We start from the raw sequence: 56,952 nt of genomic DNA, 5'->3' as shown, positions 1-56,952 counted from the left end.
TACCGACGCGAGATACCGCGAGCGCGTCGCTCAACGGGCCGCCAAGCCTTACGATCCGCGCCGGGATTGATCGCCGAAACGGGACGAAGCATCTTCGGAGACAGGGCTACGTCCGGCGACAGGATGGATCATGGGCCCGCCCGTTCGGGTGTCGCACGGTCTGAATGTCCGGATCGCTTTTCAGTGTCGATCGATAGCTGCCATTCCGCTTTCCAAGCTCAGCCGTTCGCGTTTATGGGTTCACGGCCTAACCTGCTCGGGCACGCCAATACTCTCTCGAGTTCCAGATAAGCCGCCATGGATTTGCATGGATCTCCACGACCAAGCCATAACGCGCGGCTAGCTCGCATAGCCCCTAAGGGCGTCCTGGCGGCTGCTCCTGCGGAAACTTGCTTTCGTCTATGATTGCCACGGCCTGCTCGATGCTGTCTCTCACCTCGAAACCGATCCAGTGTCCGTCCATCAGATGCGTTTGCCTGGCACAGGCGAGAAAATAGCTCCCGGCCCGCTGCGCAACAAAGTTGAGCTGCCTCCTCTCATTGATTTTAATTCCCTCTGGCGGATCGGTGTACGCCCCCCAGATCGCATCGTCGGCCGTCAACTTCACCGGCATCTCTGACTGAGCGTAGACCCTGGTCACCATCAGGCTGTGCGGGAAAGACGAGGAGCCATTGATGAACTCTATCTCTACCGACCATTCTGCTGGCACGACGATGGTGAGATTGCCGCCCCAGTAACCGTTGAAGTCAATAATGTCGGTCCGGATGTTGTCCCTGCGGTATCGCTCGACTTGGTTCCAATCGGCAACAATCTCTATGGCCACTGTCTTGGCTGCAGGATCGTTCTTGATCCAGCTCGGGACGAAAGGCTCCCCAGCCAGCGCAATTCCAGGCAGTAATGCCAAGGCGACGGCGAGAAGGGCAAGGTGAGCAAAGCGCGCCATCGCAATCAGAGGCTCCTCCCGAGCGGCGCGGTCGAGCGCAAGCGACCGCCAATCGAGGTCGACCTGGCTTGTTCCCTAAGGAAGAGAATACCCTCGAAATAGCATCCGCACCAGCAAACCCCAGAGTGCGCTATGGTCAGCAGTCAGGAACAACGCCATTGCTGCGATGTCTCGGGTTGGATGCGTGTTGTAGTTGCCTGCAGTGCGTCAATGCGAGCGCGATGGGCGATTCCGAAATATGACGTTCTGCTTCAGCTATCGCGAAGGGTCTGTTGCGCAATTCGCCACGCCTGCTCCACATGCCGCCGGGCCGCGGCTTCGGCATCGTCGCCGTTGCGCGACTTGATCGCGTTCATAATGTCGGTCATTTCGGCGATTGCGGCATCGCGACGATTCACCGAAGCGATGGTCATGGAACGCAGTTGGTTGATGCGGACGTTCAAACCCTGGACGATCTCCCAGGCGATGCGCTTGTCGGCGGCATCGAAAAGCACTTCATAGAATTTTGTCGTCGCCCGCATCACCTCGATCGGATCGGCTGAGGCCCACGCCGTGAGCAGCACATCCAACGCGCGCTCAAGCGCGGCGATCTGGTCCTGCGTCGCCGTCAGTGCGCAGGCGCGCGCCGCGATGCCCTCCATCAGAGCGCGCAGCTCATAAATCTCGTCGGTGCGGCTGAGATCTGGCTTGGCCACGGCAGGTCCGTGGCCAGGTATCATCTGGACAAGCCCCTCAGTCTCCAACTGCCGCAGGACTTCGCGCACCACCGAGCGACTGACGCCGAGCTGGTCGCAAAGCGGCCGTTCGACCAACCTTTCGCCGGGCTGGAAGTGAAACCCCATTATCGCGTCGCGCATGCGCTCCAGCGCCAGCGTTCTCAGCGTCTTGGCGGATCGTTCGATCCTCAGTGTGTCGTCGGCCAATTCATCACCTCCCACCATTCGCAAACAAACAGATTCTATGATCCGTTGACAAGTGATTTGGTCTTCGATAGTATGGTATACCATAAGACGATATAGGCGAAAGGAAAATTTTCCGGATGCCTCAGCCCGTTCGATCACCGAGGATTTGATGAAGCCGGCCATCCGAAAGATCGTCACCTATGTCGAGAACACGCTTATTGAAGGGGGCAAGGTGGCCGCCCGGCCGCTGCGCCTGATCGGCGTCGCGGCAGTGCTCGACAATCCGTGGGCCGGTCGCGGTTTTACCGAGGACCTTTCTCCCGAGATCCGCGCCTATGCGCCGGTTCTGGGGAAGGTGCTGACCCATGAAATCCTCGCAGTCGCGGGATCCGGCGAAGCGATCGAAGGCTACGGCAAGGCCGCGATCTGCGGCACATCGGGCGAGATCGAGCATGCCTCGGCGCTCATCCATACTCTGCATTTCGGCAACCACTATCGACGTGCCGTCGGCGCCAAGACCTATCTTGCCTTCACCAATCTGCGTGGCGGGCCGAACACGCCGATCATGATCCCGCTGATGGACAAGAACGATGAAGGCCGACGCTCGCACTACCTGACGGTGCATTTCCAGATCGGCGACGCGCCGGCGCCAGACGAGCTGGTGGTGGCGCTTGGCGCCTCGATCGGCGGACGACCGCATCATCGCATCGGCGACCGCTACCAGGATCTCAAGGAGGTCGGCGACCTGCATGGCTGAGCTGACGGACCGTGGCTGGCATTGCGGAACGGCGCCTGACGGCACCGGCTTCATCCGAGCCGGATCCGGCGCGCCGGTCCTCCTCATCCACGGCGTCGGCATGAACGCGGCGATCTGGGCACCCCAGATCGAGCTGATGAAGGACAGATGGGATGTGATCGCGATCGACATGCTAGGGCATGGCCAGTCCCCGCTGCCGCCCAAGGACGCCAGCCTTGCCGACTATGCCGGACAGGCAATCCGGCTTCTTGATCACCTTGGCCTGGATGCCGTGTCGATCGTTGGCCATTCAATGGGCGCGCTGGTCGGGCAGGAAATCGCTCTCGATGCACCCGAACGGGTCCGCAGCCTGGTGTCGCTCAACGCAGTCTTTCGCCGCCCGGCGGACCTTGCGCAGGCAGTGCGCCAGCGCGCCGCCGAACTGAATGGCGCGGAAAACCTGTCAGGGATGGACGCAACGATCGCGCGCTGGTTCGGCAACCCCGTCCCCGACAGCCTGGCCGAGGCTGCAAGGACGACGCGCGCGGCACTGCAGAGCGTCAACCCGGACGGCTATGCGCGCACATATCGACTTTTCGCTCATGCCGATGCGGCGCATGGCGATCGTCTTTCCGGTCTAGCGGTGCCGGCCCTGTTCATGACCGGCTCGCAGGACAGGAATTCGTCACCTGCGATGTCGGCGGCGATGGCCCGCCTCGCGCCGCGCGGTCGCTGCGTCGTTCTGGAGGGCGAACGACACATGATGGCCGTAGCCTCGCCTGACATGGTCACACGGCGCATTGTCGACTTTCTCGAGAGCAACGACGGCGCAAGCACATCGGCGCGACCGGCGATGGACACCGCCTTCGACGCGGGCGAATTCAGGCGGGCGCTCGGTTCCTTCCTGACCGGCGTTACCATCGTCACCGCCATCGGGCCGGAAGGAGAACCTCGAGGCTTCACTGCCAATTCGTTTACATCCGTTTCGCTCGATCCGCCGCTTGTTCTGGTCTGCATCGCCAAGAAAGCGCTGGGTCATCCGGTGTTTTCGACCTCGAAGTGCTTTGCCGTCAACGTGCTCTCGGAGGAACAGCGAGCCGCGTCCGGCGTCTTCGCTTCGAAAGCGCAGGACAAGTTCTCGGCTGTCGAGTGGCGCTTCGGCCCGACCGGCAGCCCGCTGCTCGCTGGATCGGTGGCTACGTTTGACTGTGACATGGAGCAGTTGGTCGACGCCGGCGACCATTCGATCCTCATCGGCCGCGTTCGCGAATTCTCCCACAATTCATCGCAGCCGCTCGGCTATTGCCGTGGCGCCTATGTCTCGCCCGGTCTCAGCCAGGAAGCGCTGGCGGCCGCACCACCCGACATGGAGGTCGGCGCGATCCTCGAAGATGAAGGCCGCGTGCTGTTCTTCGAAACCGCCGACGGCTTTTTCGAACTGCCGGCGGGCCGAGGACTTGGAACCCCCAGCGACACGCGAAGCCTTAGGGGATGCCTCGCTGCGAAAGCCATCGAGGCGCATCTCGGATTCCTGTTTGCGGTCTGGGACGACGCCGCAAACCCATCGCGAACGCATGTCTACTACCGCGGCACGGTGGACGCGCCCCACTCCAGCGATCGCCAGGTCCGGCTCGTCGACATCGACAGGATTGCCGGACTGAACATCGCCGACGCTGCTGTGCGCTCGATGCTCGCCCGCTACGTTCGCGAATGTCGGGAGGACGCGTTTGGAGTCTATGTCGGCAACGAGGTCGAAGGTGAAGTCCGTCCGCTCGCCAAGCCGGTGTCCATGAACACTTCCAATCCGGGTGAACAGATATGAAGTTCTCGCTCTTCGTCCATATGGAACGCTCGGACCCGGCAAAGCCGCATGCCGAGCTCATCGACGAGCTTGAGGAACTGGTCCTGGTGGCCGAGGCGGCTGGCTTCGAGACGGCCTGGATCGGCGAGCACCACGGCATGGAGTTCACCATCTCGCCAAACCCGTTCATCAACATCGCCTATCTCGGCGCCAGGACGAAGCGTATCCGGCTTGGCACAGGAACGGTCATCGCGCCGTTCTGGCATCCGATCAAGCTCGCCGGCGAGGCAGCCATGACCGATGTCGTCACCGCTGGCCGGCTCGACATCGGCATCGCCCGCGGCGCCTACAGCTACGAATACCAGCGCCTGTTCCCGGGGCTCGATGCCTGGGGCGCGGGCCAGCGCATGCGCGAGATCATCCCCGCTATCAAGGGCCTCTGGGAGGGCGACTTCGAGATGTCCGGGGAGTTCTGGTCTTTTCCCTCGACCACCTCGTCGCCCAAGCCGGTGCAAAAACCGCACCCGCCGATCTGGGTGGCGGCGCGCGATCCGAACTCGCACGACTTCGCCGTGTCCAACGGCTGCAACGTCCAGGTGACGCCGCTCGCCTCGGGCGATGATGAAGTCACCAGCCTGATGGAGCGCTTCAACGCGGCGTGCGCGGCGCATCCCGACATGGCCCGCCCCGAGATCATGCTGCTGATGCACACATTCGTTGCCGAAGACGCCGCCGATGCCGAGCAGCTGACGAAGGACCTGTCGCTGTTCTACTGTCAGTTCGGCGCGTGGTTCCAGAACAAGAAGCCTGTTCGCCAAGGCATATTGGAAGCGCTCACCGACGACGAGATCGCAGCCATGCCGCAATATGCGCCGGACAAAATCCGGCAGAACCTGGTCATCGGCGAGGCCGAAGAGGTGATCGCCCGGCTGAAGGCGTATGAGGCGCTCGGCTATGACCAATATTCGATCTGGATCGACAGCGGCCTGCCACACGAGCGCAAGAAGAAGTCGCTGCAGCTGTTTGTCGACAAGGTGATGCCGGCGTTCCGGCATGGGAGGCCGCAATGACCCTTGTAGCCTTCAGCAACTTCATAGATGGGGCGTTCGATACCCCGAAAACCACCTTCGAAAGCATCGATCCATCCACCGGAGCGCCCTGGGCGACGATGCCCGCCGCAACCGAAGCCGACGTCGACCGCGCCGTCGAGGCGGCGCACCGGACGCTGCACTCCTCCGCGTGGGCATCGCTGACGGCGACGGCCCGCGGCAAGCTGCTGGTGCGCCTCGGCGACCTGGTCGTCGCCAATGCCGGCCGCCTGGCCGAACTGGAAACGCGCGACACCGGCAAGATCATCCGCGAGACCCGCGCCCAGATCGCCTATGTCGGCGACTATTACCGCTACTATGGCGGGCTTGCCGACAAGCATGAAGGCTCGCATCTGCCTATCGACAAGGCCGATATGGACGTCACCATCCGGCGCGAGCCGATCGGCGTCGTCGCTGCCGTCGTGCCGTGGAACTCGCAGCTCTTCCTTTCGGCGGTCAAGCTCGGCCCGGCACTGGCCGCCGGCTGCACGGTCGTCCTGAAAGCCTCGGAGGACGGTCCAGCGCCGCTGCTCGCCTTCGCCGAACTCGTTCATGAGGCCGGATTTCCCGCCGGAAGCGTCAACATACTGACCGGGTTCGGGCACGATTGCGGCCGGCGCCTGACAAGTCATCCGCTGGTTTCACGCGTCGCCTTCACCGGCGGACCTTCGACAGCTCGCGCTATCGTCCGCAACACGGCGGAAAATCTCGCCTACACAACGCTGGAGCTGGGCGGGAAAAGCCCGGTTGTCGTTTTCGCCGACGCAGACCTGGACAGCGCGGCAAACGCGGTCGTGGCCGGGATTTTCGCGGCGTCTGGACAAAGCTGTGTCGCCGGCTCGCGGCTGCTAGTCGAGCGTTCGATAAAAGGCGAGTTCCTGGACAGGCTGAAGCACAAGGCCGAGGCCATCAAAATTGGTGATCCGCAGGATCCGGCTACCGAAATGGGACCGCTGGCAACGCCACGCCAGCGGGAATGGGTCGAGAAGATCGTTGCCGAGAGCCTCGCCAAGGGCGGGACGCTGGTCACCGGCGGAAAAAGGCCCGACGATCATTCGCGCGGCTTCTACTACGCACCGACCATCATCGACGCCGAGGATCCAGCGCTGCCCTGCGTGCGGGAAGAATTGTTCGGTCCGGTGCTCAGCGTTCTCGCCTTCGACACGGAAGCCGAAGCATTGGCGCTTGCCAACGATACGCCGTTCGGCCTCGCCTCGGGCGTGTTCACCACCAATCTCGCCAAGGCGCACCGCATGGCGCGCGACATCCATGCCGGCGTCGTCTGGGTCAACACATACCGTGCCGTTTCGCCGCTCGTGCCGTTCGGCGGCTATGGTCAGTCAGGGCTCGGCCGTGAGGGCGGACTTGACGCCATCCGCGATTACACGCGCTCGAAATCCGTCTGGATACGGATATCCGACGAGCCGATCCCGGACCCGTTCGTCATGCGATGAGGGCAGCGCCAATCGCGCAATTTCATAAAAAACAAGAAACCAAGCAACCAACAGAGGAGAATGACATGAAACTGATTTTGACCGGCATCCTGGCCGGACTCTTGGCAGCCACTGCCGCGCATGCCGATGAAATGGTGTTCACCAGTTGGGGCGGGACCACCCAGGAGGCGCAGACCAAATCCTGGGCTGCTCCGTTCGAAGCGAGTTCCGGCATCAAGGTCCTGCAGGACGGCCCGACGGACTACGGCAAGCTGAAGGCCATGGTGGAAGGCGGCAGCGTCGCCTGGGACGTCGTCGATGTCGAAATGGATTTCGCCATCAAGGCGGCCAAGGACGGCCTGCTCGAGCCGATCGATTTCAGCGTCGTGCCGAAGGCCGATCTCGATCCTCGCTTCACCACGGACCATGCGGTCGGCAGCTTCTACTACTCCTTCGTTCTTGCCTGGAACAAAGGGGCGGTGTCGGGCGAACCGGCGGGCTGGGCCGACATGTTCGACCTGACGAAATTTCCCGGCAAGCGCACGTTCTATAAATGGTCGGCGCCGGGCGTCATCGAAATCGCACTGCTGGCGGACGGCGTGCCGGCAGACAAACTCTATCCGCTCGACCTCGACCGGGCGTTCAAGAAACTCGACACGATCAAGTCGGAAATCGTCTGGTGGGACAGCGGCGCGCAGTCGCAGCAGCTGATCGCCTCCGGTGAGGCGGCCTTCGGGCAGCTCTGGAACGGACGAGTCTTCGCCCTCGAGCAGGAAGGCGCCGATGTCGGCGTATCCTGGAATCAGAACATGACCGCCGCCGACGTGCTCGTCATTCCCAAGGGTTCGAAGAACAAGGCGAGCGCCATGAAATTCCTGGCCGCTGCGACAAGCCCGAAAAGCCAGGCCATGTTTGCTGAAGCAAGCGGCTACGCACCCATCAACACGGCAGCCAAGGCCGAAATGCCGGCCGATGTCGTCAAGTCGTTGCCGGACGCCTATGTCGACGGGCAGATCAACCTCGACATGAACTACTGGGCTGAAAACCGCGATAAGATCGCGGAGCGCTGGTACGCCTGGCAGGCCAAATAGAAGCCGACCTCACCCATGAACCGGCGGGACTCTGCGAGGCGTCCCGCCCGTGCTGCCGGGATCATCGCCATGTCGGGCAATCTGCTTTATCGACAGCCAATCCTCCGAAGGCCAGATGGCATCGGCGCTGCCCTGCCGGCGCTAACTCTTGTCGCCCTGTTCTTCGTGGTGCCGGTCGTTGCACTGCTGTTGCGCAGCGTGACCGAACCGGTGCCGGGCCTGCACAACTACGCCACCCTGTTTGGCGACGGCACCTATGCGCGGGTCTTCTTCAACACCTTTCTGGTCGCCACCGTCGTCACCGCCGTGACCGTCATCGTGGCGTTTCCGGTCGCTTGGATGCTGGCGATCATGCCGCCTGCCCTCGGCTCGATCGTCTTCGGCATCATCATCCTGTCGATGTGGACCAATCTGCTCACCCGCACCTATGCCTGGATGGTGCTGCTTCAACGCACCGGCGTCATCAACCGGACGCTGATGGATATCGGCCTGATCAGCCAGCCGCTGCCGCTGATCAACAACCTGACCGGCGTCACCATCGGCATGGTCTACATCATGCTGCCCTTCATGATACTGCCACTGGTCGGAACCCTGCGCGCCATCGATCCGATGACGCTGCGCGCCGCCGCCCTGTGCGGCGCGAGCCCCTTCGACGCCTTCCGCCGCATCCTGCTGCCATTATCGCTTCCCGGAATCGCTGCAGGCGGCCTGATGGTTTTCGTCATGTCGCTCGGCTATTTCGTGACGCCGACGCTGCTCGGCGGCACCTCCAACATGATGCTCGCCGCAATGATCGCCCAGATGATCCAGTCCTTGCTCAACTGGGGGCTCGGAAGCGCGGCGGCTTTCATCCTGCTTGTGGTCACCATGGCGCTCTACGCGCTGCAGTTGCGCCTCGTCGGCGCCAAGCGCATGACAGGAGGCATCTGAGATGCTGCTCGACTATGACCGGCTCGGCTGGCTGCGTGCAGCACTTCTGGGTTTCACCGGCCTGGTCGCGGCGTTTCTGCTGCTGCCGGTGGTTTTCATCGTGCTTTTGTCGTTCGGGTCGTCGCGGTGGCTGGCTTTTCCGCCACCAAGCTGGACGCTGAAATGGTATGAGGAGCTCTTCGCCGATCCGGCCTGGCTCGAAGCGGCGCTGACCAGCGCGCGCATTGCCGCCATGGCCGCGATTCTTGCCGTCGTCATCGGGCTCCTGGCTTCTTTCGCCCTGGTCAGGGGACAGTTTCGCGGGCGCGACGTGCTTCGCGGCCTGCTGCTGACGCCAATGGTGCTGCCGGTCGTCGTCTTCGCCATCGCCATCTATGCATTCTTCCTGCGGATCGGGCTCGGCGGCACCACGGCAGGCTTCGTGATCGCCCACACGGTCCTGGCACTGCCCTTCGCCATCATCCCGATCACTGCGGCTCTCGAAGGTTTCGACAAATCCATCGAGGATGCGGCGATCGTCTGCGGCGCAAGCCCATTCGAGGCAAAACTCCGGGTCACCTTGCCGGCGATCAAGATCGGGATTTTTTCGGCGGCGATCTTTGCCTTCCTCGCCTCGTGGGACGAGGTGGTGGTCGCGATCTTCATGGCCAGCCCCACCTTGCAGACCTTGCCGGTCAAGGTCTGGGGCAGCCTGCGCCAGGATCTGAGCCCGGTCATCGCCGCGGCGTCCAGCCTTCTCGTTCTCCTGACGTTGAGCCTGATGATCGTAACCGCACTCATTCGGCGGAAATTGTCGAAATGATCGAACCGTTCCTCTCCATTCGCGACCTGCGCAAGGCGTTCGGCAGCTTCGTCGCCGTGCACGATGTCACCATCGACATACCCAAGGGCGAGTTCCTGACCTTTCTCGGCCCTTCCGGTTCTGGCAAATCGACGACGCTTTATGCGATCGCCGGCTTTCAGCACCCGACATCCGGCGACGTTCTTCTCGAAGGCAGGTCGCTGCTGTCGGTGCCGTCGCACAAGCGCAATATCGGCATGGTGTTCCAGCGCTACACGCTGTTCCAGCATCTCACCGTCGCCGAAAACGTTGCCTTTCCGTTGCGCGTGCGCCGCCGTCCGGACGCAGAGGTGAACCGAAAAGTCGCCGAGATGCTGTCGCTGGTACGGCTCGAGAGTTTCGGCGGCCGATATCCCGGCGCGCTTTCCGGCGGACAGCAGCAGCGCGTGGCGCTTGCCAGGGCGCTGGCCTACGATCCGCCGATCCTCCTGATGGACGAGCCGCTTTCGGCGCTCGACAAGAAGCTGCGCGAGGAGATCCAGGCCGAGATACGGCGCATCCACCGCGAAACCGGCGTAACGATCCTTTACGTCACCCACGATCAGGACGAGGCGCTGCATCTTTCGGATCGCATCGCGCTGTTTCGGGACGGGCGCATCGAGCAGATCGGCACCGGTGAGGACCTTTATCTGAGACCTGCGAGCGAATTTGTAGCCAGCTTCATCGGAAATTCCAATTTCCTGCCGGCCGAGCATCTTGAAACCGTCAACGGCTCCGCCACGATCCGCCTGGCCGATGGCTCGGTCGTCTCGGGCGTCAGGATCGATCGGGACTTCAGCCAAGGCCAGAAGACCAGGCTGATGGTGCGGCCGGAAGCGTTTCGACTGAGACCCGGCCCGGCCACTGCCGGGCTTGCGGTCGAGTTCATCGACACCGCCTTCTTCGGCGAGCGGCGGCGCGTCATCGCGCGCACGGCCGCCGGCCAGGAGATCGACGTCAGGCCGACATCCGACATGACGGAAGCGCATGAGGGCAGCGCCCCAAGCAGTCGACAGATCTTTTTCGATCCCGCCGCCGCATTTCTGTTTCCAGCCTGACAGAGGCGCTGGCGGTCTGAACGACGTCCCAGGCAGCCGGCGGCTCGATGGTGACGCCGTATTTGGCGGCATGCCAGCGACGGTCGCGGCGTCCAATTCCCCAAACATCTGATCAAGGCCGCAACTCGGCGCGCAAAGGACGAGCACGCGGGCCGGCTTGCCGACATTGGCCGGGACCGTGTGCGTCTTGACTTCAAAATGGAAATTGGGCGGGTTGAAATTTCCTCGGCTTTGTCCACTTTCGGTATCAATTGCCCGACTGGTGCGATCTCCGGCGAAACCAGCGTGATCGAATTGACGAGAAAAATATGGTCAAGGGTGCTGGAGATAACGTCGAAGAGCGTGGCGGCCTGAAGCGCAATTTGGGATGTTGCGCACCCGAGGGTACGTCGGTTGCAAGTTGAGTTTTTGGCCGCAAAAGCATCGCCTATGCGCCGCCAGACCGGTTCCTGATCGCCATACCTGGAGCATCTAATGCCGACCCGCCCCTATGCCATCCTTGAAGCGCCGTCCTCGCTGGGTCTGGCGACCGACGGCGTGGAAGCCTTGCCCGGTCGGCTGCTGGAACTGGGCCTCGCCGCGCGCATCCATGCGCGCCGCGCCGGGCGGCTGGCGGTCCCGCCGAAGGACCCGAAGCCCGACCCTGCCACCCTGACGCTGAATGCCAACGCGATCGCGGCGTGGTCGCCCAAGCTCGCCGACGCCGTCGAGGAGGTGCTGGGTGCGGGCGAATTCCCGGTGGTGCTGGGCGGCGACTGTACGATCTTGCTGGGTCCGATGCTCGCGCTGCGCCGGCGCGGTCGCTACGGCCTGTGCTTTATCGACGGCCACGCCGACTTCTTCCAGCCCGAGGCCGAGCCCAATGGCGAAGGCGCGTCCATGGACCTGGCCTTCGTCACCGGCTACGGGCCGGCGCTGCTGACCGACCTGGAGGGTCGCCGTCCGTTGGTGCGCTCCGCGGACGCTGTTGCCTTCGCGTTTCGCGACCATGAGGACCAGGCCGAGTTCGGCAGCCAGCCTTTGCCGGCGGAGCTCATGGCCTACGATCTCCACGCCATCCGCCGCCTGGGCGTCGAAGCCGCCGCCCGTGCGGCCGTTGGCCACCTGACGCGGGCGGAACTCGACGGCTTCTTCATTCATCTAGACGCCGATTGTCTCGACGATGCGATCATGCCGGCGGTCGATTTCCGCGTACCGGGCGGGCTGTCTTGGGACGAACTTTCGGCGGCGCTCCGGATCATCCTGGCGAGCGGAAAGGCGGTTGGGCTCGAGGTCACCATCTACAATCCGCGCCTTGACGAGGACGGCAGCGCCGGCCGTCGCCTTGCTGATGTCCTGGCGGTGGCCCTCGGCACAGCCGCGCCCGCTTAAGCGGACGGGACGCCCGCCTGCTATCTGGACCGGCCTTTTTCCCTGTCGATGAAATCAAGGATCAGGTGAGCTGCCGCTTCCGCGCGGGTTTCGAGCAGGAGATGACCGGCGTCGAGGATATGGGCGTCCATACGGGGAAGCGCCTCGATCCAACTCATGGTTTCGGCGAGTTCGAAGAAGGGATCATGGCGACCCCACACCATCAGTGCAGGCGGCTGGTAGGTTCGCAGATAGCCCTCGATCTCCGGGAAGCCGCGCACATAATTTCCATAGTCCGCCACGAGAGCACGTTGTGCCTCGAGCCGTCCCGGCAGGCTCATCACGCGCCAGTCCTCATCCCAGTTTTCGGCAGCGATGGACTTTGCGATATCGTCGGGCAGGCCCCCGACATACTGATACCGCATCCCTTCCCAGGTCAGATGAGCGGTGGCGGCGGCCTCATTCTCCGCGGTGGGGTTCGACCAATAGGCGATGGTGTCTGCCCATTGGCGGCCGAATCCACTGGTATGAGCGTTGGCATTCTGGATAATCAGACCCGTCACCAGCGCGGGCGCATGCATCGCGACATGAAAGCCGACTGGCGCGCCGAAATCGTGAAGGTAGATGAAGCGAGGACCGACGGAGAAGTGGTCGAGGACTTCGAGGATTGCGTTCCCCATTGCTTCGAAGGATGTCGAGGCGAGGACATCGGACTCCCCGAACCCCGGAAGATCGGGAGCGATGACGAACAGGTCGTCGAGGAGCATCGGGGCCAGGCGCCGGAACGTGCGCGCTGAGCTGGGAAAGCCGTGCAGCAGCAATAGAGCGGGACTGGAGGGATCCCCCCCGACATCCACCGCGAGACAGCTTCCGCCCATGACACGAAGATAGTGCCGGATCATCGCAGGCCTCCTTCTCTCATCGAGCCATTGCTCGTTTCGCCCGCCCTTCTCCCGGATTTATTCTAAATCTATGGGTTACGTCGCGCCATAGCGTGCTTGCGGAGGACGCCCGGACGGGCAAAATCACTCGATTGCTTAGGCCGATAATGGACTGTTTTTGAGGGACAATTTATTTTCCTCAAACACAGGCACCGTCGGACATACCGTCAAAAATTTAGCTTTGACTTGATTGACGAAAATTTCGGCTGTTCGCGTCGCGGCATATAGACCTGCATCGAGCCAAAACCCCCCGATGCCGGCATTTGAGGGTCGACGACGCCTTGCATGAAGGCGCAGGCGATCGCGGCATCGTTGCCGCCGCGTTGGAGCACCAGCGCACCGGCCGCCTCCGGCTGCGGCGCAACGATCATTGCATTCATCTTGATGCGTTCCGTCGTTCCTTGAGCACCTGGGCCAGGAAATCCTTGACTGGATCGAGAACCGCGTCGCGTTCGTGGGCTACCCCGGGCAGCAGATCAAAGCGCACGCGCACACCTGCTTCCTCGAACGATCGACACAACGTCCTGAGGCGTTCCGGCCGCGTCCGCCCGGCATCGTTGGCGCCCGGCATCCAATAGGTGCTGCCCTGGCCGTGCGTGATTTCCCAGGTTTCCAGATCGGCATCGCCAACGATCATCTGGACAGGGACTCTTGCCAGCGCGGCGGCGTCGAAGGTGATGCCGAACTTCTCGGGCAGGTCGCGAATGCCCACCCACCAGTCCCGCGCGGGATCGAGCAAGGTTACCGAGCCCGGCGCACCGATCGAAGCCGCCCATAGTCTGTCGGGATGAAGGATGGCGAAGCGATGGGTGAAGTGCCCGCCGCCGGAAAATCCGAACATGGCGAAGCGGGTCCAGTCCTGACGATATTTTGCAACGACTTCCTCGACTATGGCGAGCAGCACCTGATCGTAGCGGATGTCGCCCTCCATCATGTATTTATATCCGCTGCGGGCGTCGTCGCCGAGAACGCCAATTGGGAACAGCGGGCACAAGATAGCGCAGTCGTTCCAGCGTCCGAACTCGGCGAACGCGTCGCGGAAGCCCAGGAACGAGGTGCGGCCAGTACCGTGGATGGCGACCAGCAGATCGACTTTGGCGCCTTCCCCCACCGCAGGCGGCACATACAGACAATAATGGAAGCGTGGGTCTGATTTCGAAGCAAAGATGGCGGTCGCGCCAAGATCGTATGTAGCGCGGCCGCGATCCGCGACGGATCCCGTGGCGATGCTCGTCAAGTCTACAACTCCTCAGACAGTCTTGGCATTCATGTCTAGCGTATACTGGTCGGCCCGCGTCGTGAACTGGAGGGTCCTTTCGGGCAGCCAGTGGGCGACATCGTAGCCCGGGCTTATCGTATTTCCGCCCCCCTTGGCTTCTCGCCGGCCAATGAGATAGCGAGTTGAACCGGTGCCTAACGTCACACGATTTCCCCGGTGGAGTGTGACGAGGGGTGCATCTCCGGAATGGTGAAAACCGGCACCTCGCCCTTGAAACCTTGAAGCTCAAAGGCACCCGCCTGGACGACCGGCATCGGCGCTCCTGCCGCAAAGCCGGGACCAAGCACCAGGGGGATGCGCAGCTTCTTGGTCGTCGATTCGAGCCGTGCCGTACGGTTCACCGGCGAGCCGATCGCCGTGTAGTCGAAACGCCGTTCCGACCCGAAATTGCCTACCGAGCAGATGCCCGTCTCGATGGCGACGCCGATTGCGATCGAGGGGTGGCCTTCCGCGGTGAAGGCGGCGTCTTCGCGCTTCACCCGCTCGATCAGGGCAAGCCCCGCTTCGAGCGCGCGCTCGCGATGATCCGGCTGATCAAGCGGCGCGTTCCAGAAGGCCAGCACCGCGTCGCCCATGAACTTGTCGATCGTCCCGTCGCGCTTGAGGATCTCATCGGTCGCAATGCCGAGGAAGTGGTTGACCACCTTTGCGATTTCTTGGGTATCGAGTTGTTCGCTCATCGTCGTGAAGCCGCGTATGTCGCTGAGCAGGATTGTGATCTCGCGCTTTTCGCCGGACAGGATCGCTTCGGTGTCCGAGCTTGCGAGGCGCTGCACCACGGAAGGCGACAGATACTGGGAGAACTGCCGTGCCAGGGTGGACCGGCGCTGCTCGCTGCGCCTGTAGAGGACATAGCCTTCGAAGCCGGCTATCAGGACCGTCGCAAGCGCCGGCTGCAGCGGGTCATAGAGTGCACCCTGTATGCTGTATTCGAGAGAGCCGAACACGAACGGCGTGACCGCCAGCAGCCCCAGAGCGAGGGCGCCAAGCACGACACGTTCGGCGAGCACTCCGGAAAGCCCGATGAAAACGATGGCACTGAGGACAAACCAGAGGCGCTCGAGCATACGCGCGTGCGTTGGTTCTGTAAGATAGCGCCCGGCGAGCATCTGGCCGATTGCATCGGCGTGGATGTCTGCGCCTGGTCGCGCTGGACGCGTCGGCGTGGGCAGGTATTGCGTCAGCCCCACGGCCGACAGATCGACAATGGCGATGGCATTCCGCAGCCGCGGATCGCTGTCGCCCGAAAGGATAGTGCTGGCAGATAGACGTGGCGTATCCGTGGCGGTTTCCCAAAGCCGGATGCTCCCCTCCGGCTCGAGCGGCACAATGGCGCCGGCCATCCTGAGTGCATTAAACCCGGCGGCATTCATCCGGGCTATGTAGCCGTCCTGCCCGGCATAAAGGCGCAGGAGCTCGAGCGCAAAGGACGGCCAGAGCTGCACGCCTTGAGCGGTGTTGCGAAGCCACAGCAGCGGCACATGGCGCAGTACGCCGTCTGGATCGGGCAATGTTCGAATGACGCCGAGGCCCGCGGCGGCGTTCGAGAATTCGGCAAGCGAGCCGGTCAGGCCGGTGAAGCCGGGAAGTGTGTCGGGTACTTGCCCGACGATCGACCAGCCGGCTTTGGGCTCTGCTTCTGAAACCGTCGCCTCGTTGCCTAGGCTGACGGCAAGCGCCGTTCGGTTTTTCGCCAGTGCCGTTGCCAGGCGTTTGTCTCCGGCGATGCCCTCAGGCGAGGTGTCGGCCTCGGGCAGCACCAGCGCAAGCCCGATCACCGCGGCGCCGGATTTGGCGATGCCATCGACCAGATCGGCCAAGAGGCCACGGTTCCAAGGCCATCGCCCATGTGCCTTGAGGGTGGCATCGTCTATCGAGACGATCACGACGGGATTGCTAGTTGCCTGGCGCGGGGCGAGAAACTGGTAGAAGTCGTACGTACGTTCGCGGAGGCGCGACAGCGGCCCGTCGAAAGCCAAATGGCAAGCGACCAGCAATAGCACGACCGCAAGGCCGGATATTTTGCGCCTGGCAGCTTGCCGCCAATCGAACAAGGGGCTCATACCGGTCGGGCGGGTCTACCTACAGTCTGGATAGCAGCAACCCTCACCCTCACACCCACCGTTATCCACGCCGCCGCCCACAGGTGGCGTTAGGCTGTCGGGGAACTCCATGACCACTCCTGGCAATGCGCCGTCGGTGGAGTCGCAGATTTTGAGCGAGCCGCCGAGTGCCGACGCACAAATCGCGCTTACGTCCAATCCCGGACCCGGTGCCCCTGGCAGGCCCGTGCCGGCTATCCGGTCGATGCTGTCCAATATCGGGAAGGTGTCGATTCCCCCGTAGCCGGTCAGCAGCTTGCCATTTTCTGACGTGCAGGCGAAGCCCGGGTTTGTGATGACCAGCCGTTTGCCATTCATCGTGCAGGTCATGCGGCCGGCGCGCAGTATGCCGACGGTCTGGCCAGCTGCCACCAGCACTTCGATGATGCCGCCTCTGGCCCCGAGCACCATGTGCGGCGTCGCAACCTGCATGACGCCGCCTTTCGAAACCTGGCCGCCATAAAAACGGGCGAGGCCGCTGTTCATCCCGATGTCGATCTTTCCAGATCCCGAGCCCGGATTGTAGACGAATTCATCAATCGTCAGGCTGGTGTTCGGACCAATCTTGGCGCTCGATTCGTCCCGGAACACCAGCATTCCAAGACCAGTGGGATTGCTGCGCAGCTGGTCGCCGAGTTCGACGCCGGCGCCGACGTTCATTGTCCCGCCGTTGTTGCGGACGATGTTGGTCTGGTAGGCCGTCATCGACCCCACCGTTTCAGCAGCGGACGGTGCCGCGAAGGCAAGGCAGGCGACAAAAATGGCGATCTGACGATTCAGGGTCCTCATCGCGGCCTCTTTCAATTGAGCGTCAAAGTGTAGCTCATCAGCATTTCGAACGATTTTCGGTCGCGGCTGGCGAGATCGAAGTTGGTTTCGCGATAGGCGAGATCGACGCTGATCTTCTGCGACTCCGTCAGCTGAAAGTCGCTTTCCGAGGCAATGCGCCAGAAGTCGCTCTTGATATTTGTGCCGATGCCGATGGAAAGATCGGGAGTGTCGCTATGGCCGGCCGAGAAGGCGACCTGGTGCGACCATGCGAAAAGATCCGGTACGTTCATCAACAGGCCGCCATAGCGGACCTCGCCCATGTAGCTGCGGCCGATTTCGCCGGATCCGGAGGCGAAGTCATTCGAGCCGACAAAGCGCAGTCCGAGCGCCTGGCCGTTGCGGAAGCGGTAGCTGCCGCCTGCCTCATAGAAAACCCTGCTATCGGCGAAAATGCCTTGCGAGGCGCTTAGATCGATGTAGCCGCCGCCGGCGAAAAGGGTCGTCTCGACCGTCGGGCGCACCAGGAAGCGTCCGCTGAGGCCGATGCCGGTTTCGTGGATATCGCTGTCGAAGCGATCCGTAACGGTGAACGCGGAAAGCAGCAGGCGCAGCGAATCGATCCCACTGTTGGGCAACCCCTTGTCCCAGGTGATCGCGGCGTTGCCGTGGATGAAAGTCTCCTTGCTACCCGGAACCGACAGGTCTGGCGTGAAAAAACGCTCTGTCGCCGTCAGCGCCCCCGAAAGGACGAGAGCGTCGGCACTTGGCGTGCCGAGGTCCCACCGGACAAAGCCTTCCGCTCGCCCGTAGGGCGAGACGAAGCTATTGTCGTCCTGAGCCCCGCCGGGCTCAAAATCGGTAAATGCGCTGAACACGCCGCCGGTCAGAGCGAGCTCCCAGGTGACGCCGCGTAACGCGCGCTCGATGCGGGCGAGCAGGCGAACGGCTTCCAGCTGCTCATCCGCGGGCAGGTCCCCGACCTCGAGGCCGTACTGCACCTGCCGCCGGGCCAATTCGTAGGAGCCGACATGATAGTACAACCGGCTGGCCGCCAGCCGGGCGCGCGCATCGCGGGGATATTTGATCAGATACTGCTCGATCGAGGAGATCGCCTGATCGTATTGCCCTGCATTGACGGCAACCGTGACGAACTGGGCGAGCGTTCCGTTGTCGGCCGGACTGGCGATGCGGGCTGAAAAAGCATCGTCGTAGGCCGAAAAAAGACCCTGCGCGCCGGCCGGCAATGCGCCGCTACAAAGCAGCGCCGCGGCGCAGCCGACGATCGTTCGAAACGAAGATTGCATGCCGAGAACCCCACCCAACCCGACCAGTGCGAAGGACTTAGCACGACTAGAAGAAAAAAAGCGACAGAACTGTCACGGGACCGGCCGAGTCTTCAGCAGCTGTTGCAGCTGCGCAACAAACTATCGGGTTCATTCGCATTTCGCCTGCGCTGGTTGGCCAAACATCTTTTCAGCGTTGCTGGATTTCGAGAAAGTATTCCCTACAAACGGCAACTACGACAAATCATAATCAGCCGTGGATTGCGCGGCCGACAAGATCAATATTGTTTGCGCGATTCTGCACGTATCTGGTCGCCGCATGACGAATCAGGGTCACATGTAGCTCATCCGAAAGTCCTCCGTCGCGTTGCGCAAACGCTCGAAGAGCTGGCGGGCGATGCTTCTCAGGACGGCCTGCGCAAATGTGCGCCACTACAGCACGAGCGTAGTGGCAAGCCCCAGCATCAGGCCCATGCCTACAATATCGGTCACGGTGGTAAGGAAAATCGCGGAAGCCACGGCCGGATCGGCGCCGACCCGCCGCAGGCCCAACGGGATCAGCACGCCGGAGATCCCCGACATGAGGCACGATCCGGACATTGCGAGCAGGATCACAAGCGCCAGCATGGGCGCCTGGGATGCCGACTCCGGTTGCCGCGAGGCGTAGAACCACATCGCCGCGGCTGCCACGAGACCGACGAGCACTCCGTTGGCGATCCCGAGCACCCCCTCCCTCAGAATCAGGTGCAGCTTCGGTCGTTTGTCGACATCCCCCAGGGCGAGACCACGCAACGTCATGGCCAGTGCCTGGCAGCCGGTGTTTCCGCTCTGCCCGGCCAGTACCGGGAGGAACGCCGCCAAGGCGACGATCTTCTCGATCGTGCCTGTGAACGAACTGACCACGAAAGCCGCCATGAAGGCCGTCAGCAGGTTGAGCTGCAGCCACGGATGACGTTTCAAGAAGGCTGAAAACAGCGGCGTGAAAGAACGCTCCTCCTTCTGGACACCCACCATCTGGCCAGGCTGGGCAGAAATCTCGATGATTTGCTGCTCAAACAGCCGCCAGCCGCGAACCTGCCCGAGCAGCCGGTTCTCCGCGTCCACCACGGGATAGACAGGGTAGTGACGGCGTACCGCCGCCTTGCAGGCTTCGCCCAAAGGCATATTGACGTGAAGGGCGAACGGTTTCGGCAGCATGATCTGATCCACCGTGGCGGCCGGTTCGCTCAGCATCAGATCGCGCAGGACCACCAGGCCAACGAGTTTGTCGCCCTCGTCCGTGATGTAGAGGTAAGTCAACTCGGTCGGCACCTGCGCGCGCCTGACGGCCTCGACCGCGGCGGCTACCGTCGTCCCGACAGGAACGCTGGCGGGGATCGGGTCCATCAGCTCGACGACGGACCCGGGGACCGCGATATCCTTGCCGTCGCCATGAGGCGTGACAGGCCTCATATGCGATGGCAAATGCTCCGCCACCTTCCGGGCGTGCCTGTCCGGCAACAGCTTCAATACGTCCCGGATGAACTCGGGAGACTCTCGGGCAAGCAATTCGGCCGCGTCGTCAGGTGCTCGAGCACGCAGCGTGCGCACCAATTTCTCAACGTCGTTCTCTTGCCTCATCTGTTCCCCCGACCTCTAATGTTGCGCCCCTGAACGTGTAGACGGGAGCGGTTCGCCCGCTCTGCCCTGGCGCGCAGTGGCCCCAGCGCCTCGATCCGGAAATCTTCGCCTTCTCACGGCGCAGTGTAGACCGAACCCAGACAATCTGAGCCATTGCGTGGGTGCATACAAGCGGGCTGTAACGTCAGCGTGTCGCCAAGAGAATTGTCGTGTTGCCGAACTTCACCCGTCGGTTCCTGGGCTCTGCGAGCACGTCACAGCCAATCAACGAAGTAAGGTCGGCAAATGGGCCGTCGTGGCCCTGCTCATTGGGGTGCCCTCAGCCCGACAGTTCGCGGTGTGAACGGCCGCGCTTCAACCTGGGAAGATGGTGAAACCGCCATCGACGCGAATGACCTGCCCGTTGATGAAACGCGCGCGCGGACCGGCGAGGAACGCTACCGCTTCGGCGATCTCTTCAGGCTCGGCATACCGGTTCAGCGATTTCTTGCTCGAATCCATGCGCTCCGGATCGACGACGCGGCTCGCCTGGAACCGTGCCGTCTTGGTTGCGCCGGGGCTCACCGCATTGATGCGCACGCCGTCGTCGATCAATTCCTTGGCGAGGCAGCGCGTATAATGGACGACGGCCGCCTTGAGCGTGGAGTAGACCACCTCCGGCGAGCATCCGATATGCGCTGCCGCCGAGGCAATGTTGATCACCGAGCCTGAGCCGCGCTTGACCATAGGCGGAATGAACGCCTGGCAGACCAGCATGGTGCCGATGAGATTGTTCTCGGTCAGAACCTTGATGTCATCATAGTCGATGTCGAGCGCGTTGTTGGGACTGGGCTTTACCCCCTTGGCGCCGATGTCGCCGCCGGCGCAGTTGACCAGAACATGCACATCGCCGAGCTCCGCCTCGATCTTCCTCTTCATTTCGGCAACGGCTTGCTTGTCGCCGATGTTGCCGGTGACCGCGGTCACCCGTGTCCCATGCTTTTCCAAACCCCTGGCGGATTCGCCGAGGTCTGCGAATTCGCCATATTGCGATGGCCGGGTCCAATCGAGATCGTGGATCGCGACGTTTGCGCCGAGTTCGGCCAGGCGTTCGGCCATGACGCGGCCGAGGCCGCGTCCCGAGCCGGTCACGAAGGCAGTCAGGCCGCTGAGTTCTCGGGCAGTCATGCTGATTTCTCCATTGCAATGAAATCGAACTTCTTCATGTTGGCGGCGCTGCGCCCGATCATGTCGAGCTCATACGAAACAAGCGCGTCGTCATCGTCGCGCTCCCATGGCGTTCCGTAGTCAGCATCGTCCGCAAGACGGTTCACGCGCGCGGCACTCAGGCAGGCCGCGAACTCGCGCGCAGTCTTGGGCGCATATCCGTTCCACCAGTCGTCGGTGAGACAGCGAACGTGGCGTGCCTCCAGCGCGCCCGGCTCGAGCACGGCCGTCAGCGTGTCATGGTACTCGGCAAGGATAGCTGCCAGTTCGGCGAAAGGCACGGCGCCGTCGCCGATCGCGCAGCGGACCAGACGATAGCCCTCATCCGTGAACTGCACGCGATAGTCCTTGAGATGGACATGGCGGACATAGGGCGCGATCCGCCGCGTGAAGGCAAGCGGCGCCTCGCCGACGGGAAACGTGTTGCCTGTATCGTAGGTGATGCCGACACCGGGCCCGCCGAGTTCGCAGAACGCGACCAGTTCGTCGCTGCCGAAGTCCTGGTGGTTCTCGATGCCGAGCACCCGGGCCTCAGCCGCCGCGCGCGGCCCCCATTCCGTCAGGGCAGCGCGGATCGTCGCGTTGAACTCATTCCATTTCCCGCCCCAGACGTTGCGGTCACCGCACAGGACGGGGGTCAGTGCGATACGGATCGTCGTCGCCTCGAGCAGGCGCGCGGCGCGAAACGCGTTGTCCAACGGACCTGCCACGAGCAGTCCGCCGCTTACCACCGGGACGATGTCAAGCGCGGTCAGACGCTTGCGCAGGTCGACGACCTCGGCATCCGGCAAGTCGGTCAACCATGGTTCGTAGATCTCGAGCGTCCGTGCGCCGAGTTCCTGCGCGAGCGCCATGAAGCCTTCCAGCCCTGCCCCATCCGGATTGTGCCGCGGCGTGCCGCGACCCTGCAGGCCGAGAGTGTAGGTCAGTCCGTAAGGGTTGAGACCGAGGCGAAGCATCAGTTTGGCAGTCCCGTTGGAAGATGTGGAAGCGATCGCATCAGCGCAGCCCGGCATCGACGGTGATGGACTGCTTCGTGATCATGCGGCTGTCATCGGCGGCAAGGAAGAGCACGGTCCGTGCAATCTCTTCGCCGAGCAGGACGCGGCGGATCAATTGCCGCTGCACCGTCTGGTCGATTGCGTCCTGCGTCTTGAACCACAGCTCGCGCTGCCGCTCGGTGATGACGGCGCCGGGTTCGACTGCATTGACGCGGATGTTGTCAGGTCCGAATGACCGCGCCAGAGCGCGGGTCAGGGCCACGACAGCCCCCTTGGCGGTGGCATAGGCCGCCATCTGGTCCGCGCCGAAACGCCAGGCTATGGAAGAGAAGTTTATGATCGAGCCGAAGCCGAGTTCCTTCATATGCGGATGCACAGCCTGCGCGGCGAAGAAATGATGCCGCAGATTGACGTCGAAGCTGCGGTCCCAATATTCGGCTGTCACCGCGTCAACGGGATGGCGCTGATCATCGGCAGCGTTGTTCACCAGAACGGCGACCGGACCAAGCCGCGCGCGCACGCCTTCGACCGACGCCTGCAGCGCAGCGACGTCGGTCACGTCGCAGTGGAGATACAGCGGGGCCGCGGTACCACTGAGCTCGCGCACCAGCGCCTCCGCGGGTTCATCCTGCACATCGAGAAAGCCCACGCGGGCGCCATTCGCCACGAAGGCGCGGACCATATCGGCCCCGATGCCGGAGGCGCCGCCGGAGATCAGCACGACGCGATCGGTCAAGCTCGGGTAAGTCGCGAATTGTACGGCCATTAGATCACAGAAGCGCCTTGGTTGTTGGATCGAACAGACAGGCGCGCGACATGTCGATGCCGAGTGTTATCGTCTCGCCCATGACGGGAGCGTCATCCGGCTCGAAACGTCCGGTGACCTCCAGGTCGCCTAGCCTAAGGACGGCAAGCGTCTCGGCGCCGGTCGGCTCGACCAGTTCGACCGGCGCCTGCAAGGGCTGCACAGCAGGTTTGCGGGACTTCAGGTCCGCCGTGAAGCGGTAGACGTGTTCGGGCCGAACACCGAGCACCACGTCCTTTGGCGCACCAGCGGGCTGCGGCGCGGCAAGGGCAAGAGTGGCGTCGCTGCCGTCAGCGGCGCGCACCGCGATGCTGCTTGAGCCGGTAAGCCGGGCGGGGATGAAATTCATCGCCGGCGATCCCATGAAACCGGCCACGAACATGTTGGTCGGCCGGTCATAGATCCGCTTCGGCGTGTCGAACTGCTGCACCGAGCCCTGGTTCATCACCGCAATGCGGGACGCGAGCGTCATCGCCTCGACTTGATCATGGGTGACGTAGACCGTCGTCTTGCCGACGCGATGGTGCAGCTTCCTGATTTCGGTGCGCATGTCGACGCGCAGCTTGGCGTCGAGATTGGACAGCGGCTCGTCGAACAAAAACAGTTTTGGGTCGCGTACCAGGGCGCGTCCCATCGCGACGCGCTGCCGCTGCCCACCCGACAGCTGCCCCGGCTTGCGTTTGAGCAACTGCTCGATCTGCAGGAGTGCGGCGACCCGCTTTACGGCTTCCGCCTGCTCCGCTTTGGCCACGCCTCGGCTTTCCATGCCGAAGGTGATGTTCTGGCGCACCGTCATCGTGGGATAGAGGGCGTATGACTGGAACACCATCGCTATGTCGCGGTCCTTGGGCTGCACGGAGTTCACCAGCCGGTCGCCAATCCAGATCTCACCCGACGTGACGGTTTCCAAGCCGGCGATCATGGCGAGCAAGGTTGACTTGCCGCAGCCGGAGGGACCGACAAGGGCGATGAATTCCCCGGTCCGCGCCTCGAGATTGATGCCGGCCAGGATCTCGAGCCCGCCATAGCTCTTGTGAAGGTCGCGGATCATCAGCGCGGACATGGGCGGTGCCTCATTTGATGGCGCCTCATTTGATGGCGCCTTGTGTCAGGCCGCGCACGAAGTACTTTCCACCGAACAGGTAGATCAGCAGCGGCGGCAGCGCGCCGATCAGCACGGCTGCGCTCATCACATCGTAAGCACGGGCGGTCGTGCCGCCGGCAGTGAGCGCGACCAATGCCGCCGTAATCGGCTGCTGCTGGCCGGAGGTGAAGACGACGCCGAACAGATACTCGTTCCAGATACCGGTGAATTGCCAGATAACGGTGACAATCAAAATCGGCGGCGACAGCGGCAGGATGATCTTGCGGAAAATCCGCCAGAAGCCGGCGCCGTCGATGCGTGCCGCCTTGATAAGATCGTCCGGTATGCTGACGTAGAAATTGCGGCAGAACAAGGTGGTGAATGAGATGCCCTGGACCACGTGTATCAAGACCAGCCCGTATGTCGAATTGGTCAGGCCGAGTTTGCCGAGCAGGAACGCCCACGGCATCAGCGAGATCTGGCCGGGCATGAAGACGCCGAGCAGCATCAGATTGAACAGAATTTCCGAGCCCTTGAAGCGCCATTTCGACAGCACGTAGCCGTTCATGGCGCCGAGGAGCGTGGAGATGACCGTCGCCGGGATCGCCATCCAGAGCGAGTTGAAGAAATTGCGCTTCATGCCTTCGCAGGTGCCGCTGACGCAATAAGTGCCCCAGGCCTCCGCCCACGCGTCGAGGCGGAAGCTGCGCGGCAGGGAGATGAGGCCGTTGCGGGCAATCTCGGACTGCTCCCGCAACGAGTTGAAGACCACGACCAGAAGCGGTGCAAGGTAGATGACCGCAAAAAGCGTAAGCACCGCATAGATAAGAAAGCGGTTCCAGAAATATCGCCGCGTAGCCGCGGCCGCTTCGGGATCATGCCGGGCGTTCGGGGCAATTTCAGCCATTGCGGCCCTCCGCCCGCCTGCGCCAGACGATCCACAAGGAATAGGGCACCAGCACAACCGCGAGGGCCGCGAGCATCATCATCGCCGCGGCGGCACCCTCGCCGATCTGCCCGCGCTGGAACATCAGGTCGTAGACGTAGATCGCCGGGAAGGTAGTCGACACACCTGGCCCACCCCGCGTCAACGCCGCCACCAGGTCGAACGTCTTGATGGCGAACTGGATCTGAATGACCGCCACCGCCAGAAAAATCGGGGCGATCGTCGGCAGGATGACCTTCCGATAGGTTCGGAAAACCGACGCACCGTCGATCTGCGCTGCCTTGACGAGATCCGGATCGACCGATCGCAGGCCAGCCAGGAAAAGCGCCATTGCGAAGCCGGACGACTGCCAGATACCGGTTATGATCACCGCATAGATCGCGGTGTTGCGGTTGGCCGTCAGGGCGAAGCTGAAGTCGGCCCAGCCGAGCCCCCGCACGAAGGCCTGGATGCCGTCGACGGGATTATAGAGCCAGCTCCACACCGTGCCGGTGACGATGAAGGAGACTGCCAGCGGATAGAGGAAGATCGTGCGCCAGACCGCCTCGCCGCGAACGCGCTGGTCGATCAGGATCGCGAGAAGCAGTCCGATGGCCATCGAGCCGACGATATAGAAGCCGCTGAACAGGAAGAGGTTGGTATAGGCGATGTTCCAGCGCCGGTTCGCCCAGAGCGAAGCATAATTGTCCAGGCCGGCGAACCCATAGGTCGGCATCAGCGACGAATTGGAGAGCGAGAGATACAGCGTCCAGAGCGTGAAGACGAAGACGTAGATGAAACTCGCCGCAAGCGACGGCGCCAGCACCAGAATGGGCACAATCGTGCCCAGGCGCTCCCGCCACGGGGTTGCGGGAGCCGCAACCGGTACAGTCAGGTCACGCGTGGACATCGACTGCTCCCGCGAAGTCGGGCCAGGCGCGCCACGCCGGGCCAATCATCGGCAGCGTCTTCACATCTGCGCTTCGGCCGCATCGGCCATGGCACTGGCAGCGTCCTGCGCGGTCATGTCCGGCGTCGCTACGAATTCGGTGACGGTATCCATGATCGCGCCGCGCACCTTCTGCGGGATCGTCATGTTGTGCGCCATAGAACGGACAAGCGTGCCGCCATCGATCGACGCCTGCAGATCCTTCTGGGAGAGCTGCTGGCAGGAATTGAAGCCGTTCGAAAGATCGACGTCGAGACGGGCAGGGATTGAGCCTTTGGTCTGATTGAAAATCGTCTGAAACTCGGGCGACAGGATCGTGCTGGCGAGCAGTTTCTGCCCCTCGATATAGTCCGGATCCTTCTGCTGGAAGAACACGACCGAGTCGGAATTCAGGATGAAGCCCGGCCTGCCCCAGTCAGTCGGCGCCTGGGCGCAGACATAGTCGGTGCCCTCCTTGAAGCCGCCGGCCGTGAGCAGGCCGAGCGTCCAATCGCCCATGATGTGGAAGGCGGCCTCGCCGCGGCCGACCAGATGCGACATGGTATCCCAGTCGCGCCCGTTCATGCCGGGATCCATATATTTCGTCGTCATGGTGCGGAACTGTTCGAAGGCTTTGACCATGCCGTCGCTGCGCATCGCCTCGACGTCACCCTCGACGAAGGCTTTCTTGAAGAGATCGAGATCCATTCCGTAGACCACGACCTCGAAGACCGTCGAATCGGTCCAGTCGGCAGTCGAGTGCGAGATGCAGATTTTGCCTGACGCCACGATCTTGTCGCAGGCGGCGTTGAAGTCTGCCCATGTCTTCGGCACCTCGGCGACGCCTGCTTCCTGCATGACCTTCGGCGATGCCCACAGCCAGTTGATGCGATGGATATTCATCGGCGCCGCCACCCAGCTGCCGGTCGGCTTCATCACCGGCAGCAATTCGGGAGCGACGACTTTCTCCCAATTTTCCGCTGTCGCCAGTTCGTCGAGATTGGCTGTCATGCCGGTCTCGTTCCATTCGGCGATCTCGGGTCCCTTGAGCTGCACCGCTGGGGGTGCATTGCCGGCGATAACGTCGGCGCGCAGTTTCGCCAGCGTGTTGGCCGTGTGGCCTGCGATGGAGGTCTGCTGCCAGGTGCCACCCTTGGCGGTAAACATCTCGCCGAGCTTGGCGATAGCCTGGGCGTCCGAGCCGGTCGCCCATTGATGCAACAGGTTGGTCTTGGGCTCTGCGAACGCGGCTCCCGCAACAAGGGTGTACGCCGCAGCGGCCGCAAGGGCCGTCCTCAGATATTCCATCGTTTACTCCCATATGGTGATGTACGGTTCGTATCGACCGCTTGTGACCGCGATTTGAGCTCTTCGCAGACGGAGATGCAGTAATCTCCGTTCTTTCCAAGATGACATATTTGAGCTATCAGTCAACGTCCTTTGTGCTCATCATGAACAAACCTTCGCTTAGATATTGGCTGATCGACAAGCCCTCCGCATCACCGGAGAGCCTGATCGTGCGATGCCTGCGTGAGCGCGGCGTGCTTTCTGCGTCGCAAATCGCGCACATCACCGGTTTGGCGCGGTCGACGGTTTCAACCGCACTCAACGGCTTGAGAAAGTCCGGAATGGTGATCGAATCCTCGGCCCACCATGACGGGGCCAGGGGCATCGGCAGGCCTGCCGCGACCTTGACGCTCAATCCCGCTGCGGGCACCTGCGTCGGAATCCACCTAGGCCTCGACGAGATACGGTGCGTCGTCGCGGACGTGTCGCATTCTGTCATTGCCGAACAAACTATCCCTATGGGTCTGGACTACCAGCCGCAACAGGCGGCCCAGCTCGCCAAGTCAGCAATTACCCAATGTTACGAAGAGAACGGTCTGCCGATGGCGGGGCTCCTGGGGGTTGGGGTTTCCGTCTCGGGTCCTGTCAGCCGCGAAGGAGTGGTGCAGCGTGCGAGTATTGTTCCGACCTGGGCCGGGGTCAACATCCGCGATGTGTTCGGGCCGGTTCTCGAACAGCCGATTTTCGCCGACAACGAGAGCAACTGCTCGGCCATTGCGGAGCTGATGTGGGGCGCGGCCGTCGGCCAGGACGATTTCGTGCTGTTCAAGATCGATCTGGGCGTCGGCGGGGCCATTGTCCAGCATGGCCGGCTGGTGACTGGCATCGCCGGCGGCGCCGGCGAATTCGGGCACATCAGCATCGATCCCGGCGGCGAGCTTTGCCGGTGCGGCAATCGCGGATGCCTGGAGCTCTATGCGAGTTTTGCCCGGCCGCTGGAGCAGATTTCGCGCATCGTGCGGCGATCGGTCACGATGGACGAGGTGATCATGATGGCTGAACAGGGCGACGTCGGGGCGCTGCGTATGATCGAGGACACCGCCGAGTTCGCCGGCCGTGGTCTTGGCTTGATCGGCTCGGTGATCAATCCGCCACTCATCATCATCGGAGGCCGCATGGCTTTGGCAGGCGATATTCTCCTGGCACCGCTGATCGCGTCATATGAACGCCACACGCTCATCAAGTCCCGCGATATCGCGCCCGCCTTGCGCACGCGAATAATCGTTGGCAAGCACACAGAGAACGATGCATTGCTCGGCGCAGTCGGCCTCGTGCTGCGACACAACAGCCGACTGCAATGATCTGGCTTTGCGCCGAGCGGCGCCCCGGGTCAGAGCGTGACGCGTAAAAACTCTCGCTGGAAGTGTTAAGCGCAATACGCTATATGACCATCTACATGGTCAGGAGCGTGGCATGAGTGTGATCAACCTGGCAGATGCCAAAGCCCATCTGAGCGAGCTAGTGGATCGGGTCGAGGCAGGAGATTCGATCGACATCACTCGGCGGGGTAAACCGGTCGCACGGCTCACCGCCGTGGCAAGACCGCGGCGGCGGATTGACGCGGCCCTCTTGCAATCCTTGACCGAGACCATGCCGCCTCAGGCCGAGCGTTCTGCCGATCTGGTACGGTCGATGCGGGATGGCGACCGCTACTGATGCACTATCTCGACACGTCGCTGATCGTTGCCGCCCTTTCAAATGAAGCGACGACGCCGCGCGTTCAGAGCTGGCTGGCGGAGCAGGACCCCGCGCAGTTTCTGATCAGCGACTGGACCATCACCGAGATGTCGTCGGCCATGGCGATCAAGCTGCGAACCGGACAGATCAACCTGGAGCAGCGCGCAGCAGCGCTGGCGATGTTCCATAAGCTGGGTCGCCGAGAGCTTCACCGTAATGCCGGTCACCGGCGGGCATTTCCGCACGGCGGCAAAGTTTGTCGATCAGCATAGTCTCGGGCTTCGCGCTGGTGACGCGCTGCATCTCGCCGCGGCATCGGAGCATGGCGCCACGGTACATACGCTCGACCAAAAGCTCGCCGAGGCTGGACCGGTTCTCGGCGTGCCGACGCAATTTCTGGCATGATGCGAGCCGCGCCACCCATCCACAACCGCGAACGCATCAACCTCGATGAGATAACCAGGAGAAAGGGCAGTGACCCCGACGAGGACGTCGGCAGGCTTGTGATCACCGAACAGCACCACTCGAGCTTCTTCGATGATCGCCAGATGGCGATCGCGCTCGTAATCAACAACGTAGATCGTAATCTTTGCCACTTGTTCGGGGAAGGCACCGGCGGCTGCAAGGGCTCGACCAAGATTGGCGAACACCTGGCGTGCTTGAATCGCTAGATCACCGGGGCCTACAAGCTTCCCGTCGATGTCTTCCGGTTCCTGACCAGCGACGAATATGAGCTTAGTCCCACTTGCGACAACGACTTGAGTATAGTCTTTGGGTCGGTCGATCGCGCGGATTGATACACTCTAGTGTCATCTTTCCCTTTGATTGCTTCGTCGTTCCGCTGTTCGGGTCCATCGGGACGTCTCCTTTGCCAGAGGCGCCGATACCATATCGCGGAGCCGTTCGATGGCCGGATAACAGTTTCCGTAGCTATCTACTGCGCGCCACTCTCCCCTCACTCCCACTCGAATGTTGCGGCACGCTCCGTGCTTGTAAGCTACCCGCTGCTCAACCAGCCAGCCTGAGGTAATGCGTCTGTCTGACGGGCCGGCGGTTAGCCGCCGCCGCCCATGGTCACGGACATGAAGGCCCGGAAGGCCGCCGCCGCCGGGTCGATTGGTCTGTCACGCGACCAGGCCAGGCCGACATCCATAGTGGGGATCGGCTCGACAAGCCCGCGCACTTCGATGCGCTGCCCCTCCAAGGACCAGGGGCGGTAAACCATGTCGGACAGGACAGTGACCCCCATGCCGGCAGCCACGAGCGACCGCACGGCCTCGACCGAACTGGTGGTAAGGACGGCGCGGAGCGAAAGGCCCGCGGCATCCCAGTAACGGGCGGCCGTCGTGCGTGCCTCGTCCACTGTCAGCATGACATAATCCTCCGCCGCCACATCGGCGAGGCTGATTTCCTGCCGCGCGAGCAGATGATGATCAGCCGAAAGCCAGAGCCGGCGGTTCGACCGCATCAAGACCTCCTGCGCCAATTCCTCGGTGTGCTCCAGATTGGACACCAGCATCACGGCCATGTCGATGTCCCCGCCCATCAAGCCGCTTTCGAGAGCGTCTCGGGGCAGTTCCAGCACCTCGACCTCGATCTCGGGATAGGTCTTTCGAAACCGCGCGTAGTGGCGCGACATGTAGTAGCCGACGACCGTGTAGGTCATGCCCAGCCGCAGCTTGCCCCCCAGGCCTTTCCTATCGCGCAACGGGCTTCGGACGGCGGCTGCGACGGCCCCGGTGATAACACGCGCATGTTCAAGAAACCGCGCGCCCTCCATCGTCAATCTTACGCCAGCGTGGTTACGCTCCAAAAGCCGTACGCCCAGGTCAGCCTCAAGCGTCTTTATCGCCGCAGTGACCGCCGACTGTGAGATGTTGAGTTCCACCGCGGCATGACTGACCTGTCCGCTCTCGGCGGTCGCGATAAAATAATCAAGCTGTTTCAAGGTGATGGTCATGGTGCGCTCCGGCCCAGAACCATTATCTGTTTTTTTGATATGACAATCAATAAACTACTATTTCACAAATGCCCTCGCATGCGCAAAAAATGCTGCAACGCCGCAAAGACGGCAGCTTCGAGGGGTAACAATGCGATGGCGGTGACGCTAAACTGTGACATGGGCGAAAGCTTTGGCCTCTACAAGGTTGGCGATGATGTGGGCATGATGCCGATCATCGACGTTGCTAATGTCGCATGTGGTTTTCATGCCTCCGATCCAGATCACATGCACGCCGCCGTCCGCAGCGCCAAGGCGAGTGGCGTAAAGATCGGCGCCCATCCAGGCTTGCCGGACATTCAGGGTTTCGGCCGGCGCGAGATGCGGCTGACCCGCGACGAAGTCAGGAACACCATCATTTACCAGGTGGGAGCGCTTGCCGGCTTCCTCAAGGCCGAGGGTGTGGAACTCCACCATATCAAGCCGCATGGCAGCCTTTATTTCATGGCCATGCAGCAGGAGGCAATCGCCCATGGCGTGTGCGACGCGGCAGAGGTTTTCGGCGTACCCCTCTTCGGCATGACGGGCACCCTGCACGAGAAGATCTATCAAGAGCGCGGTATCCCATTCGTCGCCGAGTTCTATGCCGATCTCGACTACGATGCCTCCGGCAAGCTGATCTTGACACGCGTTCATGACGCCAAGGACCCCGCAGAGATGGCCGAGCGTTGCGTACGCGCCATCAGCGAGGGCGAGGGCACGGCAGAGGACGGCAGTTTCTTCCCCGTACGCTGCGAAACCATCTGCGTGCATTCCGATACGCCGAACGCCATCGAAATAGCCAGAGCCGTGCGCACCGCAATCGCCCCTTGGCACTGAACTCGACCGAACCCGCCCGCGCAGGCGGTTCCAAATTAGTCTGTCTGCAGTTTTTCGGAGCTTTTATGGCCCAGATTCTTTCGCCTCTTCCCGGCACTTTTTATCGGAGCGCTTCGCCAGACCAGCCGCCCTACAAGGCGGATGGCGACGCGGTTTCCGCCGGAGACGTAATCGGTCTCATCGAAGTGATGAAGTCGTTCCACGAAGTGAGGGCCGAGACGGCCGGTACGAACATCCGCTTCATAGCCGACAATGAGGACCCCATCATGGCCGGCGCCCCTATTGCGGATCTCGACTGATGCTGAAAAAGCTTCTCGTTGCCAACCGGGGCGAGATAGCGGTCAGGATCATCCGGGCCGCACAAGATCTGGGCATCCCGACCGTGGCGGTGTACTCGGCCGCAGACGCGGGATCGCTCCACGTCCAGCTTGCGGACGAAGCGGTCAACATCGGCCCACCAGCAGCAAAGAAGTCCTATCTCAACGTCGAAGCAATTCTGAAAGCTGCCCGCGACACCGGTTGCGACAGCGTTCATCCTGGCTATGGTTTCATTGCCGAGAATGCCGCGTTTTCCGACGCGGTCACAGGCGCTGGATTGGTCTTCGTCGGCCCGTCGGGAGATGCGATCCGGATGATGGGAGACAAGGTCTCGGCGCGATCGGCCGCTGCCGCTGCAGGTGTCCCTGTGGTGCCTGGCTCGGCTGGCCGGGTCGAGGGCCTCAAGGCTGGCCACGAGGTGCTGACCGAAACCGGTTTTCCGGTGATGATCAAGGCTGCGGCGGGCGGCGGCGGGCGGGGCATCCGCATTGCGAACTCGCTCGCCGAGTTCGAACAAGCCTTTCCTCAGGCCGAAGCAGAAGCCCTCGCCGCCTTTGGCGACGGCGGTCTCTACATGGAAAAGGTTATCGGTAAGGCCCGCCATATAGAGGTGCAGGTGCTGGCGGACGGAAGCGATGCCATCCACTGCTACGAGCGGGAGTGCTCGCTGCAGCGGCGACGCCAGAAGGTTTGGGAGGAGGCGCCGTCGCGCGCACTTTCCGACAGGCTGCGCGAGGAGCTCTGCGCTTCGGCGGTCGCTTTGGCCAAGGCGGTCAAATACTCTGGTGCCGGCACGGTAGAGTATCTTTATGACGATGAAGCCGACCGCTTTTACTTCATCGAGATGAACACCCGTATCCAGGTTGAGCACCCGGTCACCGAGGCGATCACCGGCATCGACCTCGTTGCGGAGATGCTTCGCATCGCCGGCGGCGAGAAACTGCGGATTCGGCAAGGCGATGTCTCCGTCAAGGGGCATGCGATCGAAGTCCGGCTCAATGCCGAAGACCCGGCGAAGGAGTTCGCTCCATTCCCCGGGCAGGTGGCCGAGCTTCGCATTCCCGGCGGTCCGGGCGTACGTTTCGATTCCATGCTCTACCAAGGCTATCAGGTGCCGCCCTTTTATGACTCGCTCCTTGCCAAGCTGATCGTGCATGCAGAGACGCGCGAGGCGGCGATAGTCCGCCTGATCCGCGCGCTCAACGAGTTGAAGATCGGCGGGCTCAAGACCACCAAGCCGCTGTTTCTTGCGCTCGCCGCAGATCCTGCGGTGCGGACAGGAGACGTGCATACCCGCTGGCTGGAAGGCTGGCTCATCGAAAACGCCGTAGCTTTGGCGGGCTAAAGGAGGACCGATGTCGATACGATTCAACTTCGGCGGTGACGAGCATATCTTCGGTGAGGTGTCCGAAGAAATGTCGCTCACCTCCTTCTTTACCGGCCTTTCGATGACCAATGCGGTGCGTACGGCAGGCATCCGAGGTGTCACCGAGATCTGCCCAGCCAACGCCAGCTTCCAGATTCGCTTCAACCCCGACATCGTCAAGCCGCAGGATTTGCTCAGCGAACTGAAGTCGATGGAAGAGGCGGCCTCAAAGGCGGACCCGGTGCTGAAGACCCGGATCATCGAACTGCCGGTTTATTTCCAGGATCCGTGGACGCGTGAAACCTGCTTGCGCTTTCGCGAGCGCCATCAGGACCCGTCCTCCACCGATCTTGAATATTCGGCACGCATCAACGGTTACGCCACGGTGGAAGAGTTTATCGCGGCCTATTCCGGCCAGCCCTGGTTCGTATCCATGGTCGGCTTCGTCGCTGGACTGCCCTTCCTGTACCAGATGGTTGAACGCAAGAAACAGATTCAGGCGCCGAAATACTTGCGCCCACGCACCGACACTCCCAAGCTCACCATTGGCCATGGCGGCTGCTTTGCAGCGATCTATTCGGTGCGCGGCGCTGGCGGCTACCAGATGTATGGCATAACCCCGGCCCCGATCTACGACCCGACCAGGAAGGTGCGCTACCTCTCCGAGGACATGTGCCTGTTCAAGCCAGGCGACATCGTCAAGTTCAAGGCCATTGGCCGCGATGACTACGACGGCACGCTGGAGGAAATCGAAGCCAATCGGTGGCAGCCGACGGTTCGCGAGTGCACCTTCAGCCTGAAGGACTTCAACAGCGATATTTACGGCACCAATGCAAAGCTGACGGAGCTTATCAATGGCCGTTAAGGTAATCTCTCCCGGCCTCTCTACTTCCGTGCAGGACCTTGGCCGACCAGGCCACTATCATGTCGGCATTCCCGAAGGCGGCGGCATGGACCGCTTTGCCACACGCATCGCAAACCTGCTTGTCGGCAACGATCCGGGTGCTGCGGTGCTCGAAGCCACCTTCATGGGCCCCGAACTCGAATTCACCCAATCCGCAGTCATCGCCGTCACGGGAGGAGAACTCCCACCCAAACTTAATGGCGAGGAACGGCCGACCTGGGAAAGTTTTCCGGTGAAGGCGGGTGACCGGCTTTCCTTTGGCTTCCTCAAGGGCGGCGCGCGCGCTTATCTGGCCGTCTCCGGCGGCGTCGACGTACCGGTGGTTCTCGGTTCTCGCTCGACTTATATTCTGGGCGCACTCGGCGGCCATCACGGCCGCACGCTGAAGGCGGGTGATGAGCTTCCCGTCGGCGAAGGTTCCGGCAAAGCTGGTCTTTCACTGCCTGCAAATCTGCGCCGCGCGCGGAATAGTTTGGCGGAACTCAGAATGCTTCCCGGCATGTACTGGCATCGGATCACTGAAACTGCCGGCAATCGGTTCTTTGAGGAAACCTGGAAGGTCGCGCCCGAAGCTGACCGCATCGGCTATCGCTTCCGTGGCGGAACGCCGCTGGAGTTCGTTGAGCGCGAGCAGCCTTTCGGTGCAGGCTCCGACCCCTCGAACATCGTTGATGCCTGCTATCCTTATGGATCCGTCCAGGTGCCGAGTGGCACAGAGCCGATCGTTCTTCACCGGGACGCGGTTTCGGGTGGCGGGTACATGATGCTGGGCGTGGTAATATCGGCCGACATGGACCTGATCGCCCAGCTCCAGCCGCACACCCCGGCGCGCTTCGTTCCGGTGACGCTGGAAGACGCGCTTGCCGCGCGAACCGAACAGCGCGCCGCGCTGGCGCGTGCTGAAGGGCATCTGGCCGGCTGACGTCAGCCGGGAAAATGCCGGCGGAGGAGCCGGAGGCGAGGAGATCGGTCGGCCAAAACCGACCGCGCGTGGCGGAAGACAAAATCCGGTGCGCGAAACGACAAGACGACGCCGGGCAACGGCGTGAATTTGGCATCCGAGCAGTCCGCTAGAGGCCGCCGGAACCGACAGGGGAAGACATTTGCAACGTGACTGGCCGCAAGGCCGGATGCTTCGCGCCTTTCCGTCGGTAAAAAGAAGGAAGGGACATGAGTCATCTGAGCGCGGAGAACGTCTCGGTATCGTTTGCGGGGCTGAAGGCCCTGTCATCGGTAGACCTCCAAATCACGCCCGGCCGCATCAGTGGCCTCATCGGCCCGAATGGCGCCGGCAAGACCACGCTCGTCAACGTGCTGACCGGCTTCCAGGCACCGACGGAAGGCACCATCAAGCTCGACGGGGCAGCACTCACGGGTCTCAAGCCGCATCAGGTCCGGCGGCGCGGCATCGCCCGCACCTTCCAGGGTGGGCGGCTCTTCCGCGACCTGCCTGTGCTGGATAACCTGGAGGTAACCGGCGTTGGTCTGGGAATGAGCCGGCGCGCTGCCATCGCCGAAGCGGAAGCGATGCTCGACTGGATAGGCATCGGGGCGTTGGGCTCCCGCATCGCCGGAACCTTGCCTTATACGGATGAGCGCCGTGTAGCCATTGGCCGTGCCCTGATGGGACGGCCCGCATACATCCTGCTCGACGAGCCAGCGGCTGGCATGAGTGCGCCAGAGGCGCGGGAGCTTTCGGCCCTGATACGACACATCGCCGCCGATCTCGGCTGCGGTGTCCTGCTCATCGAGCACAATGTCGGGCTGGTGCTCGGCCTTTGCGAGCATATCGTCGTGCTCGATTCCGGAGTGATCATCGAAGAAGGCCCGCCCGCGGCCATCCGCGATAGCGAGAAGGTGCGCCACGCCTATATGGGAACGGCCTCGAACACCGACCTGCCTGTGCTGGAGGTGATGGAATGAGCCTGCTCGCCCTTTCCGATATCACCATCCGCTATAGCCGTCTCACGGCGGTCCGCGACGTCTCCTTCTCCATGGACGAAGGAGAAATCCTGTTCATCACCGGCCCGAACGGTGCCGGGAAGTCTTCACTGCTGCGCGCGATCGCCGGCGTTACGGCGGTTGCGGGCGGCCGGATCGACTTTGCCGGCCATGAGATCACCAGCCAGGCGCCGGAGAACATCGCCCGGCTCGGATTCTCCATGGTGCCGGAGGGGCGCGATGTCTTCGGCTCGCTGACGACCGAAGAGAACCTTCTGGTCGGCACCGGCATGCATGCCCGCGACCGCGGCTGGCGCAGCCGAGCGGCCAGTGAACTCGAAGCCGTCTACGCAACCTTCCCGATGCTGAAAGAGAGGCGGCACGGGCAGGCGGGATTGCTGTCCGGCGGACAGCAGCAAATGCTGGTCATCGGACGCGCGCTGATGACCAATCCGCGGCTTGTAGCCATCGACGAGCCTTCGCTGGGCCTCGCCCCCAACATCAACGACCAGGTCTACGAGCGGCTGATCGCGCTGCGTGCGCAGCGCCAGCTCACGCTCCTGATCGTGGAGCAGAGCTCGGCCCGGGCGATGATGGTGGGCGGGCGGATGATCCTGATGCGTGGCGGACAGATCGTGCTCGATGGCGACGCCCGGACGCTCGGCAACGGCGAGGCGATCCAGGCTGCTTATTTCGGTTACGAGGACCACTGAGATGCTCCAGATCCTGTTTGACGCACTCTCGCTTGGTTCGCTCTACGCGCTCGGGGCGCTTGGCATTGCCCTCATCTTCGGCGTCATGCGGCTCGTGAACTTCGCGCATGGCGACGTCATCGCCTTCTGCGTCTTCGCGCTGCTGTGGCCGTCAACAGACGCCATGGCCATCGTCTTCGCTGGCCAATTGCCGTGGTATCTGCTGGTGCCCTTCGTGCTCCTATGCGGGGCCGGGCTGTCGGTGCTGTGCGAAATCGTCGTCTTCAGGCGGTTCCGCAAGGCAAATCCGGCAACGATGATGATCGCCTCCTTCGCGCTCGGTTTCGTAATTCGCTACTTCCTGCTCATGCTGTTCTCCAGTCGGCCGAAATCGATCTCGCTGCTGCCCGAACTATCCCAACCGGTGGAGATCCTTGGTGCCCGGCTTCCCCTCCTCCAGCTCATAACGATCGTCGCCACGATGGTCATCCTGATCGGCCTGACGCTGTTCCTGCGTCAAACCCGCTTCGGCCTGGAGATGCGGGCGGCGGCCGAGAACTTCTCGATGGCCCGCATGCTGGGTGTGCGTGCGAACCGGGTTATCATGGGCGCATTCGCCCTCTCCGGCGCGCTGGCCGCCGCCATTGCGCTGATCTTTGGCGCCCAGACAGGCACGCTGGACATCCAGATGGGCGCCTCGATCATGTTGATGGCCTTCATCGCCACCGTCATTGGCGGCCTCGGCAGCCTCGGGGGGGCCGTGCTCGCTGGCTTCCTGCTGGGTGCCGCGTCGGTGATCATGCAGATCATGCTGCCCATCGACGCCCGGCCATTCCGCGATGCCTTTGTCTATGGAGCGGTCATCCTCGTTCTCCTCTTCCGCCCGCAAGGGCTCATTGCCGCGCGCGGCACCAAGGAAAGGGTCTGATTTCATGGCTGTCGCCGCCTCCCTTGCCAACTCCACCGCTGCCGGTGCCGCGGCTGCCGAGCGAAAGCCCGCCCGCTTCGCGCTTGCCCGCCGCACAATCCTGACACCGGTCCTGCTTTCTCTGCTGCTGCTGGCCATCGCGCTGATCACGGTGATGACCGGATCGCGGCCTTTCAACCAGACGGTGATCGACGTGTTCGTCCGTGTCATCCTTGTCGTGGGCCTATACATCTTTATCGGAAATTCGGGCGTTCTCAGCTTCGGGCATATCGGCTTCACCTGCCTTGGCGCCTACGCGGCCGCGTGGCTCACCATCAATCCGATGATGAAACGCGGTTCGCTGCCGGGACTGCCCGAATGGCTGCTGGCGACCCGTTTGCCGTACTGGCAATCGGCTGTGCTGGCGGCGTTGTTCGCCGCCCTCGCCGCTCTCATTTTCGGGCGGGTGCTGATGCGGCTATCGGGGATCGCAGCATCGATCGCGACCTTCGCGATGCTCGCCATGATCAACACAATTTATTCCAACTGGGAGAGCGTGACCGGAGCGACCTCATCGGTCGTCGGCATTCCGATCGTGCGCGTGATCTGGCCGTATCTCATCGGCGCCGTGGTCGCAATCTTCATCGCCTGGGCGCACGCGATCTCCCGGTCTGGCCTGGCCCTTCGTGCTGCCCGCGACGAGTCCACCGCCGCCGCGGCTTCCGGAGTCGACATCCCCAGGGAAAGACTGGTGGCGTTCGTCGTATCAGGCGCGGTGATGGGGCTGGGCGGTGCGCTCATGGCTCATTCCATCGGCGTGGTCACACCCGATACATTCTATCTCGGTCTCACCTTCATCACCCTTTCCATGCTCGTCGTCGGCGGCATGGGCAGCCTGTCGGGGGGTGTGGTGGGTGTCGTCCTGCTGTCCGCCCTCATCCAGGCGCTGCGCTGGCTGGAGGCAGGCGTATCGCTCGGCGAGTCCACTTTCGCCCTCCCGAAAGGGGTTCAGGAAATAGCCCTCGGCGTCATCATGATCGTGATCCTCGCGCTTCGCCCATCCGGACTCATGGGCAACCGCGAGCTCACCTTACCCCGCAGCAGTCGCAACAAGTGACCGGCGGCACAAGCCCGACCGGAAAACAAAAAGGAGACGTGCATGACATACAAAATGAGAATTGTCGCAACCGCTCTGGCCTCGATGTCCATCGCATACCCGGCCCTGGCCGATGACGAGACTATCGTCATCGGCTTCGCCACTGCGGAGTCGGGCTTCATGGAAGCCTATGACAAGCCTGCCCAGGAGGCGGCCTTGATTCGCATCGACGAGATCAATGCGGCTGGCGGTCTGCTTGGAAAGCAGATCAAGGTTGTCAAGGCCGACACCAAGTCCGACCGGGCCGAAGGCGCCAAGGCGGGCCTCTCCGTGCTCGACCAGGACGCCGATCTCGTGGTTGTCTCCTGCGACTACGACTTCGGATCGCCGGCTGCGCTCGCGGCCGAGGACGCAGGCCATATCTCCTTCTTCCTGTGCGCGGAATCGGTCAAGGCCGGTATCCAGGGTGTCGGCCCGCACAGCTTCTCTGCGTCGGTGCTGGCGGCCGTGCAGGGAGCGACCATGGCCGAGTGGGCATTCAAGGAAAAGGGCGCAAAGGACTTCTACCGTCTGCTCGATACCTGGACGGCCTACAACAAGGGCATCTGCGACGGCTTCGACTGGATGATGCCGAAGCTCGAAGCCCAGGGCGCGAAGCTTGTCGGTGAAGACACCTTCAAGAACGAGGACGCCTCCATCGCCGCACAGATCACCCGCATCAAGTCTCTGCCGAAGGAGCCGGATGCGATCATGCTCTGCACGATGATGCCGGGCGCCGTCTCGGCCATCAAGCAGCTTCGCGCCGCGGGCATCAACTCCATGATCCTGAACGGCTCGGGCATGGATGGCAGCTACTGGCTCTCGGCTGTGCCCGATCTGACAAACTTCTACGTTCCAGTTCAGGGATCGATTTATGGCGACGATCCCAATCCGGCCGTGCTGAAGTTCAATGCCACGTACAAGGAGAAGACAGGCGCCGATCCCTCGAGCCAGTATGTCTTTCCGGGTTACGTCATGGTCGACGTCTGGGCCAAGGCGGTGGAGCGCGCAGGCACGACCGATGCTGACGCGGTCGTCGCGGAACTGGAAAAGATGAAGAATGAGCCGACGCTGTTCGGGCCTCGTACCTTCACGCCGGAACTGCATCACCAGAACACGACGCGTTACCTGATCGTCGAGACCAAGGCCGGCAAGCCGGGTGTTGTAGGCAACTGGACGATTTCCGAGCCGGTGCCGATGGAAGCCTTGCTCAAGTAGGAGAAGATGGGCCGGATAATCCGGCCCTTCATATGCGAAAGGCCCTGTTGCTTTGGGACGACCGGCATTTCGTCTTTTGAGGATCTTGCCTTTGGACAAAAAATGAGGGCGGCCCGCTTGGACCGCCCTCATCGCCCGATGAATTCAGATTTTCGCTACCCTCGCGCTTTGCGGTAGGAATCCTTGAGCGCTATGAGCTCCCCCGAAAAAGCGAAGATATCGCAGCCGTCGACTTCGATTTGCTGCCCCGCTGCCGTGGTGCCGACGAAGCGCCATGATGAAAGCCCGGTGTCGCCCGTCACGACGTGCCGTCCCTTGGTCCACACGGCTTTCGGGAAGGCATCGAACAGCGCTGCATAGGCGACGCGCACGGCGTCACGCCCCATATGCTTGCGCCCTTCGGCATCGGGGCCGGCCGAGCCGTGGAAAGCGCAATTCTCAGCCATGCAGTCCATCAGCGCGCCCACGTCGCGGGCGTTCCAGGCCGCGAGGAACCGGTCGAGCACGGCGAGCCGCCTGGCTGCGAGGTCACCAGCCTCAACGACCTCGACCTCCAGGAAGGCGAGCGGCGCATCGCCGGCATTGATGACGTTGTGAGCCACACCCGTCCGCCGCGAATAGGGCACCCCTTGGGTGAGAGCGGCTTGCGATTGCACGCCGTCCGGGCCTTCGAGACCGAGCTTGCCGTCCGTAAGCGGCACGATGACGTAGTCATAGCCATGGATGTGCCAGCCGGTCTCGGCGCCGGTGGCAAACCGCCATTCGGTGACCCGGAAGCGTTCGTCGTCGATATGGACGACCGGTTCGGCTTTCATACGGGTCACTCAAGTCCCTCCTTGGCAACCGCACCGGTCAGGCGCTCAAGCGTCCGGCCCATGCGCGTCATGATTTCCTTCACATCGTCTCCTGTCGAGATCATCGGCGGACAGAGCGCGAGCTGGTCGCCGATGGCGCGGAAGATGAGGCCTTCTTCGTGACCGATCCCTCCTGCGATAGTCCCTGCGCGCCCAATCTTGGCGAAGGGGCGTTTCGTCGCCTTGTCTGCCACCAGCTCAACAGCGCCGATAAGACCGGTGCCCCGCGCTTCGCCGACAAGCGGGTGATCGGTGAATGAGCGGATGCCGGCCTGGAACGACGCCTCAAGGCGGGCCGCGTTTCCGATCAGGTCCCGCTCCTCGAAGATGGCGAGATTTTCGAGACCCACCGCCGTGGCAACCGGATGACCTGACGCCGTGAAGCCGTGGCCGAAATTGCCGATCGTTTCGGTGTTGTCGGCGATCGCCTGATAAATCGCCTCCGAGAACATCACCGCGGCCAGCGGCATGTAGGAGGAGGTAATCTGCTTGGAAAGCGTCATGATATCGGGCGTGAAGCTGAATTTCTGGCAGCCAAAGGGCGTGCCGAGCCGCCCGAAACCACAGATCACCTCGTCTGCTATCAGAATGATATTATTTGCCCGGCAGATTTTCTCCACGCCTTCCCAGTACCCGACCGGCGGTGGCAGAACGCCGCCGGCTGCCATAAGCGGCTCTCCTATGAAGGCTGCGATGGTGTCAGCCCCTTCTTCCGCGATCACCGCTTCCAGCTCGGCGAGCAGACGCGCCGTGAAGTCGGCCTCGTCTTCGCCTTCCATGCCGAAACGATAGAAGTGCGGGCAGGTCAGGTGGCGAACGGGAATCGCCGGCAGATCGAAGTCGCGATGATTGATCGGCAGGCCCGTCAGGCTGCCGGAGGCGACAGTGATGCCGTGATAGCCCTTGGTCCGTGCCAGGAATTTCTTCTTTTTGGGGCGGCCCAGCGCGTTGTTCATGAACCACATCATCTTGACGATGGTGTCGTTGGCTTCCGAGCCCGACGACGTGAAGAAAACACGTGTCAGGTTTTCCGGCGTCATCTCCACGAGTTTCTCCGCGAGCCGGATGGACGGCTCATGCGCCTTGGAGGAGAAAATGTGGTAGTAAGGTAGCTTCAGCATTTGCTGATAGGCAGCGTCGGCCAACCGCTTTTCCGAAAAGCCGACGGCCACCGACCACAGCCCCGCGAGCCCTTCGATGTATTCCTTGCCGCGCTCGTCATACACTCGGATGCCGTCGCCGCGACTGATGATCAGCGGCCCGGTTTGTTCGTGCTGACGCAGGTTGGTGTAGGGGTGCATCGTGGTGGCGATGTCGGCGGCGGCGAGAGAGTTGGAAAGCGCGTCCATGGAAGTCCTCAGCGGCTTGTGGAATGGTTCGGGCAGGTGAGTTCGAGATGGTCCCCGATCCCGTGCGTGGAGCTTTCACGATTCGGAAAAATAAATCATGGGAGGCTTGTGGAATGGGTGTCGATGATCCGCCGCATCAGCGCGGCGACGTCGCGCGCATTCGGCGGATCGGAGTGGATGCAGACGGTGTCGAAGTCGACCGGGCGGATCGTGCCGTCTGTCGTGACGAGTTCGCGTCGGGTAAGCGCCCCCACCATTCGGTGCTCGGCAAGCGTCAGGTCGATGGCCGACTGTACGCGCGGGATGATCAGGCTGCCGCCGGGAGAGTAGGCAAGATCGGGAAAGAACTCGCCCACGAAGGCAACGCCGAGTTCAGCTGCTGCTGTCTCGTGACAGGTTCCCGCCATGCCGAAGAGCGGGATGCCGAACGGCTTGACCGCCGCGGCAATCGCCCGGGCAGTGTCCATGTCGTGCGCGGCCATGCCGTAGATGATGCCATGCGGTTTGACATGGCCGAGTTGCCCGCCCTCGGCGGCCAGCATTCCTGTCAGCGCACCGATTTGGTAGAGGAAGGCTGCTGTCAGTTCCTCCGGCTGAAGTTTCATTTCGCGCCGACCGAACCCCTCGCGATCGGGAAGGGAGGGATGCGCGCCAACCTGCTTTCCATGAGAAAGCGCGAGCCGCACGGTCTTCAGCATCGTCCATGGATCGGAGGCGTGGAAGCCGCAGGCGATGTTGGCGCAATCGATATGAGGCATGATGCCGGCATCGTCGCCGAAGCGCCAGTTGCCGTAACTTTCCCCCATGTCGCAGTTCAGGGTGACCATGGTTTGCTTGCCTCAGCCCAGAGTGTTTGCTGCCCAGCCGGGGGCGATGTGCGGGAATTCCGGCGGTGGTTCGCGCTCGTGCAGCAGTCGAAGCACGCGCGGCGGCGTCAGTGGCAGTTGCTGCACCGGCTTGCCGATGGCGCGCGCCAGCGCACAGCCGATCGCCGCGCCCACGGCCAGGATCGGGACCTCGCCCGCGCCCTTGGTGCCTAGAGGCCCCATCGACGGTGCGCCCTCGTAGAGGTCGGCGGCAACCGGAACCACGTCCTGCGCCAGCGGCAGGCGATAGGTCTCGAAATCATCCTGAGCGATGCGTCCGTCGGCGGTGAGCGTCACCTCCTCATGCAACGCATAGCCCAGCCCCTGCACCACGCCGCCCTGTATCTGGCCCAAGATGGCGCGCGGGTTGAGCGCGCGGCCGACATCTTGAACCACGCGATAGGCCAGCACCTCGACATGACCGGTGTCCGGATCAACCGCCACCTCGGCCTCGTGAACGACGAAGACGGGGATGTCGAGCGCATCGATGAAATGCCCCATGGCGCAGCCGGACATTGCCGGAGTGTTCCTGGCGGTAAAGGCTCCGCTTCCTGTGATCGGGCCGGTGGTGGCCTGCGCATGGGCGACGACGGCGGGGATCGACATGACGGAACCGGGACGTCCGGTGATCTCGACACGACCGTCCCGCAGCACCAGGTCTTCCGGTCGGGTCTGGAGCATCTCGCCGGCGGTCCGCAGCAGCTTCTCCCGCACCTCTGCACAGGCGGCGATGCTCGCAGCACCAATGGACACGGTGGTGCGCCCACCGCCAACGCCGACATCGAGGCCAGCTGCGTCGGTATCGGCTTCGCGCACGATCACTTGGTCGGGAGTAAGGCCGAGCTGCCCAGCCACGATCTGCGGCAGGGATTGTACCATCGTACCCGACCCGATCTCGACACCCGACGTGACCAGCGTTGCGCTGCCGTCGGCGTTCAAGTTCACCGTCGCCGCCGAGGGCCCGACGAAAACGAACCATGTGCCGACCGTAGTCGCAATTCCATAGAGCCTGCCGTCGGCCTTCGCTTCTGATGTGCCGGTATTGGCACGCAACGCCTCCATACGATCAAGCATCGGACCCAGCACGTCGGCCTCGAAAACCTGGCCCGTGGCACCGAGATCACCATCTCCCAGGACATTTTTCTTCCGGAACTCCATTGGGTCGAAGCCTAGCGCATCGCAGATTTCGTCGGTGTGTCGCTCCAACGCGAATGTGTTGTAGACGCCGTTGCAAGCTCGGAAAGCACCGTTGGGTGGTGTGTTGGTGTATACGGCGCGGCTGACGAGCCGCGTTGCGCCAACCCTGTAATTGCCGCCCAGCGTGTGCGCCGTCATCGTCGTCAGGAAGACCTGCTCACCGCCATACGCACCGCAATCCATCAGCACGACCGCCTCGCGCCCGGCGATGTATCCTTCGGCGGTGACAGCGGACCGAATGCGGATTTCCGCATTCTCGCGGCAGAGGCAGGTTGCCATCTCTTCCTGCCGGGTGTTTTCCAGGATCACCGTGCGCCCGGTCATCCGCGCTAGAAGTGCCGTGATAGGCTCGATGGACGCATCGAATTTCAGGCCGAACCCGCCACCGACAGGGGGCACAGTGACCCGCACACGCCCGGGTGGAAGATCCATGACCCTTCCGGTGACGTTGCGCACGGTCCAAGGCACCTGCGTGGAGGTCTGGATGTGAGCACGGCCGTCCTCCCAGGAGCCGATGGCAACGCGCGGTTCGAAGGGCACATGGCTCTGCCGACCGACGGTGAAGCTGCTCTCGACAATGCGTATATCGGGACGGGCGAAGGCCGCATCGACGTCACCGCGGCTGGATTTTGCCTCCCATGCGATGTTGCCGGCACGTGCACCGCCCTCCGTGATCACCTCATAGCCGCGCCAGCCCTCGTGGACGAGGCGGGCGGCAGGCTGGAGCGCTTCGGCCATGGTGAACACCGGTGCCAGCGGCTCGACCTCGAGCATGATGGCGGCAAGTGCCGCCCGCGCTTGCTTCTCCGACTCGGCGGCGATGACGGCGATTGGCTCGCCGTGATAGCGGATCGTGTCGATCGCCAAGAGCGGATGATCGGCAATGCCGATGCCGTAGAGCCCTGGCGCATCGGCGCCGGTCGCCACCGCGCGCACGCCAGGACAGCGAAGTGCCGCCGAAACGTCGAGCTTGCGGATACGCCCCGCGGGAACGGTCGACCGCAGCAGCACGGCATGCAACATGTCGGGGCGAATCCGGTCGTTGGTGTATTTCGTCCGCCCGCGCAGCTTGTCCTGCGCATCGCGGCGGGGAAGATTCATCACCGTGGCGGACAGCTCAGACATGGATGCCTCCCACCAACTGGCCAGCCTTCCGCGCTTGGTCGAGGCATTCGGCCACGGCGTCGACGATCCGCTCATATCCCGTGCAGCGGCAGATGTTGCCGACCATCGCCGCCTTGATTTCGGGACGGCTCGCATGCGGATTGTCACGCACGAACGCCGAAAGGCTCATGACCATTCCCGGAAAACACATGCCGCATTGCACGGCATCGGCCGCCTCGAAATTGACCTGGAGCGGGTGCAGCGCCTGGTTTCCAGAACTCATTCCTTCGATGGTCGTCACCGCGCATCCATGGACAAGTCCAACCGGCTTCAGGCAGGACAGCACCGCTTCGTCGTCGACATGCACCGTGCACGCGCCGCAAAAGCCTTCGCGGCACACGGCTTTGGTCCCCGTCAGGAATCGTTCGTGCCGCAAGATGTCGACGAGCGGCGTCATCGGATCGCCATCAAAGCGGCAGTCCTCGCCATTCAGCTGGAATGTCACTGTCATGCCAGGCCCCCGGTCTTGAGAAGTGCGGCAACACCGCGCTTGACCAGCGGCGGAAGGACCTGGCGCCGGTACCAACCCTCCGCTTCCTTGCCGTCGCGGCCCTGAAAATCATTGTGCTCCAGTGCAAGCTCGGCGGCGCGTTCCGGATCGAGCGCGGAGGCCGGGCCTGCCCTCATGGCCTGTTCGAGCGCCGTCCAGCGCCGCGCTACCGGCTCCACCGAGCCGACGGCGATGCGACATCGTTTGTCCTTGTCCACCCCGAGGGAGACGATGGCGACCGGATAGTCGCCGGCTTTCCGAAGCGGCAGGCGGATATGAGCACTTGCGGCCAGGTCGCGGCGCAGATGAATTTTCGTCACAATCGCTTCGGCCAGCAGCGTATGCCTGTCTTTGAGGAAATCCGAAATACCGAGGAGTTTTGGACCTTCGAACGTCTCCAGTTCCACCGTCGCCTCACAGACGAGAAGCGCGGGGGCGAGATCGGCGGCGGCAAAGTCGAGGGCACAAAGGTTGCCGCCCACGGTGGCGACCCTTCGGATGCCGGGATTGGCCGCACCGTCCGCTGCGGCAACCAGACCTTCGAAGCCCACTTCCCCGTGCAACGCGCGGCCAAGGACTGCTTGGGTGACGGTTGCGCCGATCACGACATGGTCCGGTTCGATTTCGACCTTGGACAAGGCCGGTATTCGGTGGAGTGCGACCACCGCTTCGGGAAGGTCGACCCCGCGCCGTGGATCCCGCATCATCCAGGTGCCGCCGGCAAGCACCGCTGCACCTCGCCGGCGTGCGGCCATTGCCTCTTCAATAGTGCTGGCTGCGGTGAACGATCGTTCCACGCTTGGTGCCATCTGTCATACCCCTCGGAAGCAGCCAACTTTCGCGGCGCTGCAGCATTGTTGCTCCACCTTAGGCTCCTGTGAAATAGTAATTCTTTGAATACGGTATCGAAAAAACAGATAACTCTGGCATCCTGCGAGCGCCCGCAAGGTTTGCGGCGCGCTCATTAGCGCTCAGGCCCAGTGGGCGACCGTCCGTTTCTCAAAGCTCTCACGGAACTGGGCGGTGGTTTTGGGAAGGAGTTCGCCAGTCTCCCAGTCGAGGATCACAGCGTAGTGCCGAACCGCATCGAGCGTATCGATCTCGCCGGAGCGGTATTTGCGCGCGACCTCCTCAGGATCCATGCGTGCCCAGTCCTTCCGTTTCGCCCGGATGTCGGCACGGCAAGCTTCGGTTGCCGTCTCGTCGATTTCGTACTGGCACAGGTCGCGGTCGATTTCACGGATCACCACGCCATAGTCAGTCTTGGCGCGCTCCAGAGAAACGTAGTCGTCGATCACGTCGTCCATCACCTTGCGAGGCTCGCGCTCCAGTGGATCGCCGAAACCGCCGCCGCCGGCCGTCGGACGAGCGAACTGGTCGCCTGTGTGGACGGAGTAATCGGAGAACACGGAGCCGAGCCAGATCTCGGTCTCTTCTCCCGCGCGCTTCATGGTCAAGCCGTGGGGCATCGACGGCAGGCCTCCTTCGACACCCCAGACGACAGCGCGCTCGCGGTCGCAAATATAGGACATGACGGCATTTTCAGCCTCAAGCAACAACGAGGTTTTCTGCACGCCGACGCCGCCCCGCCATTTGCCGGGCCCGGCTGAATCCTGCTTGATCTGGAACTCGATCGTCCGAGTCGGGTTCACCCGCTCGTTGCCTTCGTTGGGTTGCGACATCAGCCCGGTTCCGAAGCAGGCGGTGGTGACATCTGCACCATCCTTGCCGTTGCGCCCGCCCCAGCCGCCGGGCAGCCATTCGTAGAACATGAAGATCGGCTTTTCGGGTTTGCGCGCGTCACGTCCCCCGGCCAGCAGATATTCGAGGTTGAAGGCGCAGGCGATCGCGCGTTCGGGCATGATCTTCGACCACATCTCGAAGATCGCGTTCATGATCTTTTCGAACGGCATCAGGAACCCGGTCACCGCCACCGGCCATTCCGCGCTGACGATGCTGTTCTTTGGCGCGATCACCTCGATCATCCGGTAAAACCCACTGTTGAGTGGAAGGTCCGGGAAGAAGGTCTTCATGCCGGCGACCACGGCCGAGAAGGTCGCGCCCGGGGCCGAATTGTACATCGAGGCAATGGTCGAATGGCTTCCCGTAAAATCGTAGTGGATCGTGTCGCCCTTGATCGTCATCTTGATGCGGATCGGGATCATGCCTTCGCCGGCACCGAGATCCCGGTCGATGTAGTCGACCGTCTCCCAGGTGCCGTCGGGCAGCTCCGCGAGACGCTTTCGCACGGCACGTTCGACGTAGTCCTGAACCTCCTCCATACCGCGCATGACCTGGCCGCGCCCATACTTCTTGACCAACCGCAACAGTTCGCGCTCGGCAGCCTGCGTCGCCTGCGCCTGGGAATGGATGTCGCCAATGATCGATGCCGGATCGCGCGTGTTGGCCGCAATCATGTTGGCGACGTCGGAGCAGAAGCGGCCGCGCTGGAAAAGGCGCAACGGCGTGATCCGCAGGCCTTCGCGAAACATGTCTCGGGCGGTGACGTCGAAGGAACCCGGCACCGAGCCGCCGAGATCCGACCAGTGTCCGTTCGACTGGGAGAAGCCGATCAGTTTGTCTTCGTCGAAGATCGGCCGGACGAGCCGAACATCGCTGAAATGCGTACCGCCGGCGTAGGGATCGTTGATTGCGTAGACGTCGCCGGGTGCCATATCGCCTTCGAAGACTCGGATCACCTCCTTGCACGTGTTGTGCAGTGTACCGACATGGACCGCGATGTCGTAGTTGCCCTGGGCGACCGAGTTGCCATCGGCGTCGTGTAGGGCGTTCGAAAAGTCTCGGTTGTAGATGACGAAGGAATAGCAGGTGCGAAGCATCTGTTCGGCCATCTGGTCGACGGTGGTGATGAAGGAGTTCTTCAGCACCTCGAACGTTACCGGATCGAGGCCAGGGCTCGTTTCAATCAGCTTTGTCATGTCTCAGCCTTTCGTCACGATGAGAATGTTCAGGAAGCCATCGACGGTCGCGCTCATTCCCGGCGGAACCACGGTGGTGGAATCGAACTGTTCGACAATGGCAGGCCCTGTGAAGGCAGCGCCGGCACTGAGTTGCTCACGCTCATACACGGCCGCGTCATGAGATACGCCGTCGAACCAGACGCTGCGGCGGCCGACCGGCTGTGCCTTATGCGGCAAGACTTCATGCCGCGGTATTTCGGCTTTCGGGACGATGCCGATCGCCTTGACCGCGATGCGGAAGATTGACACCGGCGCCTCTTCGCGGCGGTAGTTGAACTCGCGCTCGTGCTCATTGTGGAATGCCTCTATCAGCGAGCAGATGCTCTCGATCCGCGCCGGGGCTGACACCGCAAGCGAGCGCCACTGGCCCTGGTACATCATCTCGACCGTACGCTGCAGCGCCATGTCTTCCCGCGCCACGCCCTCATGGGCCAGACGCCCAACGGCCTGTTCTTCCATCAGAACAAAGGCTGTCTGCATCTCGGCAGGCGAGACAGTCGAAGCATCGGCCATGAAGCTTTCGGAGAAATCGTGCTGGACGTCGACGAGAAGGCAACCGAGCGCGGAGGTGACGCCGGGATTGGGCGGCACGATCACGGTTGGAATCGAAAGCTCCTTTGCCACGGCCGCTCCGTGCAAAGCGCCTGCACCGCCAAATGCGACGAGTGCAAAGTCTCGTGGGTCATAGCCTCGGCTGATGGAGAGAAGCCGGACGGCATTGCCCATATTGGCGTTGGCGACGGCGATGATCGCCTCGGCCGCTTGATGGAGTTCCATGGCGAAGGGTGCCGCCACAGTCTCCTGCACCGCCTGGGCGGCCAAGGCGGGGTCGAGCGTGATCTTGCCGCCTGCAAGGCTGGTGCCGAGACGACCGAGCACGACATTGGCATCGGTGTTGGTGGCGGTGCGGTTGCCATTCTTGTAGCAGGCCGGGCCCGGAAAGGCGCCGGCGGACTGCGGTCCGTTGCGCAAGCTGCCGCCCTCGTCTTGCCATGCCAACGACCCGCCGCCCGCACCGATGGTCAGCACTTCGATGGAGGGGAAGCGGATCGGATATCCGAATTCGATGTACCAGTCTTTTGTGATGCGCGACTCCCCGTTCCATGCAAGCGAGACGTCGGTGCTGGTGCCGCCCATGTCGAAGCCGATCGAGTGCGGGAAGCCACAGAGATTTCCGATGAAGCGGCTTGCGATCGCGCCCGCAGCGATGCCCGATCCTGCCAGGCGGGCTGAGAAATCCCTGACGCTTGCGGGTGTCATGACCCCGCCACCGCTGTGCAGCAACAGGAGATCTCGCTTGTATCCGGCCGCGGCAAGCTTTTCTCCAAGACGCGACACGTAGTCGACGACGACCGGGGCACAGACGGCGTTGGCCATGGTGGTGGAAAAACGTTCGTGCTCAAAGATTTCCGGCATGACCTCCGAGGAGATCGAGACCGGCAGATCCGGCATGGCCTCCTTCAGGATCTCACGCATGCGGCGCTCATTGGCGCCGTTGACATAGGAGTTCATGAAGCAGACGGCGATGGACTTGACCTGCCGTTTCTTGAGAATGTCCGCGACACGGCGCGCAGCCACTTCGTCCAGCGCTTCCAGGATCGTGCCCTCGGCACTGACCCGTTCGCGGACGGTCAGCCGGTCCCGGCGCGGGATATAGGGCTTGGCGACATCCTTGTAGGTGTCCCAGAGATCTTCCTTGTTGGCGCGGCGGATCTCGACAACGTCACGGAAACCCTCGGTGCAGACCATCGCGGTGCGCGGCAGGCGGCGGGTGATCAACGCATTGGTGGCGACCGTCGTGCCATGAGAGAACATCGTCACCTGTGAAAGATCGATGCGACCCTGCTCCACGCCATTCATTATGGCCCGCATGGGATCGTCAGGCGTGGAGGCGGTCTTTTCGATGCGGATCGCGCCGCTATCTTCGTCCATGATGCAGATGTCGGTGAAGGTCCCTCCGACATCGACGGCAACTCTAATTCGGCTCATGACAGTTCCTTCGCAGGGTCTTTGCGGGCAAAGCCCGGCTTTCGCCGCCCCTTACCGGGCGACGATCTCAATAGATTGTGGAATTGGCCCGGATTTCGTCGGGTCTAGTGCCGCTCTCTCGAGGTCGAGGCGTGGCCTGCCCGGTTCGCGGCTTCGCGACGAGTATCGGTCGGTGCGCAGCCGAACCGCGTCCGGTAGTGCTTGCAGAACTGAGACTGGTCGGCGAAGCCCCAGCGGTAAGCGATCTCGGCAACGCTGCTGATGTTGGTCACCGACATCAGCTCCTCGGCGCAAAGTTCAAGCCGGGCGTCGCGGATGAAACCGTTGATCGACTGGTTGCTGTCCTGAAAAAGAACCTGCAGGTAACGCAAGGAGATGCCGCAGGCATCAGCCACCGCCTGCGGGCCGAGGCCGGAATTCTTCAGGTTGTCGCGAATGTACTGCTCGGCGCGATGCAAATGGCCAGCCCGGATGGACGAAATGTTGCTGTCCAGCACGCGATCGTCGCTCACGATCGACAGGCACAGCATTTCCAGGATGTGCCTGCCCATCATCTCACGAGCGGCTTCAGTGATCTCATCGACATGGCCGATCGTGGTTCGCACCGTGTCGAGAAAGAGCGCTGCGATGCCTTGGGTCGCGTCGAAACTGAGCGCACTGAGCCGTTCGGCGGATCCGATCCGTGCCCGAACGCTCGATGACGGCACCTTCAGAACCCACAGCGCGTTTGGCTTGCCGTGCCAGAATTCGTAAGGCGCATCTCCCCTCTCAACGAGGAAGCCCCCCGGTCCGCAATTGACGGTTCTCGACCCTTGCGAGAAATTCACCTCCGATATTTCGGGGATGGTGATGAGCAGGCTGGCGTCACGCTCGTTGAGGAAATGGCGGCGGTGGCGGCGATAGCTTACGGCATCGCAGCGCATTTTTGAAACGCTGACGAGCCCGAGGGAGAAGGTTTCCAGCGCGCCTGAAAATTCGCGACGGTTCCGATACTCGGTGTCGAGCGGAAAATAGGCTTCGGTAACAGCGGCTTGCCAGGCATCACCGCCCGCGGGACCGCCGATCGTATCGACGACGTATTTCATTCCCCGACCTTTCTGGTTGGCCCGGTTAGCCCGGTGTTTTTCTGAAGATTACAGGAATCCGCCGGCGTGTATTGGTCAAAAACGAATAAACTTATGTGGTCGTTTGGCAGTTGGCTCGCTTTCCCATGCCGTCGCGATTGCCTAAAACCTCCCAGCGATGCGCCTATCAAGTGTTTTTGTCGTTTGGATCGTGCCACGACGTCTGCTTTTGGATAGTAGCAAGGCTCCCCGGAACGACCGAGATGTCTAAGTCGGCTTCAGGGTCACGTCGAGACCTCAAGCAGCACGCGCCAAGCTGCTTTGGCGCTGACCAAACCAGCCGATTTGCATGCCAGAGTACGCCGCAGCTCTCCACGACGGTAATGCCTCTTTACACCCGGCTCCAATCGGGCTTGAGATAAGTCCAGTCGCTTGGAAGGAAGGCAAGAGCAGCAAGAGCAACCAACACCGAACGGAGATCAAGTGGGCGCCGGCTGCTCTATGCTGCCGGCCGTACTCCCCTCATTCCCACTCAATGATCAATTATGTCTATAACCGCTTGTTTTAATTGAGAAAATATTATCATCTCGCCAAGTAATACCGTCAAGAATACCGTCGGATTCTTAGGCTGTTGAAAAGACTAAAACAATGTGGTCGCCGTCGCGGTATGCACACTTTTGACTGCATTATTTACGACTGCCATTCGGCGAGGTCAAAGCCGGAGTTCACAGACCATACGGCAAGGACGGTCTTGCTCATGCTCGACAGCCCTAGGTCGAGTAGATGGGAATGGGCTGGCAGGAGATGGGTGTCGTGTCGAGTCCTGTCGATCCTCGGTCGACCAAAGCTTCGCATTCTCATCTGCTGTGATATTGTGTGGGCACACCTTTTTGAGGTCGTTCATTGGCAAGTCTTTGATGCTTGAAATTCTTCGGTGCTAGCAACATCATGTAATACGCTGGCAGGTTGACGACAAATCTCCTGTTCGATGGAGCTTGTCGTGCATTTTTTTGGATGAATCACCGTGCTAGCGTGGACACATAGGCCCAATGATCCTCTGTCCTTCAACGTTTCCGCTTCGGAAGACGACCCAAGAAAGGCTTTCTCGGCAGTACTTTCGCGTACTGAAGTACGGAAAAATTAGAATGCCTCTCCATCTGGTCGGGGAAACGATCGAGAAGACACGCAGAGACGGGCAAACTGGTGAAGCTGATGCGCGGCATCTACGTCGATGCCGATGATGACATCGACACGGTGCTCCTCCGACACGCTGTTCGCATGTCCCAATATCTATACCCGCGTGCTATCTCTCTGCAGCCATTTCCGTGCTGCTCGGCCCAACGCGCGACGGTGGCCTCTTCCTAAGCGGTCGACGTAAGCAGCCGACCCGACTCCGTTTCACTCAGGATGATTCAGAACGAAGGCCCGCCAACCCCTCTGTCGCACAAGCAGGATCAACGACATTGTGAACGAGTTCCGGATGGCAGTCTCTTCCTTGCACCAGCGATTCCTCGAGGCCTTTCGGCTACGCAGAGAGGATGCAGCGTCAATGGACGACGCCATGCGGGAGGCGATCGCGAAAAGGCTCATAGAGGAATACAGCAGCGCGAAGACGCGGTGTGGACGCTTGCGCGCGAAAACCAATGTGTCGCGAAGGCCAACAGGCCGAAGGCTATGTGCTCCGTCGCCGCGGTCGTCCCGGTGCGCAACGAAGCTGCGATGGATCTGATCGTGGCCTGGCCATTGCCGGCGACTATATGCATATCACCGTTGCCGAGGTCCGTTGGGTTCGCCAGCGCGGACGCGTTCGTTGGCGGGATGTCGCCGAAGGGGCCTATTGGCGCGAGCAGGTCGTCACAATTCAGACGCTTGTCATTGATCGTCTGCCGGCGTCGGTTCGCTCCGCGATGTTTCCTGCGGATGGTTATTGCGAAATCCGGCCGACCGGGCGCGAGTCGCCGCGTGAGCTTGGATTTCCCCGCAATGTTGGGATCCGTAAACTTGAAGATCGCCTCCTCGATTTGCACACGCGCAACGACTGCGTTTGGTCGCGCAGCGGATCGATCCGCGCTGACGCGCTTGTTTGCCGGGCGCAACTCGGTTCGCGCGCGCGATCGTCTGCATCAGAGTGTGGTTCTTCATTGGCTTGTCGAGATAGATCGTCGAGCAGGTTGGCACGTCGAAGCCGGTGATCCACATGGCGCAGACGAAGACCAGTCTCGACCTCCCCACCTCCTGGAGCAAGGCTTAAAGCGGAACCGACGAGTTCACCGCCCGGATGCAGGAGGCCATCAACGGGATGATGCTGGACATGATCGCCGCGACTGCCCGCAAGGACTATGACGACAGGCGGCGGCGGCAGGCCCAGGGTATCCAGAAGGCCAAGCAGGAAGGGCGCTACCGGGAGCGGCCTGAGGACCAGGAGCGCAATGCGGCCATAGTGAAGATGCTCAAGGCGGGCCAGTCCTGGAACAACATCGTGGCCGCAACCGGGGCCTCCAGGCGCACCTTGGCTAGGCTGGCGAAGCGGAGCCATTTAGCGTTCCCCTCGGCACGTCATAAGCAGGTGGTCCGTACCGTCTGCCCTACGCACTCCAACCGCTGGACAAGGATAGCCCCGCAGCGCGTGCTCATGTCGGTCTGAGGTACCGCCACCGGGCAGCCTCTCGGCGTCTGGCGGTCGTCTCGCTGGGGCCTGTGTGGGTGGAACCGAGGGGGCACGGGGGGTGCCACGCATAAGCCTGTTATCCGATGGGTCGTAAGAAAATTTGGCCCGGATATTCCGACCCCTCCTTTTGACCCCGTTGAACCCGCTCACCCGAATTGTCTATCCGAGCTAGCTCAAGCGGCCGATTTGGGGGCGATCTATATCGGCTACTAATGACCTGTCGCTTGACGCTGGGGTAGATTGGGTGGGCACGCGCGTCAGGCCGGAGTGTAGGCTGGGGTACGGAAGTCGCAATCTTTGAAGGTCCGTCCCCGGCCGCACTCTTGAGACACCCGCCCGGGTGGCCTTGGGGGGCGGCACTAGCCGGCGTAAGACTGACAGGGTGCCCAAGGCTCCGCTGTCTGGGTCCTGTCATCGCTCAGTCACTATTTAGTTGTGCTGCCACTGCACCCTGCTAAGGCAGCTCAAAGCAGCGGGGACTAACCCCAAGCCCCCCACCCGGTCCCCGCTGCTCATTTACCGTCGCAATGACGTCAAGGCCCGCGTGACCACCTACAACATCGCAGCACACGCCAGTACCCGGCATGATCGTCAAGGCTTTCCGGTGCCGTTGCGGCTCAACGCGCTGCGTTCACGGCGGAATTCGTGCAGGGAGAGATTCGCGCGGTAGGCGCACTGGACGGGCGCGCATAATCGCCGACGCAAACCTCACCACAGAAACAATCCACCTCGATCACGAAATCCCAAACATCGTCCTCAAAACGAGCATTCCTCTCGACCTGCTGATCGGAACCTACCGAACAAGCAAATTGCGAGCGCCTTGCTTTAGGATTGCCAGGCGCTTCGGCAGGCATTTGCAGACCATCGATTGCGATAAGCGCTCCTTCTGGCGATGCCACTTAGGTTATGATGAATTGCAAAAAGCTCAGACTGTTTGGCTGGCCATCGATTCCGGCCGACTGCTCGGCCATTAATTTCACATAATTTCACATTCCAAACAGAGACGAAAGTTGGCCCAGCGCTTACGGCCGAAACGCTCGCTTAGGCAGTTGGATGCACCGTAACGGGGGCGAAGCTTCCGCGCCGATTCCAAATCCTTTGCTCTTCGGCCGTCCCCTCGTCCGTCTTGACTAGTACGAGCCCACAGCCTATTTCAGCGCCACGTTAGCACTCTCCACCGGCGAGTGCTAACCACGCTCCGGCAACGGAGAACCTTTCAACCTCCGCACCAGGGATATCCAAAATGGCAAAGTCGAATTTCCGGCCGCTGCATGACCGCGTGGTCGTTCGTCGGGTCGAATCCGAATCCAAGACCTCCGGCGGGATCATCATCCCCGACACGGCGAAGGAAAAGCCGCAGGAAGGCGAGATCATCGCCGTTGGTTCCGGCGCCCGCGACGAAGCCGGCAAACTCGTCCCGCTGGACGTCAAGGCCGGCGATCGCATCCTGTTCGGCAAGTGGTCGGGCACCGAAGTCAAGCTCAATGGCGAAGACCTTCTGATCATGAAGGAATCCGACGTCATGGGCATCATCGGCTGAATCTCGGCCTCACCGTCACTTAAACCCCAGGGCTCAATTCAAGCCCCTGCCAGGAGCTAAAAATGGCTGCCAAAGACGTAAAATTTTCTCGCGATGCCCGTGAGCGCATGCTGCGCGGCGTCAACATCCTCGCCGACGCTGTGAAGGTCACGCTCGGCCCCAAGGGCCGCAACGTCGTCCTCGACAAGTCGTTCGGCGCACCGCGCATCACCAAGGACGGCGTCACCGTCGCCAAGGAAATCGAACTTTCCGACAAGTTCGAGAACATGGGCGCGCAGATGGTCCGCGAAGTTGCTTCGAAGACCAACGACATCGCCGGCGACGGCACCACGACCGCGACCGTTCTGGCGCAGTCGATCGTCCAGGAAGG

The 56,952-nt window shown here is 62.1% G+C and carries 50 protein-coding genes and 6 pseudogenes (1 of these 56 only partly in view); 27 read left to right on the top strand and 29 right to left on the bottom strand.

From position 1 onward, the window contains the following. Window positions 1-70: the 3' portion of a hypothetical protein gene (locus tag AC0L25_RS17800; RefSeq protein WP_473596708.1), read on the top strand. It extends 275 nt beyond the left edge of the window; the window shows 70 of its 345 coding nt (coding positions 276-345); its start codon lies off the left edge, out of view; it ends in the stop codon at window positions 68-70. 285 nt (window positions 71-355) lie between these two features. On the opposite strand, the gene AC0L25_RS17795 is transcribed toward AC0L25_RS17800, so the two are convergent. Next, window positions 356-943: a sulfocyanin-like copper-binding protein gene (locus AC0L25_RS17795; RefSeq protein WP_473596707.1), complete on the bottom strand. Its 588-nt coding sequence runs from the start codon at window positions 941-943 to the stop codon at window positions 356-358. A gap of 251 nt (window positions 944-1,194) precedes the next feature. Next, the gene (locus tag AC0L25_RS17790) at window positions 1,195-1,866 is read right to left on the bottom strand and encodes a GntR family transcriptional regulator (RefSeq protein WP_473596706.1); all 672 of its coding nucleotides are present in this window, start codon (window positions 1,864-1,866) and stop codon (window positions 1,195-1,197) included. Window positions 1,867-2,014: 148 nt separating this feature from the next. Here AC0L25_RS17790 and AC0L25_RS17785 point away from each other — a divergent pair, with 148 nt between their 5' ends. The 9 genes from AC0L25_RS17785 to AC0L25_RS17745 all read left to right on the top strand — a co-directional run bounded on the left by AC0L25_RS17785 (window position 2,015) and on the right by AC0L25_RS17745 (window position 12,173). Beyond that, on the top strand, window positions 2,015-2,602 hold the full coding sequence (locus tag AC0L25_RS17785; protein ID WP_473596705.1) for an amino acid synthesis family protein: 588 nt from the start codon (window positions 2,015-2,017) through the stop codon (window positions 2,600-2,602). Next, window positions 2,595-4,403, top strand: coding sequence for an alpha/beta fold hydrolase (locus AC0L25_RS17780; RefSeq protein ID WP_473596704.1), 1,809 nt, complete (start codon window positions 2,595-2,597; stop codon window positions 4,401-4,403). The genes AC0L25_RS17785 and AC0L25_RS17780 overlap by 8 nt, the downstream gene beginning before the upstream one ends. Then, on the top strand, window positions 4,400-5,452 hold the full coding sequence (locus AC0L25_RS17775) for an LLM class flavin-dependent oxidoreductase (RefSeq protein WP_473596703.1): 1,053 nt from the start codon (window positions 4,400-4,402) through the stop codon (window positions 5,450-5,452). Before AC0L25_RS17780 ends, AC0L25_RS17775 begins: the two co-directional genes overlap by 4 nt. Then, on the top strand, window positions 5,449-6,924 hold the full coding sequence (locus AC0L25_RS17770; RefSeq protein WP_473596702.1) for an aldehyde dehydrogenase: 1,476 nt from the start codon (window positions 5,449-5,451) through the stop codon (window positions 6,922-6,924). The genes AC0L25_RS17775 and AC0L25_RS17770 overlap by 4 nt, the downstream gene beginning before the upstream one ends. A 65-nt stretch (window positions 6,925-6,989) precedes the next feature. Then, window positions 6,990-7,994, top strand: a complete 1,005-nt coding sequence (locus AC0L25_RS17765; RefSeq protein WP_473596701.1) for an ABC transporter substrate-binding protein — start codon at window positions 6,990-6,992, stop codon at window positions 7,992-7,994. A 69-nt stretch (window positions 7,995-8,063) separates the two neighbouring features. After that, window positions 8,064-8,924, top strand: coding sequence for an ABC transporter permease (locus AC0L25_RS17760; RefSeq protein WP_473596700.1), 861 nt, complete (start codon window positions 8,064-8,066; stop codon window positions 8,922-8,924). Between the two features lies 1 nt (window position 8,925). Then, window positions 8,926-9,726, top strand: a complete 801-nt coding sequence (locus AC0L25_RS17755; RefSeq protein ID WP_473596699.1) for an ABC transporter permease — start codon at window positions 8,926-8,928, stop codon at window positions 9,724-9,726. Further along, on the top strand, window positions 9,723-10,802 hold the full coding sequence (locus AC0L25_RS17750) for an ABC transporter ATP-binding protein (protein ID WP_473596698.1): 1,080 nt from the start codon (window positions 9,723-9,725) through the stop codon (window positions 10,800-10,802). The genes AC0L25_RS17755 and AC0L25_RS17750 overlap by 4 nt, the downstream gene beginning before the upstream one ends. Before the next feature lie 474 nt (window positions 10,803-11,276). Beyond that, a complete protein-coding gene (locus AC0L25_RS17745; RefSeq protein WP_473596697.1) occupies window positions 11,277-12,173 on the top strand; it encodes an arginase family protein in 897 nt (298 codons plus the stop codon). Window positions 12,174-12,193: 20 nt separating this feature from the next. Here AC0L25_RS17745 and AC0L25_RS17740 read toward each other — a convergent pair whose 3' ends face one another. The 14 genes and pseudogenes from AC0L25_RS17740 to AC0L25_RS17675 all read right to left on the bottom strand — a co-directional run bounded on the left by AC0L25_RS17740 (window position 12,194) and on the right by AC0L25_RS17675 (window position 27,405). Then, window positions 12,194-13,054 (bottom strand): alpha/beta fold hydrolase, encoded by an 861-nt coding sequence (locus AC0L25_RS17740; protein WP_473596696.1) that lies wholly within the window; start codon window positions 13,052-13,054, stop codon window positions 12,194-12,196. Between the two features lie 251 nt (window positions 13,055-13,305). After that, window positions 13,306-13,473 (bottom strand): annotated as a pseudogene (locus AC0L25_RS17735) (gamma-glutamyltransferase); the annotation flags it as partial. Continuing rightward, entirely contained in the window at window positions 13,470-14,330 is an 861-nt protein-coding gene (locus tag AC0L25_RS17730) for an alpha/beta hydrolase (RefSeq protein ID WP_473596695.1), read from the bottom strand. The pseudogene AC0L25_RS17735 and the gene AC0L25_RS17730, both read right to left, overlap by 4 nt. Before the next feature lie 182 nt (window positions 14,331-14,512). Next, entirely contained in the window at window positions 14,513-16,435 is a 1,923-nt protein-coding gene (locus AC0L25_RS17725) for a CHASE2 domain-containing protein (protein WP_473596694.1), read from the bottom strand. A 15-nt stretch (window positions 16,436-16,450) separates the two neighbouring features. Then, window positions 16,451-17,263, bottom strand: a complete 813-nt coding sequence (locus AC0L25_RS17720; RefSeq protein WP_473596693.1) for a FecR family protein — start codon at window positions 17,261-17,263, stop codon at window positions 16,451-16,453. 11 nt (window positions 17,264-17,274) lie between these two features. Next, window positions 17,275-18,549 carry a tetratricopeptide repeat protein gene (locus AC0L25_RS17715; protein ID WP_473596692.1) on the bottom strand — a complete coding sequence of 425 codons (1,275 nt, stop codon included), beginning with the start codon at window positions 18,547-18,549 and terminating at the stop codon, window positions 17,275-17,277. 411 nt (window positions 18,550-18,960) lie between these two features. Next, entirely contained in the window at window positions 18,961-20,148 is a 1,188-nt protein-coding gene (locus AC0L25_RS17710; RefSeq protein WP_473596691.1) for a magnesium transporter, read from the bottom strand. A gap of 354 nt (window positions 20,149-20,502) precedes the next feature. Then, window positions 20,503-21,315 carry an SDR family NAD(P)-dependent oxidoreductase gene (locus AC0L25_RS17705; protein WP_473596690.1) on the bottom strand — a complete coding sequence of 271 codons (813 nt, stop codon included), beginning with the start codon at window positions 21,313-21,315 and terminating at the stop codon, window positions 20,503-20,505. Then, window positions 21,312-22,208: a sugar phosphate isomerase/epimerase family protein gene (locus AC0L25_RS17700; RefSeq protein WP_473596689.1), complete on the bottom strand. Its 897-nt coding sequence runs from the start codon at window positions 22,206-22,208 to the stop codon at window positions 21,312-21,314. The genes AC0L25_RS17705 and AC0L25_RS17700 overlap by 4 nt, the downstream gene beginning before the upstream one ends. Window positions 22,209-22,353: 145 nt before the next feature. Next, complete coding sequence (locus AC0L25_RS17695; protein WP_473596688.1) at window positions 22,354-23,121, bottom strand: SDR family NAD(P)-dependent oxidoreductase; 768 nt, start codon at window positions 23,119-23,121, stop codon at window positions 22,354-22,356. A 4-nt stretch (window positions 23,122-23,125) separates the two neighbouring features. Beyond that, complete coding sequence (locus AC0L25_RS17690) at window positions 23,126-24,223, bottom strand: ABC transporter ATP-binding protein (protein WP_473596687.1); 1,098 nt, start codon at window positions 24,221-24,223, stop codon at window positions 23,126-23,128. Between the two features lie 25 nt (window positions 24,224-24,248). Then, window positions 24,249-25,151, bottom strand: a complete 903-nt coding sequence (locus AC0L25_RS17685; RefSeq protein WP_473596686.1) for a carbohydrate ABC transporter permease — start codon at window positions 25,149-25,151, stop codon at window positions 24,249-24,251. Next, window positions 25,144-26,079, bottom strand: a complete 936-nt coding sequence (locus AC0L25_RS17680) for a carbohydrate ABC transporter permease (protein WP_473596685.1) — start codon at window positions 26,077-26,079, stop codon at window positions 25,144-25,146. Before AC0L25_RS17680 ends, AC0L25_RS17685 begins: the two co-directional genes overlap by 8 nt. A gap of 60 nt (window positions 26,080-26,139) precedes the next feature. After that, a complete protein-coding gene (locus AC0L25_RS17675; protein ID WP_473596684.1) occupies window positions 26,140-27,405 on the bottom strand; it encodes an ABC transporter substrate-binding protein in 1,266 nt (421 codons plus the stop codon). 101 nt (window positions 27,406-27,506) lie between these two features. On the opposite strand from AC0L25_RS17675, the pseudogene AC0L25_RS17670 reads away from it, so the two are divergent. From AC0L25_RS17670 to AC0L25_RS17655, 4 genes and pseudogenes are all read left to right on the top strand, one after another. Next, window positions 27,507-27,677 (top strand): annotated as a pseudogene (locus AC0L25_RS17670) (hypothetical protein); the annotation flags it as partial. A gap of 111 nt (window positions 27,678-27,788) precedes the next feature. After that, a complete protein-coding gene (locus AC0L25_RS17665; protein ID WP_473596737.1) occupies window positions 27,789-28,745 on the top strand; it encodes an ROK family protein in 957 nt (318 codons plus the stop codon). Window positions 28,746-28,857: 112 nt separating this feature from the next. Continuing rightward, a complete protein-coding gene (locus AC0L25_RS17660; RefSeq protein ID WP_473596683.1) occupies window positions 28,858-29,100 on the top strand; it encodes a type II toxin-antitoxin system Phd/YefM family antitoxin in 243 nt (80 codons plus the stop codon). After that, window positions 29,100-29,526: pseudogene (locus AC0L25_RS17655) on the top strand (type II toxin-antitoxin system VapC family toxin). Before AC0L25_RS17660 ends, AC0L25_RS17655 begins: the two are co-directional and overlap by 1 nt. 80 nt (window positions 29,527-29,606) lie before the next feature. Here AC0L25_RS17655 and AC0L25_RS17650 read toward each other — a convergent pair. Next, window positions 29,607-29,852, bottom strand: a pseudogene (locus AC0L25_RS17650) (Rid family hydrolase); the annotation flags it as partial. Between the two features lie 323 nt (window positions 29,853-30,175). Then, entirely contained in the window at window positions 30,176-31,081 is a 906-nt protein-coding gene (locus tag AC0L25_RS17645; RefSeq protein WP_473596682.1) for a LysR family transcriptional regulator, read from the bottom strand. Window positions 31,082-31,216: 135 nt separating this feature from the next. Between AC0L25_RS17645 and AC0L25_RS17640 the strand changes: the two genes are divergently transcribed. The 10 genes from AC0L25_RS17640 to AC0L25_RS17595 all read left to right on the top strand — a co-directional run bounded on the left by AC0L25_RS17640 (window position 31,217) and on the right by AC0L25_RS17595 (window position 40,420). Further along, window positions 31,217-31,939 carry a LamB/YcsF family protein gene (locus AC0L25_RS17640; protein WP_354487305.1) on the top strand — a complete coding sequence of 241 codons (723 nt, stop codon included), beginning with the start codon at window positions 31,217-31,219 and terminating at the stop codon, window positions 31,937-31,939. 65 nt (window positions 31,940-32,004) lie between these two features. After that, on the top strand, window positions 32,005-32,238 hold the full coding sequence (locus AC0L25_RS17635) for an acetyl-CoA carboxylase (protein WP_013533152.1): 234 nt from the start codon (window positions 32,005-32,007) through the stop codon (window positions 32,236-32,238). Continuing rightward, on the top strand, window positions 32,238-33,602 hold the full coding sequence (locus AC0L25_RS17630; RefSeq protein WP_473596681.1) for an acetyl-CoA carboxylase biotin carboxylase subunit: 1,365 nt from the start codon (window positions 32,238-32,240) through the stop codon (window positions 33,600-33,602). The genes AC0L25_RS17635 and AC0L25_RS17630 overlap by 1 nt, the downstream gene beginning before the upstream one ends. Window positions 33,603-33,612: 10 nt before the next feature. Continuing rightward, window positions 33,613-34,488, top strand: a complete 876-nt coding sequence (locus AC0L25_RS17625) for a 5-oxoprolinase subunit B family protein (protein ID WP_473596680.1) — start codon at window positions 33,613-33,615, stop codon at window positions 34,486-34,488. Continuing rightward, entirely contained in the window at window positions 34,478-35,449 is a 972-nt protein-coding gene (locus tag AC0L25_RS17620; protein WP_473596679.1) for a 5-oxoprolinase subunit C family protein, read from the top strand. Before AC0L25_RS17625 ends, AC0L25_RS17620 begins: the two co-directional genes overlap by 11 nt. Window positions 35,450-35,697: 248 nt before the next feature. Next, window positions 35,698-36,450, top strand: coding sequence for an ABC transporter ATP-binding protein (locus AC0L25_RS17615; RefSeq protein WP_473596678.1), 753 nt, complete (start codon window positions 35,698-35,700; stop codon window positions 36,448-36,450). Beyond that, window positions 36,447-37,181: an ABC transporter ATP-binding protein gene (locus tag AC0L25_RS17610; protein ID WP_473596677.1), complete on the top strand. Its 735-nt coding sequence runs from the start codon at window positions 36,447-36,449 to the stop codon at window positions 37,179-37,181. Before AC0L25_RS17615 ends, AC0L25_RS17610 begins: the two co-directional genes overlap by 4 nt. Window position 37,182: 1 nt before the next feature. Beyond that, a complete protein-coding gene (locus AC0L25_RS17605; RefSeq protein WP_473596676.1) occupies window positions 37,183-38,088 on the top strand; it encodes a branched-chain amino acid ABC transporter permease in 906 nt (301 codons plus the stop codon). A 4-nt stretch (window positions 38,089-38,092) separates the two neighbouring features. Continuing rightward, entirely contained in the window at window positions 38,093-39,184 is a 1,092-nt protein-coding gene (locus AC0L25_RS17600) for a branched-chain amino acid ABC transporter permease (protein WP_473596675.1), read from the top strand. Window positions 39,185-39,226: 42 nt separating this feature from the next. After that, window positions 39,227-40,420, top strand: coding sequence for an ABC transporter substrate-binding protein (locus AC0L25_RS17595; RefSeq protein WP_473596674.1), 1,194 nt, complete (start codon window positions 39,227-39,229; stop codon window positions 40,418-40,420). Window positions 40,421-40,575: 155 nt separating this feature from the next. On the opposite strand, the gene AC0L25_RS17590 is transcribed toward AC0L25_RS17595, so the two are convergent. The 11 genes and pseudogenes from AC0L25_RS17590 to AC0L25_RS17540 form a co-directional block, all read right to left on the bottom strand. After that, the gene (locus AC0L25_RS17590; protein ID WP_473596736.1) at window positions 40,576-41,235 is read right to left on the bottom strand and encodes a nuclear transport factor 2 family protein; all 660 of its coding nucleotides are present in this window, start codon (window positions 41,233-41,235) and stop codon (window positions 40,576-40,578) included. Window positions 41,236-41,240: 5 nt separating this feature from the next. Continuing rightward, complete coding sequence (locus AC0L25_RS17585; protein ID WP_473596673.1) at window positions 41,241-42,623, bottom strand: aspartate aminotransferase family protein; 1,383 nt, start codon at window positions 42,621-42,623, stop codon at window positions 41,241-41,243. 95 nt (window positions 42,624-42,718) lie between these two features. Further along, window positions 42,719-43,450, bottom strand: coding sequence for a LamB/YcsF family protein (locus tag AC0L25_RS17580; RefSeq protein ID WP_473596672.1), 732 nt, complete (start codon window positions 43,448-43,450; stop codon window positions 42,719-42,721). 12 nt (window positions 43,451-43,462) lie between these two features. Then, window positions 43,463-45,811 (bottom strand): xanthine dehydrogenase family protein molybdopterin-binding subunit, encoded by a 2,349-nt coding sequence (locus tag AC0L25_RS17575; protein ID WP_473596671.1) that lies wholly within the window; start codon window positions 45,809-45,811, stop codon window positions 43,463-43,465. Then, on the bottom strand, window positions 45,804-46,301 hold the full coding sequence (locus tag AC0L25_RS17570) for a (2Fe-2S)-binding protein (protein ID WP_473596670.1): 498 nt from the start codon (window positions 46,299-46,301) through the stop codon (window positions 45,804-45,806). Before AC0L25_RS17570 ends, AC0L25_RS17575 begins: the two co-directional genes overlap by 8 nt. Beyond that, window positions 46,298-47,149 carry an FAD binding domain-containing protein gene (locus AC0L25_RS17565; protein ID WP_473596669.1) on the bottom strand — a complete coding sequence of 284 codons (852 nt, stop codon included), beginning with the start codon at window positions 47,147-47,149 and terminating at the stop codon, window positions 46,298-46,300. Before AC0L25_RS17565 ends, AC0L25_RS17570 begins: the two co-directional genes overlap by 4 nt. A gap of 162 nt (window positions 47,150-47,311) precedes the next feature. Continuing rightward, on the bottom strand, window positions 47,312-49,279 hold the full coding sequence (locus tag AC0L25_RS17560; RefSeq protein ID WP_473596668.1) for a hydantoinase B/oxoprolinase family protein: 1,968 nt from the start codon (window positions 49,277-49,279) through the stop codon (window positions 47,312-47,314). A 3-nt stretch (window positions 49,280-49,282) separates the two neighbouring features. Next, window positions 49,283-51,310, bottom strand: coding sequence for a hydantoinase/oxoprolinase family protein (locus tag AC0L25_RS17555; RefSeq protein WP_473596667.1), 2,028 nt, complete (start codon window positions 51,308-51,310; stop codon window positions 49,283-49,285). A 104-nt stretch (window positions 51,311-51,414) separates the two neighbouring features. Next, window positions 51,415-52,395, bottom strand: a complete 981-nt coding sequence (locus AC0L25_RS17550) for an AraC-like ligand-binding domain-containing protein (protein ID WP_473596666.1) — start codon at window positions 52,393-52,395, stop codon at window positions 51,415-51,417. Window positions 52,396-53,960: 1,565 nt separating this feature from the next. Beyond that, window positions 53,961-54,401, bottom strand: a complete 441-nt coding sequence (locus tag AC0L25_RS17545; RefSeq protein ID WP_473596742.1) for a hypothetical protein — start codon at window positions 54,399-54,401, stop codon at window positions 53,961-53,963. Window positions 54,402-54,450: 49 nt separating this feature from the next. Beyond that, a pseudogene (locus AC0L25_RS17540) lies at window positions 54,451-54,594 on the bottom strand (type I restriction enzyme subunit R domain-containing protein); the annotation flags it as partial. Between AC0L25_RS17540 and AC0L25_RS17535 the strand changes: the two are divergent. The 3 genes and pseudogenes from AC0L25_RS17535 to AC0L25_RS17525 all read left to right on the top strand — a co-directional run. Then, window positions 54,590-55,018, top strand: a pseudogene (locus tag AC0L25_RS17535) (recombinase family protein); the annotation flags it as partial. The pseudogenes AC0L25_RS17540 and AC0L25_RS17535 sit on opposite strands and share 5 nt — an antisense overlap. Before the next feature lie 1,267 nt (window positions 55,019-56,285). Further along, on the top strand, window positions 56,286-56,582 hold the full coding sequence (groES, locus tag AC0L25_RS17530; protein ID WP_254017454.1) for a co-chaperone GroES: 297 nt from the start codon (window positions 56,286-56,288) through the stop codon (window positions 56,580-56,582). Window positions 56,583-56,644: 62 nt separating this feature from the next. After that, window positions 56,645-56,952, top strand: a 308-nt coding sequence (locus tag AC0L25_RS17525; RefSeq protein WP_473596665.1) for a TCP-1/cpn60 chaperonin family protein, incomplete at its 3' end; no start/stop codon positions are given.

It is taken from the genome of Mesorhizobium sp. WSM4813 (assembly GCF_055811555.1).
This window is presented reverse-complemented; position numbering and strand designations above follow the sequence as displayed.

What these genes read in the sequence shown, in the direction of transcription:
- AC0L25_RS17635 (WP_013533152.1), top strand. Translation starts at nt 32,005, where the DNA reads ATGGCCCAGATTCTTTCGCCTCTTCCCGGCACTTTTTATCGGAGCGCT.
- AC0L25_RS17745 (WP_473596697.1), top strand. Translation starts at nt 11,277, where the DNA reads ATGCCGACCCGCCCCTATGCCATCCTTGAAGCGCCGTCCTCGCTGGGT.
- AC0L25_RS17725 (WP_473596694.1), bottom strand. Translation starts at nt 16,435, where the DNA reads ATGAGCCCCTTGTTCGATTGGCGGCAAGCTGCCAGGCGCAAAATATCC.
- AC0L25_RS17675 (WP_473596684.1), bottom strand. Translation starts at nt 27,405, where the DNA reads ATGGAATATCTGAGGACGGCCCTTGCGGCCGCTGCGGCGTACACCCTT.
- AC0L25_RS17660 (WP_473596683.1), top strand. Translation starts at nt 28,858, where the DNA reads ATGAGTGTGATCAACCTGGCAGATGCCAAAGCCCATCTGAGCGAGCTA.
- AC0L25_RS17600 (WP_473596675.1), top strand. Translation starts at nt 38,093, where the DNA reads ATGGCTGTCGCCGCCTCCCTTGCCAACTCCACCGCTGCCGGTGCCGCG.
- AC0L25_RS17755 (WP_473596699.1), top strand. Translation starts at nt 8,926, where the DNA reads ATGCTGCTCGACTATGACCGGCTCGGCTGGCTGCGTGCAGCACTTCTG.
- AC0L25_RS17695 (WP_473596688.1), bottom strand. Translation starts at nt 23,121, where the DNA reads ATGGCCGTACAATTCGCGACTTACCCGAGCTTGACCGATCGCGTCGTG.
- AC0L25_RS17770 (WP_473596702.1), top strand. Translation starts at nt 5,449, where the DNA reads ATGACCCTTGTAGCCTTCAGCAACTTCATAGATGGGGCGTTCGATACC.
- AC0L25_RS17750 (WP_473596698.1), top strand. Translation starts at nt 9,723, where the DNA reads ATGATCGAACCGTTCCTCTCCATTCGCGACCTGCGCAAGGCGTTCGGC.
- AC0L25_RS17555 (WP_473596667.1), bottom strand. Translation starts at nt 51,310, where the DNA reads ATGAGCCGAATTAGAGTTGCCGTCGATGTCGGAGGGACCTTCACCGAC.
- AC0L25_RS17705 (WP_473596690.1), bottom strand. Translation starts at nt 21,315, where the DNA reads ATGACTGCCCGAGAACTCAGCGGCCTGACTGCCTTCGTGACCGGCTCG.
- AC0L25_RS17715 (WP_473596692.1), bottom strand. Translation starts at nt 18,549, where the DNA reads ATGCAATCTTCGTTTCGAACGATCGTCGGCTGCGCCGCGGCGCTGCTT.
- AC0L25_RS17580 (WP_473596672.1), bottom strand. Translation starts at nt 43,450, where the DNA reads ATGGTCACCCTGAACTGCGACATGGGGGAAAGTTACGGCAACTGGCGC.
- AC0L25_RS17685 (WP_473596686.1), bottom strand. Translation starts at nt 25,151, where the DNA reads ATGGCTGAAATTGCCCCGAACGCCCGGCATGATCCCGAAGCGGCCGCG.
- AC0L25_RS17760 (WP_473596700.1), top strand. Translation starts at nt 8,064, where the DNA reads ATGTCGGGCAATCTGCTTTATCGACAGCCAATCCTCCGAAGGCCAGAT.
- AC0L25_RS17765 (WP_473596701.1), top strand. Translation starts at nt 6,990, where the DNA reads ATGAAACTGATTTTGACCGGCATCCTGGCCGGACTCTTGGCAGCCACT.
- AC0L25_RS17640 (WP_354487305.1), top strand. Translation starts at nt 31,217, where the DNA reads ATGGCGGTGACGCTAAACTGTGACATGGGCGAAAGCTTTGGCCTCTAC.
- AC0L25_RS17620 (WP_473596679.1), top strand. Translation starts at nt 34,478, where the DNA reads ATGGCCGTTAAGGTAATCTCTCCCGGCCTCTCTACTTCCGTGCAGGAC.
- AC0L25_RS17625 (WP_473596680.1), top strand. Translation starts at nt 33,613, where the DNA reads ATGTCGATACGATTCAACTTCGGCGGTGACGAGCATATCTTCGGTGAG.
- AC0L25_RS17550 (WP_473596666.1), bottom strand. Translation starts at nt 52,395, where the DNA reads ATGAAATACGTCGTCGATACGATCGGCGGTCCCGCGGGCGGTGATGCC.
- AC0L25_RS17700 (WP_473596689.1), bottom strand. Translation starts at nt 22,208, where the DNA reads ATGGCGCTCGCGCAGGAACTCGGCGCACGGACGCTCGAGATCTACGAA.
- AC0L25_RS17680 (WP_473596685.1), bottom strand. Translation starts at nt 26,079, where the DNA reads ATGTCCACGCGTGACCTGACTGTACCGGTTGCGGCTCCCGCAACCCCG.
- AC0L25_RS17780 (WP_473596704.1), top strand. Translation starts at nt 2,595, where the DNA reads ATGGCTGAGCTGACGGACCGTGGCTGGCATTGCGGAACGGCGCCTGAC.
- AC0L25_RS17740 (WP_473596696.1), bottom strand. Translation starts at nt 13,054, where the DNA reads ATGATCCGGCACTATCTTCGTGTCATGGGCGGAAGCTGTCTCGCGGTG.
- AC0L25_RS17645 (WP_473596682.1), bottom strand. Translation starts at nt 31,081, where the DNA reads ATGACCATCACCTTGAAACAGCTTGATTATTTTATCGCGACCGCCGAG.
- AC0L25_RS17795 (WP_473596707.1), bottom strand. Translation starts at nt 943, where the DNA reads ATGGCGCGCTTTGCTCACCTTGCCCTTCTCGCCGTCGCCTTGGCATTA.
- AC0L25_RS17595 (WP_473596674.1), top strand. Translation starts at nt 39,227, where the DNA reads ATGACATACAAAATGAGAATTGTCGCAACCGCTCTGGCCTCGATGTCC.
- AC0L25_RS17785 (WP_473596705.1), top strand. Translation starts at nt 2,015, where the DNA reads ATGAAGCCGGCCATCCGAAAGATCGTCACCTATGTCGAGAACACGCTT.
- AC0L25_RS17630 (WP_473596681.1), top strand. Translation starts at nt 32,238, where the DNA reads ATGCTGAAAAAGCTTCTCGTTGCCAACCGGGGCGAGATAGCGGTCAGG.
- AC0L25_RS17775 (WP_473596703.1), top strand. Translation starts at nt 4,400, where the DNA reads ATGAAGTTCTCGCTCTTCGTCCATATGGAACGCTCGGACCCGGCAAAG.
- AC0L25_RS17590 (WP_473596736.1), bottom strand. Translation starts at nt 41,235, where the DNA reads ATGAAAGCCGAACCGGTCGTCCATATCGACGACGAACGCTTCCGGGTC.
- AC0L25_RS17570 (WP_473596670.1), bottom strand. Translation starts at nt 46,301, where the DNA reads ATGACAGTGACATTCCAGCTGAATGGCGAGGACTGCCGCTTTGATGGC.
- AC0L25_RS17560 (WP_473596668.1), bottom strand. Translation starts at nt 49,279, where the DNA reads ATGACAAAGCTGATTGAAACGAGCCCTGGCCTCGATCCGGTAACGTTC.
- AC0L25_RS17690 (WP_473596687.1), bottom strand. Translation starts at nt 24,223, where the DNA reads ATGTCCGCGCTGATGATCCGCGACCTTCACAAGAGCTATGGCGGGCTC.
- AC0L25_RS17610 (WP_473596677.1), top strand. Translation starts at nt 36,447, where the DNA reads ATGAGCCTGCTCGCCCTTTCCGATATCACCATCCGCTATAGCCGTCTC.
- AC0L25_RS17585 (WP_473596673.1), bottom strand. Translation starts at nt 42,623, where the DNA reads ATGGACGCGCTTTCCAACTCTCTCGCCGCCGCCGACATCGCCACCACG.
- groES (WP_254017454.1), top strand. Translation starts at nt 56,286, where the DNA reads ATGGCAAAGTCGAATTTCCGGCCGCTGCATGACCGCGTGGTCGTTCGT.
- AC0L25_RS17565 (WP_473596669.1), bottom strand. Translation starts at nt 47,149, where the DNA reads ATGGCACCAAGCGTGGAACGATCGTTCACCGCAGCCAGCACTATTGAA.
- AC0L25_RS17575 (WP_473596671.1), bottom strand. Translation starts at nt 45,811, where the DNA reads ATGTCTGAGCTGTCCGCCACGGTGATGAATCTTCCCCGCCGCGATGCG.
- AC0L25_RS17605 (WP_473596676.1), top strand. Translation starts at nt 37,183, where the DNA reads ATGCTCCAGATCCTGTTTGACGCACTCTCGCTTGGTTCGCTCTACGCG.
- AC0L25_RS17710 (WP_473596691.1), bottom strand. Translation starts at nt 20,148, where the DNA reads ATGAGGCAAGAGAACGACGTTGAGAAATTGGTGCGCACGCTGCGTGCT.
- AC0L25_RS17720 (WP_473596693.1), bottom strand. Translation starts at nt 17,263, where the DNA reads ATGAGGACCCTGAATCGTCAGATCGCCATTTTTGTCGCCTGCCTTGCC.
- AC0L25_RS17615 (WP_473596678.1), top strand. Translation starts at nt 35,698, where the DNA reads ATGAGTCATCTGAGCGCGGAGAACGTCTCGGTATCGTTTGCGGGGCTG.